The sequence below is a fragment of the Pseudoalteromonas sp. CO342X genome, from assembly GCF_004208915.1.
Classification (GTDB): Bacteria; Pseudomonadota; Gammaproteobacteria; order Enterobacterales; family Alteromonadaceae; genus Pseudoalteromonas; species Pseudoalteromonas maricaloris.
This window is the reverse complement of record NZ_SGPH01000039.1, coordinates 57672-115342: the sequence shown is the minus strand read 5'-3', so window position 1 is coordinate 115342 and position 57671 is coordinate 57672. Positions and strand designations below refer to the sequence as shown.

41 protein-coding genes (1 of these 41 only partly in view) are annotated in these 57671 nt (G+C 44.3%); 19 read left to right on the top strand and 22 right to left on the bottom strand.

The genetic code is table 11. The annotated features are described in order from the left end of the window. From ltaE to EXT47_RS18610, 5 genes are all read right to left on the bottom strand, one after another. On the bottom strand, positions 1-643 hold the 5' portion of the coding sequence (gene ltaE / locus EXT47_RS18630) for a low-specificity L-threonine aldolase (protein WP_084204154.1). 368 nt of this gene lie to the left of the window's left edge; the window shows 643 of its 1011 coding nt (coding positions 1-643); the start codon lies at positions 641-643; the stop codon falls past the left edge of the window. 120 nt (positions 644-763) lie between these two features. Further along, a complete protein-coding gene (locus EXT47_RS18625) occupies positions 764-2512 on the bottom strand; it encodes a hemopexin repeat-containing protein (RefSeq protein ID WP_130127295.1) in 1749 nt (582 codons plus the stop codon). A gap of 314 nt (positions 2513-2826) precedes the next feature. Next, the gene (locus EXT47_RS18620) at positions 2827-4413 is read right to left on the bottom strand and encodes a sugar porter family MFS transporter (RefSeq protein ID WP_130127294.1); all 1587 of its coding nucleotides are present in this window, start codon (positions 4411-4413) and stop codon (positions 2827-2829) included. Positions 4414-4419: 6 nt separating this feature from the next. Continuing rightward, positions 4420-5427: a LacI family DNA-binding transcriptional regulator gene (locus EXT47_RS18615; protein WP_045990752.1), complete on the bottom strand. Its 1008-nt coding sequence runs from the start codon at positions 5425-5427 to the stop codon at positions 4420-4422. Between the two features lie 69 nt (positions 5428-5496). After that, positions 5497-6840: a GH1 family beta-glucosidase gene (locus tag EXT47_RS18610; protein WP_130127293.1), complete on the bottom strand. Its 1344-nt coding sequence runs from the start codon at positions 6838-6840 to the stop codon at positions 5497-5499. 184 nt (positions 6841-7024) lie between these two features. Here EXT47_RS18610 and EXT47_RS18605 point away from each other — a divergent pair, with 184 nt between their 5' ends. The 5 genes from EXT47_RS18605 (at position 7025) to EXT47_RS23900 (ending at position 12469) form a co-directional block, all read left to right on the top strand. Beyond that, positions 7025-8275: a sugar MFS transporter gene (locus EXT47_RS18605; protein ID WP_130127292.1), complete on the top strand. Its 1251-nt coding sequence runs from the start codon at positions 7025-7027 to the stop codon at positions 8273-8275. 3 nt (positions 8276-8278) lie between these two features. Further along, positions 8279-10819: an exo 1,3/1,4-beta-D-glucan glucohydrolase gene (locus EXT47_RS18600; RefSeq protein ID WP_130127291.1), complete on the top strand. Its 2541-nt coding sequence runs from the start codon at positions 8279-8281 to the stop codon at positions 10817-10819. A 239-nt stretch (positions 10820-11058) separates the two neighbouring features. Further along, positions 11059-11463, top strand: a complete 405-nt coding sequence (locus EXT47_RS18595; protein ID WP_130127290.1) for a DUF1801 domain-containing protein — start codon at positions 11059-11061, stop codon at positions 11461-11463. A gap of 273 nt (positions 11464-11736) precedes the next feature. Beyond that, positions 11737-12276: a YqcI/YcgG family protein gene (locus EXT47_RS18590; protein WP_130127289.1), complete on the top strand. Its 540-nt coding sequence runs from the start codon at positions 11737-11739 to the stop codon at positions 12274-12276. Positions 12277-12307: 31 nt separating this feature from the next. Further along, positions 12308-12469: a hypothetical protein gene (locus tag EXT47_RS23900; protein WP_162836402.1), complete on the top strand. Its 162-nt coding sequence runs from the start codon at positions 12308-12310 to the stop codon at positions 12467-12469. A gap of 79 nt (positions 12470-12548) precedes the next feature. Here the strand turns inward: EXT47_RS23900 and EXT47_RS18585 are convergent, their stop codons facing one another. From EXT47_RS18585 to EXT47_RS18575, 3 genes are all read right to left on the bottom strand, one after another. Continuing rightward, positions 12549-13127 carry a LysE family translocator gene (locus EXT47_RS18585; RefSeq protein WP_019647445.1) on the bottom strand — a complete coding sequence of 193 codons (579 nt, stop codon included), beginning with the start codon at positions 13125-13127 and terminating at the stop codon, positions 12549-12551. Positions 13128-13450: 323 nt separating this feature from the next. Beyond that, positions 13451-16402: a TonB-dependent receptor gene (locus tag EXT47_RS18580; protein WP_130127288.1), complete on the bottom strand. Its 2952-nt coding sequence runs from the start codon at positions 16400-16402 to the stop codon at positions 13451-13453. Positions 16403-16472: 70 nt separating this feature from the next. Then, the gene (locus tag EXT47_RS18575; RefSeq protein WP_130127287.1) at positions 16473-19127 is read right to left on the bottom strand and encodes a glycoside hydrolase family 16 protein; all 2655 of its coding nucleotides are present in this window, start codon (positions 19125-19127) and stop codon (positions 16473-16475) included. A 652-nt stretch (positions 19128-19779) separates the two neighbouring features. Between EXT47_RS18575 and EXT47_RS18570 the strand changes: the two genes are divergently transcribed. The 4 genes from EXT47_RS18570 to EXT47_RS18555 all read left to right on the top strand — a co-directional run bounded on the left by EXT47_RS18570 (position 19780) and on the right by EXT47_RS18555 (position 22133). Continuing rightward, positions 19780-20253, top strand: coding sequence for a nuclear transport factor 2 family protein (locus EXT47_RS18570; protein ID WP_130127286.1), 474 nt, complete (start codon positions 19780-19782; stop codon positions 20251-20253). Between the two features lie 98 nt (positions 20254-20351). After that, positions 20352-21152, top strand: coding sequence for an AraC family transcriptional regulator (locus tag EXT47_RS18565; protein ID WP_130127285.1), 801 nt, complete (start codon positions 20352-20354; stop codon positions 21150-21152). 1 nt (position 21153) lies between these two features. Further along, positions 21154-21837: an AzlC family ABC transporter permease gene (locus EXT47_RS18560; protein WP_010607477.1), complete on the top strand. Its 684-nt coding sequence runs from the start codon at positions 21154-21156 to the stop codon at positions 21835-21837. After that, a complete protein-coding gene (locus EXT47_RS18555) occupies positions 21834-22133 on the top strand; it encodes an AzlD domain-containing protein (protein WP_039491726.1) in 300 nt (99 codons plus the stop codon). The genes EXT47_RS18560 and EXT47_RS18555 overlap by 4 nt, the downstream gene beginning before the upstream one ends. On the opposite strand, the gene EXT47_RS18550 is transcribed toward EXT47_RS18555, so the two are convergent. Both EXT47_RS18550 and EXT47_RS18545 read right to left on the bottom strand, forming a co-directional pair. After that, positions 22107-22556: a DUF4920 domain-containing protein gene (locus tag EXT47_RS18550; RefSeq protein ID WP_130127284.1), complete on the bottom strand. Its 450-nt coding sequence runs from the start codon at positions 22554-22556 to the stop codon at positions 22107-22109. The two genes, EXT47_RS18555 and EXT47_RS18550, sit on opposite strands and share 27 nt — an antisense overlap. 136 nt (positions 22557-22692) lie before the next feature. Then, positions 22693-23367, bottom strand: a complete 675-nt coding sequence (locus EXT47_RS18545; RefSeq protein WP_130127283.1) for a TorF family putative porin — start codon at positions 23365-23367, stop codon at positions 22693-22695. A gap of 285 nt (positions 23368-23652) precedes the next feature. Between EXT47_RS18545 and aroQ the strand changes: the two genes are divergently transcribed. From aroQ to EXT47_RS18525, 4 genes are all read left to right on the top strand, one after another. Further along, on the top strand, positions 23653-24858 hold the full coding sequence (gene aroQ, locus EXT47_RS18540) for a gamma subclass chorismate mutase AroQ (protein ID WP_226899280.1): 1206 nt from the start codon (positions 23653-23655) through the stop codon (positions 24856-24858). A 304-nt stretch (positions 24859-25162) separates the two neighbouring features. Next, positions 25163-25618 (top strand): azurin, encoded by a 456-nt coding sequence (azu, locus tag EXT47_RS18535; protein ID WP_130127281.1) that lies wholly within the window; start codon positions 25163-25165, stop codon positions 25616-25618. Between the two features lie 528 nt (positions 25619-26146). Continuing rightward, positions 26147-26401: a hypothetical protein gene (locus EXT47_RS18530; protein WP_039491737.1), complete on the top strand. Its 255-nt coding sequence runs from the start codon at positions 26147-26149 to the stop codon at positions 26399-26401. A gap of 3 nt (positions 26402-26404) precedes the next feature. Beyond that, positions 26405-28000 (top strand): PepSY domain-containing protein, encoded by a 1596-nt coding sequence (locus EXT47_RS18525; RefSeq protein WP_130127280.1) that lies wholly within the window; start codon positions 26405-26407, stop codon positions 27998-28000. Positions 28001-28080: 80 nt separating this feature from the next. On the opposite strand, the gene EXT47_RS18520 is transcribed toward EXT47_RS18525, so the two are convergent. Continuing rightward, complete coding sequence (locus EXT47_RS18520) at positions 28081-30906, bottom strand: TonB-dependent siderophore receptor (RefSeq protein WP_130127279.1); 2826 nt, start codon at positions 30904-30906, stop codon at positions 28081-28083. A 488-nt stretch (positions 30907-31394) separates the two neighbouring features. Between EXT47_RS18520 and katG the strand changes: the two genes are divergently transcribed. Together katG and EXT47_RS18510 are read left to right on the top strand one after the other, a co-directional pair. Beyond that, complete coding sequence (gene katG, locus EXT47_RS18515; protein ID WP_130127278.1) at positions 31395-33581, top strand: catalase/peroxidase HPI; 2187 nt, start codon at positions 31395-31397, stop codon at positions 33579-33581. 170 nt (positions 33582-33751) lie between these two features. Then, on the top strand, positions 33752-35662 hold the full coding sequence (locus tag EXT47_RS18510) for a S9 family peptidase (RefSeq protein WP_130127277.1): 1911 nt from the start codon (positions 33752-33754) through the stop codon (positions 35660-35662). A gap of 118 nt (positions 35663-35780) precedes the next feature. Here the strand turns inward: EXT47_RS18510 and EXT47_RS18505 are convergent, their stop codons facing one another. Beyond that, positions 35781-36662 carry a LysR substrate-binding domain-containing protein gene (locus EXT47_RS18505; protein ID WP_130127276.1) on the bottom strand — a complete coding sequence of 294 codons (882 nt, stop codon included), beginning with the start codon at positions 36660-36662 and terminating at the stop codon, positions 35781-35783. Positions 36663-36774: 112 nt separating this feature from the next. Between EXT47_RS18505 and EXT47_RS18500 the strand changes: the two genes are divergently transcribed. Further along, positions 36775-37080, top strand: a complete 306-nt coding sequence (locus tag EXT47_RS18500; RefSeq protein ID WP_010375339.1) for a hypothetical protein — start codon at positions 36775-36777, stop codon at positions 37078-37080. 68 nt (positions 37081-37148) lie between these two features. Here EXT47_RS18500 and lodB read toward each other — a convergent pair whose 3' ends face one another. Both lodB and lodA read right to left on the bottom strand, forming a co-directional pair. Next, the gene (lodB, locus tag EXT47_RS18495; RefSeq protein ID WP_240701630.1) at positions 37149-38279 is read right to left on the bottom strand and encodes a lysine-epsilon-oxidase maturase LodB; all 1131 of its coding nucleotides are present in this window, start codon (positions 38277-38279) and stop codon (positions 37149-37151) included. A 5-nt stretch (positions 38280-38284) separates the two neighbouring features. After that, a complete protein-coding gene (gene lodA / locus EXT47_RS18490) occupies positions 38285-40369 on the bottom strand; it encodes a CTQ-dependent lysine 6-oxidase LodA (RefSeq protein ID WP_130127274.1) in 2085 nt (694 codons plus the stop codon). Positions 40370-40756: 387 nt separating this feature from the next. Between lodA and EXT47_RS18485 the strand changes: the two genes are divergently transcribed. Further along, positions 40757-42448, top strand: a complete 1692-nt coding sequence (locus EXT47_RS18485; RefSeq protein ID WP_130127273.1) for a hemolysin D — start codon at positions 40757-40759, stop codon at positions 42446-42448. A gap of 335 nt (positions 42449-42783) precedes the next feature. Here EXT47_RS18485 and EXT47_RS18475 read toward each other — a convergent pair whose 3' ends face one another. From EXT47_RS18475 to EXT47_RS18450, 6 genes are all read right to left on the bottom strand, one after another. After that, on the bottom strand, positions 42784-44025 hold the full coding sequence (locus tag EXT47_RS18475; protein WP_130127271.1) for a UPF0149 family protein: 1242 nt from the start codon (positions 44023-44025) through the stop codon (positions 42784-42786). A gap of 197 nt (positions 44026-44222) precedes the next feature. Beyond that, positions 44223-44426 (bottom strand): hypothetical protein, encoded by a 204-nt coding sequence (locus EXT47_RS18470; RefSeq protein WP_130127270.1) that lies wholly within the window; start codon positions 44424-44426, stop codon positions 44223-44225. Positions 44427-44575: 149 nt separating this feature from the next. Continuing rightward, positions 44576-44929, bottom strand: coding sequence for a hypothetical protein (locus tag EXT47_RS18465; RefSeq protein ID WP_130127269.1), 354 nt, complete (start codon positions 44927-44929; stop codon positions 44576-44578). 24 nt (positions 44930-44953) lie between these two features. Further along, positions 44954-45724: a hypothetical protein gene (locus tag EXT47_RS18460; protein ID WP_130127268.1), complete on the bottom strand. Its 771-nt coding sequence runs from the start codon at positions 45722-45724 to the stop codon at positions 44954-44956. 189 nt (positions 45725-45913) lie between these two features. Further along, entirely contained in the window at positions 45914-48907 is a 2994-nt protein-coding gene (locus EXT47_RS18455; protein WP_130127267.1) for a DEAD/DEAH box helicase family protein, read from the bottom strand. A 4-nt stretch (positions 48908-48911) separates the two neighbouring features. Beyond that, positions 48912-49514, bottom strand: coding sequence for a bifunctional 2-polyprenyl-6-hydroxyphenol methylase/3-demethylubiquinol 3-O-methyltransferase UbiG (locus tag EXT47_RS18450; protein ID WP_130127266.1), 603 nt, complete (start codon positions 49512-49514; stop codon positions 48912-48914). 607 nt (positions 49515-50121) lie between these two features. Here EXT47_RS18450 and dgt point away from each other — a divergent pair. After that, positions 50122-51663, top strand: coding sequence for a dGTPase (gene dgt / locus EXT47_RS18445; protein ID WP_130127265.1), 1542 nt, complete (start codon positions 50122-50124; stop codon positions 51661-51663). Positions 51664-51777: 114 nt separating this feature from the next. Then, positions 51778-52476, top strand: a complete 699-nt coding sequence (locus tag EXT47_RS18440) for a hypothetical protein (protein WP_102058542.1) — start codon at positions 51778-51780, stop codon at positions 52474-52476. A 60-nt stretch (positions 52477-52536) separates the two neighbouring features. On the opposite strand, the gene EXT47_RS18435 is transcribed toward EXT47_RS18440, so the two are convergent. Together EXT47_RS18435 and EXT47_RS18430 are read right to left on the bottom strand one after the other, a co-directional pair. Then, positions 52537-54918, bottom strand: a complete 2382-nt coding sequence (locus tag EXT47_RS18435) for a TonB-dependent receptor (RefSeq protein WP_130127264.1) — start codon at positions 54916-54918, stop codon at positions 52537-52539. A 624-nt stretch (positions 54919-55542) separates the two neighbouring features. Continuing rightward, complete coding sequence (locus EXT47_RS18430; RefSeq protein WP_039491770.1) at positions 55543-57288, bottom strand: methyl-accepting chemotaxis protein; 1746 nt, start codon at positions 57286-57288, stop codon at positions 55543-55545. Positions 57289-57671: the final 383 nt, after the last annotated feature.

The following is a 57671-nucleotide window of genomic DNA, read 5'->3' as shown; positions in this document are numbered from 1 at the left end:
TTTCTATCAATGCTTTATCACCAAGCAATAAAGAGCCAATCGGCGCGCCAAGCCCTTTAGATAAGCAAATAGTAAATGAATCAAAGTGCTTTACGATTTCTGTGATATCAACCTTTAACGCGACTGCAGCGTTATAGACTCTTGCACCGTCAAGATGGAGCTTTAAGCCACGCTCGTCACACAGCGCTCTGGCTTGTGCGATATATTCTAGACTTAATACCTTGCCACCAATGGTGTTTTCTAAACTAAGCAGCTTAGTTTTCGCAAAATGAAAATTGTCAGGTTTAATCGCTTGCTTAATTCTTTCTAAGCAAATACTGCCATCTGTCTCGTTTTCCAATGGTTGCGGCTGAATAGAGCCAAGCACAGCCGCTCCACCCGCCTCAAATTTATAATTATGCGCCTGTTGGCCGCACAGATATTCATCCCCTCTTTCACAATGGCTCATCAGTGCAAGCAGGTTTGCTTGCGTGCCTGAGCTGGTAAAAAGCGCGGCTTCAAAACCATGACGCTCAGCGGCAAACTGTTCAAGTGCATTCACTGTCGGATCATCACCATAAACATCGTCACCAAGTGGCGCGTCAAACATGCTTTGTTTCATGGCGGGGGTCGGTTGCGTAACCGTATCAGATCTAAAATCCATCAATCTTATCCTTGTCAAAAGAGGAGCGCACAGCATAACTGAAAAACGCGCATTGAAGTATAAAACAAGATGAAAAAGGGAGTTGTTCACTCCCTTCAAGATCCGTTACTTTTGCAGCGTTTACTGCAACCCGGGCCAAGTACCGTTATCAATGGCTTTAGGATAACCCGCATCCACTTTGTCAAAAGTAATGCTATATCTTAGATAGCGACCGTCAGCTAAGAAGAAATAGGCACGCGTGTCGTTCCACTTTAATGCTGCACTTATCTTTGTCGCATAGGCACCAAGTCCCGGCCAAGTATTATCGTTGACAGCTTTGGGATACCCACTGTCCACTCGGTCATCTCCCAAGTCATAGCGTAAGTATTGACCATCATCTAGGAAGAAATACACCTTATCGGACGTCCAACGAAGGGTTGCGGTTATTTTATTTGCGTAGGCAGCAAGCCCCGGCCAAGTATTGTTATCAATTGTTTTAGGGTAACCTGCTCGTACCTTATCGCTCTGTACGTCGTAGCTTAGGTATTGACCATCCGATAGGAAGTAGTACACCGTACCACTGTCTTTATAAAAACTTGCACGAATTTGTTCTGCATAATCGCCAAGTCCCGGCCAGTTGCCATTAGTCACCGATACCGGATAGCCATCATCCGTTTTATCTAACACAGTATCGTAACGCCAGTAGCGTGCATCTTCAGAGAAAAAGTAGCTTTTAGTATTGTGCCACTGATGCGCCGCACTGAGTTTCAGCTCGGTAACTCGATAACCAACATGCACACCCTGTTGCTCAAAGCTATAGTTATTGATGCCAGATACGGGCTGCGGGTCTTGCCACTGGGCAACACCCGCAGGCAAAGTTTCAATCAGTTGATCATTTCGATAAACACGTGTTTGCGCATTCGCACCATTTAGCCACGTAAATAGTTTATTGGCATAATTGAGTTTACGAACCCCTAAGTCACCGTACATCGGCGTGCTTTCAAAACCCGCTTGCACATTTGTTTCAATGCCCATGTAAGATAAAATCGTCGGTACAATCGCTGTTTGTGCTGGATAGCCATATAAACCAGAGAAGTCGGTATTAGCAGGATTAACATCTTTTGAGCTAAATTCTTTATTCAACACTTTGTTGGTGGCGATAAAGATGGTTTTTTCCGGCTCAGTTTGCTCACCATGATGACAGCCAACAACCGGTGCACGGCCATGATCGGTCGTGACCATCACCAACCAGTTCTCACCGTTTTGCTCTCTTGCTTCAACCGCATCGAGCAATTTACCCAGTCGCTTGTCCGCATCTTCTACCGATTTATTGTAGGCTGAACCAAAGCATAAGCTGTGGCCCACAGCATCCGGTTCGTCTAAATGTAAAAAGACAAAATCTGGTGAGCCGTTATTTAATGTTGCCAGCGCTTTATTTAAATTATCATCATCGCTGCCTCCCTCCGATCTTCTGTCCATCAAGGCGACATCGTCACTGAAGAATTGCGTATGAATAGGTCCCCAAGTACTAAAACTTGAGATATCGGCGTTAGCATCATGTTCTGCGATGTAACGATAAAGGCTGGGATAGGCTTTGTTTGCTAGGCCTGAGTCGTTGCTCGGCACTTGATGCTTATTCACCCAAACCCCAGTTAAAATTGTCGCCCAACCAGGGCCACTTTTGGTTTTTTGCTGTGTTTGTGTTTTTGCTATCCCGCCAGTGTAAGCTTGAGTTAGATATAGGCGATCAAAGTTCGGCGTATTATTGGCACCAATTTTTTCGTATTGCAGGCCATCGATACCAATGAGCAATACTTTGTTTTCAAGTGCATCTGCACTTGCGGTAAATGAAAGTGCAAGTAATGCACTGCTAAGCACGGGTAATTTCATTATCTTTCCTTTAAATGTGAATTTCTGGACTAGTCCAAGGAAGATAATAAATCCCAAACATGAAAAATCGTTTACAAAAAAATTACATAGAGAAATATTTTATCGCGGGTTTTGCTAACTAACCTGAGGTTTGGATAAGGAATGTTCCAACTCATTGTTGCTAAAGCACAACTTAGTTTTCTCCTTATCTAGCCAGAGAGTTTTAGGGAAAACAAGGCGAATTTACGCACCAATAGCTGGCTATTGGAAGTGAATTCAACGCAGTTAGCGCTAAAACTGGCTGCTAGAAAGGCATTAATTATCCGCAGCTCAGGTTAACTAGGTTTCGCTTCCAAACTTTCGCTTAGCTGCTCCAAGCTCTTACCTTTGGTTTCTTCCACAAACAAAAATACCAGCGCAAACGAAAGCAATGAAAACAGGCTGTACAATAAAAAGGTGGTGCTTGCCCCTAAATATTCAAGCTCCCACGGAAACACCAATTGGACGGTAAAACTGGCGGCATTATTAATCACACCGACAACGGAAATCGCAACGGCTCGAATTGCATTTGGAAATATCTCCGAAAACATTACCCACATGACTGGCCCAAGCGACATCGCGAACGACGCAACAAAAAGAGAAATCCCAAACAGAACCAGTTTTGCTGGCATATTAATGCTGTGTGCGAAAATCACTGACTTGTATTGCCGGTACTCGTCTGCAGTTAAACGCTGCTTTATCGCGTCATTAAATGCAACGTCGGAGGTGAAAGTCTGGCCTAATATTGGCGCTAATGCATGCGCAGGAAAATCGGCTACTTCTGTCTTAATTTCAGCAATATGCGCTGTATTTAGCTGATAAGTTGCTTGCTTAAAGCCCCAGCTACACAGCGCCATACTAAAGCAAATGCCCGTTAATCCAATAAGTAACAACGGCCGCCGTCCGAGTTTATCTATGGTCAATAGCGCAACGATGGTAAAAACCACATTGATAAGACCAATCCAAATCGCTTGCATAAATGCAGCATCAGTACCAATACCGCTTTGCTCAAAAATGGTCGGAGCATAAAAAAACACCACATTGATCCCGGTGACTTGCTGCGCGACGGCAAGCACAATGCCTACCAGCAAAGGGACACGAAGTCGCTTACTAAACAAACTGCCCATTTTGCGCGCAAGCGACAAACTACTCAGTTGCAGTTTCGGTAACGCGGCTTGAATAGCATCAAGTTGCTGTTGTGCATTGTTGCTACCAAACAATCGCGTTAATGTGCGTTTAGCCTCTAGCTGCTGATCTTTCATCAATAACCACCGAGGACTTCGCGGCAATAACAGTAACAACAGAACCCAAGCCAGTGCTGGCAGCGCCTCAACACCAAGCATCCAACGCCATGTTTGACTATCTATTTGCCAACCAGACACCCACATTGCATCGCTATGACTGAGCTGAAGTAAGAAATAATTAGTGAAATAGGAGATAAATAGGCCAACGACAATATTGAGCTGATTAACCGATACCAAGCGCCCGCGCTGATCCGCTAAGCTGATCTCAGCAATATACATGGGCGCCACCATCAAGGAACAAAATGCCATTCCACCAATAAAACGCGCAATCACCAGTGCTTCAAACGAAGTCGCAAAAGCCGAGCCAATCGCGGAGACAAAATACAAACACGCGGTCATCAGCAATGTTTGCTTACGGCCAATGGCATCAGCCACCGGCCCTGCAATAAGTGTTGCGACCAATCCTCCTAAGGTAGGCGCACTCACGACTATCCCTTGCTGCCATGGGGTGAGCTTAAAGGCCTCGCTGATAAACCCAATTGCGCCCGAAATCACCGACGCATCAAAGCCAAAAATAAACCCGCCTAACGATACAATTAAGGTGTACTTCAATGCATTGGATATCGACAGGCTGGTCATCGCTTATTACTCTGCTTTTACGGCGATAGAATCGCGCAAGATTAAGGTTGGTGGGTAGAGATTTTCAACATCGGGTTGGTGCTTCTCTTTATACACATGCTTAAGTACCCAACGCGCGGCCGCATTGCCCATTTTACGAATAGGGTTATCTATGGTGGTGAGTTTTGGATAAAGATATTTGGTAAATAACACATCGTCAAAGCCTACAACGGAAAGCGCTGATGGGACATCAAGTCCTGCTTCTCTGGCCGCAGTCATCGCACCTGATGCCATCTCATCGTTTGCGCAAACCAAGGCACTAAAGCGCTGCCCTGTTTGCATTAAATGATTAAATCCCGCGATGCCATCGGTTTCATGATAACCGCCTTCAAATGAGAGCTTAGGATCAAATGACACATTGTATTCAGCTAAGGCTTTTTGATGACCAGCCAAACGCGCTTTGGCATCAAGCTTAAATAACGGTCCACTGATATACGCTATATCTCGGTGTCCGCGCTGCAATAGCGCCTCAGTCGCTAAGTATCCACCCAGTTCGTTGTCAGTATAAAAACAGCGCTCCGCCAACTCTGGAATGTGGCGGTTCACTAGCACCAGTTCTACATCTCGTCCCGCAAGCTCAATGAGATATTCATCACTGACTGCTTCTGCATGCACAATTAAAGCATCGCAGCGCCTATCCAATAAAAACTCGATGGCTTGTTGCTCTTTTTCTTCATCACTGTGGCCCGCAGCAATAATGGCATGTTTACCCGCCGTTCTCAGTGTACTCTCTATGGTGCTCATCATGTCACCAAAGAAAGAACCGTGTAGCTCAGATACCATAAGCCCCACACTGTTACTGCGGTTAGAAGCCAAAGATTGCGCGATGGCGTTGGGTTTATAACCTAACTCTGACATTGCCGCGAGCACCTTCTCTTTGGTTTTGTCACTCACCTTTGCATTGCCATTCATCACCCGTGACACCGTGGCTAATGATACCCCTGCAGCTTTTGAGACTTCGTAAATCGTTGCCATATCTATTACTTTTATTCCATCAGTTGTATCTGCGCACTATACCAATTTTGGCTAAAAATGCGCATAGTTTTAGACACTTGATTTACGCTCTAGCAGCATCGTTTGGTAGGCTTTTGCACTCGCCTTTAAGGTTCTTTGCTGAGTATGATAATCAACGTGCACAATACCAAAGCGTTGCGTATACCCCTCTGCCCATTCGAAATTATCCATTAAACTCCATGCAAAGTAGCCACGAATATCAACGCCCAGCTCCATAGCTTGATTAACCGCGAGCAGATGAGATTGGAAGTACGCCAGCCTTTGCACGTCTAATACTTCGCCATTTTCCATTTTATCGTCAAAGGCCGCACCATTTTCTGTGATATAAAGTGGTGGCAACTGGTACTCAGCATGTAACTCCCGAAGCAATGCACAAAAAGAGTCTGGCACGACTTCCCAGCCCATTGTAGTGAGCGTTTTGGCACTAGGCTCAACTTGTTCATACCATCCATTACCATCAGATTGATAAATATTTCGGGTGTAATAGTTCACGCCAAGATAATCAATGGGAGCAGCAATAATCTCTAAATCTCCAGCTAGCATATCTGGTTGTACGTCTCTCGGGAGCTGGGCAAGTAAATCTGGGTACTGCCCTTCAAGAATAGGCTTGATATACCAGTGATTACAGTAATCATCCGCAATTTTTGCCGCTTCCACGTCACAATGCGCTGTAGACACAGGATCCGCATTGGCAAAATTCAACACAACTCCATGGAGGCTATTTGGGCAATGCGCTCTTAACACTTGCATCGCTAAACCATGAGCAAGAAGCAGATGATGAGCTGCTTGTCGTCCCGCCGCTTGGGAGCGCAAGCCCGGTGCATGAATACCTAATTCATACCCCAAATGTGCACTACAAAATGGTTCATTTAACGTGGTGTACGCATACACTTTATCGCCAAGCGCTTTACATACCACCTCGGTATACCGTGCAAACGCTACAGCCGTTTCTCGATTCAGCCACCCGCCCTTATCCTCAAGCGCTTGTGGCAAGTCCCAGTGATATAGCGTGACAAATACTTTTAAGCCTTTAGCAACCAACGCATCAACCAATTTTTGGTAAAATGAAAGTCCAGCATCGTTAACCGTGCCATCATCATTCATTACTCGTGGCCAAGAAATAGAAAGGCGATAGGCGTCAACCCCCAAACTGGTTATAAGTTCAACATCTTGCTGCCACCTGGATATATGCTCACAGGCAATATCACCGTTACTACTATCCTTTATCGCGCCATCATGTTCACAGAACCTATCCCAAATTGACTCACAACGCCCACGCCGCTCACCTTCGATTTGAAATGACGAAGTCGCAACGCCGAAAATATAGTCTGCCTTCAACATGGCCGAGTGTGTTGGCAGGATAATTTTATTCATGGTTAATCGTTCCAAGTTATGTGCTCACGCCAAGGTACGAGCGTGTTGTGTTAGTCACAGTGCAAGGCAAAAACATTTTTTATTTGAATTCGTGTTCGCTTTCTGCAATCATCATTAAAATGTAAGCGCTTTCATTTTTATAAATGTAAGCGCTTTACCAAAAAAAATCAACTAGGAGTTTGTCGTGAGCGTACCGTCTCAACCACAGGTTTCAGCAGCAATCACCACAGGCCATACTGGTCAGTACCGATTTGCTTTAGGGGCCCTTACCTCACTATTTTTTATGTGGGGTTTCATCACTTGCTTGAATGATATTTTAATTCCGTACCTCAAAGGCGCGTTTGAGCTTAATTACACTCAAGCGATGCTGATCCAATTTTGCTTTTTTAGCGCCTATTTTGTTGTTTCGGTGCCAGCTGGCAAATTGGTTGGAAAAATCGGCTATCAAAAAGGCATTGTAACTGGATTACTTACCGCAGGCATCGGCTGTGTGCTTTTTTACCCAGCGGCTGAAAGTGGTATCTACGGCGTGTTTTTATTCGCGCTATTTGTACTAGCGGCAGGGATCACAGTGCTACAAGTTGCTGCTAACCCTTTTGTTAGTGTACTTGGCTCTCCCGAAACCGCCCCAGCACGACTCACCATGACCCAAGCCTTTAACTCTCTAGGTACGACTGTCGCCCCATTTTTTGGCGCCATGCTCATCTTCAGTGAGGGAAGCACAGTTGAGGTGGGCAATGCCAGCGCAACCCAACTGCCTTACTTGATGTTGGCAGCCATGCTAGCGTCATTGGCTTTGATCTTTGCCTTTATCAAACTTCCCCAGCTAAGTAGTACTACTGAGGAAGTCACCACAGGTGAAATCAAGGCATGGCAGCATAAACACTTGGTGCTTGGTGCAATCGGTATTTTCGTTTATGTTGGAGCTGAAGTGGCAATTGGCTCAACGCTCGTTAGCTTCTTACATCAACCGGACATTGGCAACATGACCGAAGCCCAAGCTGCAAAGCTCATCGCATATTATTGGGGTGGAGCCATGATCGGACGCTTTATTGGCGCGTTAGTCATGCAGAAAATATCGGGTCGAACCGTGCTTGCCTTTAATGCAGTCTGTGCATTTGCATTAGTGCTTATCGCAGTATTTGGCAGCGGTCAGCTCGCCCTTTGGAGCATTTTGGCGGTCGGGCTTTGTAACTCCGTGATGTTCCCGACTATCTTTAGCTTATCGTTGAATGGGCTTGGAAAACAAACGGCACAAGGCTCAGGTATTCTCTGTCTTGCTATTGTCGGCGGTGCAGTTATCCCGCTATTTCAAGGGATGCTAGCAGACGGAATCAATCTGCAGCTATCATTCTTACTGCCTGCTTTATGCTATATCTACATCGCCTACTTTGGATTAAAAGGCGCAACTCCTCAGCGTTTCAAGAGTAATTAAGACATGAAAACGAAAATAACCATGCTAAGTCTTGCAATGGCTATCGCAACCTTAACAGGATGTAGCGAAAGTCCAAATAAAACCAGTGTTGATACAGCTCGCCAAGTGGAAAACTGGCCAGCGCTGACTCCTGCTATCCAAACCGATAACAATCTAGAAGAAAGAATTCGGTCGATACTCGCTAAGATGACCCTGGAGCAAAAAATTGCGCAAATGATCCAGCCTGAAATTCGAAATATTACCGTCGCAGAAATGCGAGAGTACGGATTCGGCTCATACCTCAATGGCGGCGGTGCATTTCCTTACAACAACAAACATGCAACGCCTGCTGATTGGGTTAAACTTGCCGAAGCGCTTTATCAGGCATCGATTGACGATAGCCTAGATGGCAGCACTATTCCTACCATGTGGGGAACGGATGCGGTTCATGGCCACAATAATGTCATTGGCGCTACGCTATTTCCACATAACATTGGCCTTGGCGCAGCAAATAACCCAGATCTCATCGAGAAAATCGCCCACATTACCGCAAAAGAAGTGTTAGCCACCGGAATTGATTGGATCTTTGCCCCAACGGTCGCCGTGGTACGTGATGATCGCTGGGGACGCACCTATGAAGGATACTCGGAGCATCCCGACATCGTAAAAGCGTATTCCAGCGCCATCGTTAAAGGCTTACAGGGCGACCCTAAAGCGGACTTTCTTGGTAAGAACCGCGTGATCAGCACGGTAAAGCATTTTGTCGGCGATGGTGGCACAGTTGATGGTGACGACCAAGGCGACAACATCGCCTCTGAAAAAGCATTAATTGCACTTCACGCTCAAGGCTACGTAGGTGGACTTGAAGCCGGAGCACAATCGGTGATGGCGTCGTTTAACAGTTGGCATGGCGAAAAAGTGCATGGCAGTCATTATTTGCTTACCCAAGTGCTCAAAGAGCGAATGAATTTTGATGGTTTTGTGGTGAGCGATTGGAATGGTCACGGCCAAATAAAAGGCTGTACGAACGACAGCTGCGCAGAGGCCATTAATGCCGGCATTGATATTGTCATGGCACCGAACGACTGGAAAGCCTTGTACAACAATACGCTAGCGCAAGCAAAAAGCGGCGCTATTGCGCAGTCTCGCATTGATGATGCAGTAAGTCGTATTTTAAGAGTTAAACTCCGTGCGGGACTTTTTGAAAAACCAAGTCCTGCAAATCGTCCATTGGCTGGCAACTCAGAAATCATTGGCGCAGAGTCGCACCGTAAAGTCGCGCGCCAAGCCGTACGTGAGTCACTGGTTTTACTCAAAAACAAAGATCAGCTATTACCACTTAAACCGAACCAACATATTTTGTTAGCAGGCGATGGTGCCGACAACATCGGCAAACAATCGGGCGGTTGGAGTATTACTTGGCAAGGTACCAACAACACCAATGCCGACTTCCCGGGCGGTACTTCTATTTATGATGGTATAAAGCAGCAAGCAGAAGCGGCTGGTGGCACCGTCACATTAAGTACTAGCGGTGATTTCGAAGATAAGCCTGACGTTGCTATTGTGGTATTTGGCGAAGATCCCTATGCAGAGGGCCACGGTGATAGAGCAACACTTGAATACAAACCGTCTGATAAATCTGATCTCGCATTACTCAAACGTTTTAAACAAGCAGGAATTCCTACAGTGGCAATGTTTATCAGTGGTCGCCCAATGTGGGTAAATCCTGAACTCAACGCATCCGATGCATTTGTGGCAGCATGGTTACCGGGGTCTGAAGGAATTGGGATCAGTGACGTATTACTTGCCGACAAAAACGGCCAAGTTAAGTATGATTTTACTGGCAAGCTTAGCTACTCTTGGCCAAAAACGCCGACACAAATCGTAAATTACCAAGATAAAAATTACGACCCGCTTTTACCTTATGGTTTTGGCTTACGTTATTCAGACCAAAATGTACTAGCAGATAATTTACCAGAGCAAATACAAACTCAGGCAAATCTCGCCAGCGGTGTAGACTTACTGGTAAGGTCAATCAATAAACCTTGGCAAGGCCATTTATACAGCAGTGCCGAAAATCAACTGATAAATGCCAACACCCATACGCTTGGTGGTATCAGCTACCGCACAACGGACAGAGAAGTACAAGAAGATGCCATTCAGCTACTTTTTGACGGTAGTCGACGCAGCGGCTTTAGACTCGCCAGTGAAAGCTACTTTAGAGAAGACATAAGCCCAAGTATTCCAACCGACAGCGCCCTTACTTTTAAAGTACAAGTTGATGCAGCGCCAGATAAATCGGTTTGGGTAGCGATGAGCTGTGAAGGCGAAGCGGATGCAAACGGCTCGTGCACCGCAAAAGTCGATATTGCTACGCAACTTCAAGCGATGCCTTTAGCCAAGTGGCAATCACTAAGCATTGACCTCAATTGCTTTGCAACCCAAGGCATGGACTTCACTAAAACCGTTGTCCCTTTCGAGCTTTCAACCGCTGGAATACTAGAGGTAACACTGTCTGAGATACAGATCTCTTCAGAAGCATCACCGACACTAAGCTGCAATTAGTCCCCTTAACACGATGTGGGCACCAAGCCGTGTTCACATCGTTTTTTTAGTGTCTAATGAACCAACTTTAATGTGGACTAGAATTTAAGAAATCTAAGATAAGCCAATTGTCTGATGCGCTCGTTTGTTCTTTTTACAGGGCACAAACAAGCGATTTAAAAAGTCACACCAAGAGCACACTTGCCCTCACCAGCTCAATTTAATACTCTACTTTATGAGCTAACACCAAGGAAGCCAGAGTGTCAAACATAGCCGAACAAGTGATTAGTACCTATCCACCTGCTGCACAAGCAAAAATCAGGGCACTGCGTAGCCTCGTTATGCAGGTTGCCAGTGAGCAAAACTTTGGCGCGGTGATTGAGGCAATAAAGTGGGGAGAGTTAAGCTTTAGTGTTAAATCGGGTAGCCCTTTCCGTATAGCTTGGAAAGCCAAAACGCCTACTAACTATCACCTTTATTTTCACTGCCAAACGAAGCTAGTTGATACATTTAGAGTACTATTTTCCGACGAGTTACAGTTTGAAGGAAACCGAGCGATAGCCCTTAAACTGGAAGAAGACATGCCAGCCGCGCTACTCTACCGCTGTATCGCCATTGCAATGGACTATAAAAACCTCAAAAACTTACCTTTACTCGGACAATAACAACCAATCTGGGTAAACCTTGCCCGGAGCGAAAAACCCACCGTTACCAATTTTTACAACCGTGTACTTCTTACCTGAATAAAACGTGAAAAATTTACCCCATTAAAACACGAAGATTAAAAACCAATTAAATTCAATAAGTTAAACATTTAAATTTGTGGTTCGAGCCTTGCTTACATAGTGATAGATAAACAATGTAGATGCATTTCGCCATTCAGCATTGGAAACCACTAAAACCAACTAGCGCAAATAACAACATTAGGAGCATAAAACATGACACCACAACCCGAGCTGCAAGATAGTTTTATTGATTTCGTGAACAAGCAGCAATTTCCATGCATTTGTGGTGGTAATAGAGCCGAATTAGCGTTTAACCATGTTGAGGTTTTAGGTTTTGGCGATCTCACCTCAAGACACAACAACTTTAGTTTGATAACGAGCCTCTATTCTTTTGTCGAAAAGGTAGATTTTGACAGCATGAAAAGTGCCGCGTTTGTGGCGGTTTTTGAGCAGAGCCAAGACTTAGATGACAGCGACTTTAATAAGTCTGTTTGGCGTAAACTGCAGGAATTGCAAAACCTAGTTTCGCAGAACACTCCTAGAGGGCCGCATTCTCAATCGTCAGATTGCAGCAATAACTTTCATTTTAATTTGGATGGCGAGCCGCTTTATATCACTTGTTTAAGCCCTACAAGCGCATCGAGAAACAGAAAGTTTAAGTACCCAGCGATTGTTTTTAACTTAATGCCTCAGTTTGAGGTCCCACAGAGTTTCCGTGTCGTCGAATCACACGTAGAAACCCACAGAATTTAATGCACATTGTACCAACGGAGAGGAACTAGATATGAGCAACATCATGGTAATCGATTTTATTATTTACGTCGTCATTGGCATATTAACAACTTTGGGTTGTTTTGGCTTAATGAGTGCTTCAAGCGCTTATTCAAATCTAAGTAGCCCAACCAGTCGCACTAAGGCGAGTAAGCCTGCTGCAGTGCGGAGCTAAGCAATGCCGAATTCAAGCTTTGCTCCCTTTAACTACTCGCGGGAAAAGGGAGTATGCTTACATTTTTAAGCCACTCAAACTACTTACCGGCGGCAACTAAACCGGCGCCAAACCCAAAAAACACGCCACCGCTCACTTTGTTCATCATCGTCATACTCTTCGGTGACGACAATTTAGTCTTAGCAAGGCCAGAAAACACCGCATAAGAAATATGTACCATAAACACCAGCAGGCTAAAGGTAAAAACCAGCAACATAAATTGCGGCATAAAGGCATTTTCCACATTGATAAATTGCGGAAAGATAGACATAAAGAAAATAACAGCCTTAGGATTGGTGATCGAAACAAAAAAGCCTTCTAAAAAGCACTTTTTCATCGTACTTGCAGCAATAGACTTGCCTATTTTACTTTCACCTTTAGTTCGCCACATTTTGTAGCCTAAATAGAAAAGATATGCAGCGCCAATAAATTTAACGACCGTAAATGCCAACACCGAATTGGCTAAAATCACACCTAAACTTGACGCCGATACCGCGGCGACAATCAAAATCCCGAGCGCGACACCACAAATACCAGCTAAAGACTTGGCAAAACCTCTTTGAATTGAGTTATTGATAGTCAGCATCACCGCAGGCCCTGGTAATAAAATTGTCGCCAAGGCGACACCTACAAACAGCAAATAATTGTCCAAAACATCAACCCCGCAAACATGTCCGATTCACACTCACCGCATCATCACACTAAATCATGAATTTACAAAGTAATATGCGATAGGTGGAAGCGGCGTACTGAGTTTATCAAAAAAACCCTTTTTCGAAGTAAGCCTTATCTTTACCCTATGAAATATGTACTTGAATGAGCGCGACATAAAGTCGCCCCTACTGAATTAGAGCCAAAAAAATGCAGACTCATCGGTCTGCATTTTTATACCAATTTGCTTAATTAAGTGAAATTGGTTTTAGTGAACAGATGCGAAAAAGATCACTCAAAAGTATACCTCACACCAACCGAGTATCTTGGACCGTATTGACGAGCAAATAAGAATTGCTCTTCATAACGACCATATCCTTGCTCGGTTTCATTGTTTAAGTTTATACCTTCAAAGAACACCGTAAACTGCTCATCAATATCGTAATTCACACTAACGTCCCATTGACCGTAAGACTTGGCATATTGCGGTGGTGCATCTGCCGAGCCTTGCGCTTGACCTACCCCGATAAGATAAGCGTCACGCCATGCGTAGGTTAACTTCACCGATAACCCGTCTTTTTCGTAAAATGCTTGGAAGTTAGCCGAGTCACTCAACCCCGTCAGCGGTGCTTGCTGCACTAGGCTTTCACTATCAAACTCAACATCGCCATCAACAAAAGTTGCGTTTACACCAAGGCCAAATCCCGTTTCACCAAATAAGTGCTGTACCGCCACTTCAAAACCATCAACCGATTTGCTATCGGTATTTTGTGGCTGGCTGATGTTCCATACCATCAAAGGATCGTCACTGCTTGGCTCAATTTTACCATCGGCATTACCGTGACTATTGGCGAGCATTTGCGCAAAAATAGCATCACTGGTTGCCTGCTCTCCACGGGCTTCAATATCTGCAATCGCTTGTTTATACCTTGGACCATTGTAAATATCGTAAAGACCTTCAATGGTGGTTTGCGTGATTGTGGTTTGAATAAAGTTATCGACCTCTTTTTTGAAGTAGCCAAGTGACGCGTAACTTCCTTCGTTGTAATAATATTCAAGTGAAAAATCTAGGTTGGTCGACTCAAACGGTAATAGATTTGTATTGCCTCGAGAGCCAGTTCTTGCTCCCGGTTTTGGGCTGCCTGACAAACTTCTGCCACCCGCAAGATTGCTAAGCGGCGCACGCGACATTGTTTTGCCCCAAGACGCTCGTGCAATTAAATCTTCGGTGATATCAAAACGCACATCGATCATCGGTAATAGAATGTCGTAATCCCCTTCCTGCGTTAAGAAATTGTCATCACCGCCCGCAGCGTATTGCATAATCCATTCAGATGGACTGTCCCAATTCACTTGCGTTTCCACACGCTGACGCACCACACTTGTCACATCCGTTTGTTCATAGCGCAGGCCTGCGTTGATCTGCACAAAGTAGTCAGAAAATTCAAACTCCCATTTGGATTGCAAGTAGATGCTGTCAGTGGTTTCATCAACTCTACTTTGGCTGTCTATGCCATCAAAATAGGCATCCGCCGAGTAGTAGTCAGCACCGATCACATCTTCTGTAAGATACGCAAGCTGCCTTGCAATAGCTTCATCAAAGTCATAGGTATAGTAATACCCCGGCTGTAAGTCACTGCCACCACCAGCGAATTGGTCTAGCAAATCGCCAGTTTCATGGCGCGTAAACATGCTATCTGGGAAAATTTCTTTAAACGAAGGATTAAAACCCGGTCCTCCTCGTAGACCACTCCACGCTTCATACCCCCCAGTTGACTGTTCAGTGCGAGCTGCACCAAACTGCACACTCACTAGGCCAATATCAAAACTGTCGTTAAACCAAGTGGTATCAAGTTGTAACTGCTCGACTGTCGCCTCTCCGGGAGAATGGATAAATTGGCTAAAGTTAGAATCAATTTCACTTGCCATGAGTTCATTCGTGCCATTTTTCCAAAGCACATTTGCATGTGGCACTTCGCCCTGCCGATAATCATAAATCTTAGTGAGCAACTGATCTGAGCCTAAGATGATTTGACCGTCACTACCCAAACCTTTATCTGCGCCATTATCGGTTTCGTTTTTCGAGTCGTGATAATCAAGCTCTACATGCCAATTATCGTTAATTTGCCAGTCCAGATTTAATCCAAGTGAACGCGCCTCGACTTCCGTCGTATTTCTATTTGCAGTGAAAGATGCATCATTACCGCCAATATCGGCATAAACCGCGGTGCCATTGGCATCTAACTCATAGGCATTTATATTACCGCCAAACTCATTCCAAATACCCCACCCCACCGTATTAGAGCCAGTTACGGCAAGGCTTGCCGTATAATCTAAGGTGGCAACAAAACCGTTAGTCGGTGCATATTGAAAGGTAACTTGACCGTTCGTTCTTTCTCGCTCTAGATCTTCAATGCCGTAGTTCATGTCTTTTGGAAAAAAGTAATTTCCGACTTTATTACCCTCGGCATCTTCAGCACGGCCATCAATGATTTTAGACGGGTCTAAATCAGGTAGATCAACATTGGCCTGCCAGCCTTGAATATTGGCTTGCTGCTTTTGAAAATCACGTTGCTGATGGGAGAAGGAAAATCCAAAACCAAAGGTTTCATCGGCAAAGGTATTACTATAAACCGCGGAAACCTCAGGTGTAACATCATCTCCCGCTTCGTTAGAGGTATCAACAATCGCCTTTGCTGTTGCGCTAAAGTGCTGCCCTGGGCGTTGTAGTGGCTTAGCCGTGACAATGTTGACCAAAGCCCCTAAACCGCCACTTGGTACATCAGCACGTCCGGTTTTATATACCTCAAGCGCACTCACGCCTTCTGCGGCTAGGTTTTCCAAGTTATACGAGCGAGTATTACCTGTGCCCGGCATTTGACGACCATTTAATGTCACCAAGTTAAAATCAGGCCCAAAACCACGTACGGTAATTTGGCTGCCTTCACCGTTGGCACGGCTGACCGAAACACCGGTGATCCGTTGTAAAGATTCGGCTAAGTTGGTATCTGGAAATTTCCCCATTTCCTCTGCCGAAATGGCATCCATAACCCCCGATGCGGAGCGCTTTAAATCCATTGAACGGATCAAACTTCCGCGGATCCCTTTCACTTCAATCACTTCGACTTTTTCGGCTGCTTGTTGCTCTTCTGCTTGAGCTATGCTGACCATTCCCGCATTCATCGCTATTGCTAGCGACAACTGAACGGCAAGCTTACTTTTATTGAATTGTTTGTTATTCATGACTGCCCTGCGATTCTATTCTTGCTGCTGGATCACCGAGTTCAAAGCACTATTGGCGATCCACACTGGCTTATTGACTGACGATTTCAACATTGTCTATGCGGTAAACGGCGCCCTCGCCCATTCCCCAGCTGGGGAATACCATCAAGACATCAATGGCACTAATATCGAGTCCAGCATCGTACAAAGCTTGAAGTGGAAACGTATACGTTTGCCATTTGCCAACTTCTGGAGCTTGACCTTCAGCGCTTTGGTTCAGAGCAAGCTCTACCGCTGCACTGGCATCATTTGACTCAATTTTAAACAGCCATTGAGCGTCGATATTTGCAGGTGCTGAAGTCACTTTCATATCAAACTTAACTACGCCAGTTTCTAGTAAATGGGAAGCATCATAATAGACATCGTCATCCGCTAAGAACCCCATCACAGTTGGGGTTGCACCAATAACAAATTGCGCAACTTGACCATGGGCTGCATCTTCGTCGACTTCGATTGTGGGTGTAGAGCCACCACAGCAATCCCAAATTGACCACTGCTCAGCAGCTTGATCTTTGAATAAGCTTAGACCACCACTCGCCTTGTCACCGTCAGGATGAAAGATTTTTGCGTTATCAACACGATAAACCGCACCGCTACCTGAGCCCCAAGCTGGGAAAATCATCACCACATCAATTGCACTTGGATCAAGTCCTGCCTGAGCCAAAGCTTCAATTGGGAAAGTATAGGTTTGCCATTCACCGGCCTGTGGCGCTACACCCTCTTGTGATTCAGATAGTGGTAGCTCAACCGCACTCGCGGCGTTATCAGACTCAATTTTAAGTAGCCAAGGGGCATCAGGTGTTGACGGTAAGCTCATAACTTTCATCTCAAACTGTACTACGCCACCTGCTAAAATTGCAGTTGCATCAAACGGTTTTCCAGCTCCGCCCACTTCCGTTCGAGACGAAAACCCCATTACCGTTGGTGTGTCACCAATCGTAAATTCAGCAACAATACCATGCGTCGCATCGTCAGAGACTTCAGCCGGTGTCGAGCCACCACAACAATCCCAAAGCGGCCACTCAGCGTTAATAGCATTTTCAAATAAGGTCAACGAAGGTAAGTTTGTATCCTGTGCAATCTCAACCTTATCAACACGATAGATAGCACCATTACCGGCACCCCATGCTGGGAAGATCATCACTACATCAATAGCTGACACATCAAGTCCTGCATCAGCCAACTGCTGTAGTGGGAAGGTATAAGTTTGCCACGAGCCTGCGGCTGGTGATTGTCCTTCAACGCTTGCAAAAAGATCGAGTTCAGCAGCGCTAGAAGCACCTTGGCTTTCAACTTTAAATTTCCATGCTGCGCTCGGGTCTGAAGGCATTTGTGTCACTTGCATATCGAACCGAATATAGCCCGCTTCTAGCATACTCGTTGCATCAAATGGCGAGGCTTTACCGCTTGGATCTGTGATAAATTCGGCACGACTGGTAAAGCCATTTACGGTTGGCGTCTCACCGACCACAAACTCAACAACATTGCCACGGCTTTCGTCTGCAACCAATGCAGGCGTAGAGCCACCACAACAATCCCAAGCTGGCCAGTTAACATTAAAATTATCATCAAAGATAGTTAGGTTTTTAGCGGTACCCGAAGAAGGTGGCGACGGAATAGGTGCTTCGCCTTCGACTAGCGCATCCTCAAGGTCGTCGTAGCCTGGACGCACCGTTTCACATCCTTTGCCCGTTTCAGGGTTAGAGCCGCATTCATACACTCTGACATAGTCAACCACAAACGATTGTCCGTTCACAAAGGCGTCCGAGTCGATACCTTTATTATTAACGTTTTCAGGCCAATCACCGCCAACGGCAAGGTTTAAGATAAGGTGAAACTGTTGATCAAAAGGCGCACTATCCCAATGAGTAACCAGCTCGCCTGAGCCTTGCTCGTAGTATTCATCAAACCATCCACGGTGTTTTAAACCAACCGCTTCTTGCTTTGAGTTGTAACGAACCTCCGATTGACGTTGCGTGGCATAGAGATAACCATCAACGTACCAACGGATCTCACCCTCTTGCCACTCCACAGCATAGGTATGGAAGTCATCGGCTGGATTTACACCATCAGGTATGGCGTATGCTTTACCGGTGTGAACATTATTAGGCCAATCACGGCCGTAATGAAGCGTGCCATGCACGTTAGATTCAACCGAGCCGTCTTCATTAGCCACCTTGAGGTTTACCGCTTCCATGATGTCTATTTCACCAGACTTGGGCCAGCCACCGTAAACCTCATCCGTAGGCAACATCCAAAATGCGGGCCAACTGCCTTGCCCGCTTGGTAGCTTGGCCCGCATTTCGAATCTGCCATACTTAAAGTCAGCTTTATATTTGGTGTTCAATCTTGCCGAGGTATACGGCAGTTGTGCGCCTGCTTGCGCAGGGGTAGCGACAATATTCAGCATGCCATCGGCAATAAACGCGTTCTGTTCACTGTCGGTGTAACACTGTTTTTCATTGTTGCCACCGCCGTCGCAATTTACCTCGTGCGTCCACTTAGATGTGTCTATCGCATCGCTATCAAATTCATCGCTCCACACTAGCGTCCAATCTGAAACCGGCGCTGTGGTATCAACGGATTTATAATTAGTTTCTGTCTCGGCGCTTCCGCCACATCCCGCTATGATAGCCACAGAGATTGCGGTACATAGCCTTGTTAATTTTCTTGCTGCAATTTTCATCAGTTACCCCGATGCAAAACGTCGTTGTCAAATGGTTGAATACTAAGAACTTTATTATTTAACCTGAGGCTTAGATAAGCCGTCGATTAACTCATCGTTTCTCAGAGCAGGTTATTTAGCTATACGCTGGAAGACTACTCAGCGCGTTCCTAGTAACAAATGTAAGCGCTTACAAATGGAGTTAAAAAAACACACGCAAAATGTAAGCGCTTTCACAAAAGTAAACTAAGTTAATTTATTCGTCAATATTAAATTGTCATAAGGTGAAAATCTGCATGCCATAAATACAGACTTAACAGATCAGTAGCATCTAATAAAACCGCAGCAGAAAAAGCTGTAAAGGGGCTTTACATGTTTACGCAATCGCTACGTCCAGATAAATCATACGCTTTCGCTTGGTTGACAATACAGTTAAACTCACTGAGATTATCGAACCTGAGCTTCGGATAATTAATGCCTTTCTAGCAGCCAGTTTTAGCGCTAACTGCGTTGAATTCACTTCCAATAGCCAGCTATTGGTGCGTAAATTCGTCTTGTTATCCCCAAAACTCTCTGGCTAGACAAGGGAATAATTTTACGTGAGTTAAAAACAATGAATCAGCTCATTCCTTATCCAAACCTCAGGTTGAGAGCAAAAAATTAGGGTCATGTTATGAAATCATATTTCCTTTTAGTTGCAGCAGCATGTGTTATGAGTGGTTGCATGACCACCAACCCAAGCAGTAACCAGCGCCTCTGTGAAACGACACTACACAATTACATAAAATATCGAGATTCGGGTTTAGCGCAAGAATATCAAAGTGTTTTTACAAAGGATGCAACATTTAGTATCCCAGCACTCAATATCAATATTACTGGCGCTGAAGAAATAACAATAAGGCAGCAACAAGCTATAAAAACAACAAAGAGTATACACATGATAACCAGTGCCGATATTCAACCTATCGAGGCAAATAAGTTTAGTGCTAACAGCTACTTTGTTCTTTATCAGCAGCCAAAATCTCAATCCGATGCCCCAATCACTGTATTTAACGGTGTGTATGAAGACGAGCTTAAAGTAATCGATGGCCGATGTTTAATCAATCACCGCCTTGTTAACGTGATCAAAAAAGAGATTTGGCATTAGGCGTTATTAGCCCGGTTATTGTTTGTGGCATTGTGCAATTTTGTACAAGACTTTTTGAGTGAAGACAGATACGCTTTTCATCAATGGGGGAGAGAATTATGCAACACTCAAAGTTTAGTTTTCACCGTGAACTCGGTGGCCTAGAAGTACTACACAACATTGATAAGCAGGAAGACTTTGGTAGACATAGCCACAGCGGCTATACGCTTGCCCTAGTGGATAGTGGTGCGCAGCGATTCTACCGCAGTGGCGGTGAACACTTAGCTAGTCAGCATAGTGTCATTTTGATTAATGCAGAGCAGGTGCACGACTGCAGAAAGGCGTCCAAAGATAAGTCTTCATACCGTTCACTCTACCCAACGCCTGAACTATTTAATCAGTTTCTTGGTGATGGCAAGGCAATGGCTCCTTTTTTCCATGATGCAGTGGTACACGACCGAGCGCTTGCGGCACTCATGAACACCACTTTTAACGTCTTAGAATGTGATACCAGCGTACTTGAAAAGCAGTCTCAACTTATTACTCTGCTATCTTATTTAAGCAATAAGCAAGGCAAAGTCACATTCAATACAAAAATCCCTTCGGTGAAGCAGCGAATTACCACAGCACGCCATTTTCTTTTGGATAATTTATTTGAAGATGTGTCACTCGACTCCTTAGCGAGCCTTGTCGGCATGAGTCCCTTTTACTTTATTCGCGTATTTAAGGCCCACACTGGCCTCACTCCCCATGCCTTTCAAATACAACACCGGCTTAATCATGCCAAGGCATTACTGCGCAGTGGCAAAAGTGTTTCCCATGCAGCATTAAGCGTAGGCTTTTATGACCAAAGCCATTTCAACCGTCACTTTAAAAAGAATATGGGGATCACTCCCAGTCAATATAGCAAGGCTTGTTAATATGAAAGTCGCAGTATGCAAAGGCTTTTGGGATATGTTGCCATTAAATCTCGCCGTGCTTCCTTGGGGAATATTGTGTGGCTCCCTTGCCGTGCAAAATGGCTTTACGCCGCTCGAAGCACAGTTAATGTCGTTATTAGTTTTTGCAGGCTCAGCGCAGTTAGTGGCAATAGAGCTTATTGCCAAAGACACCGCGCTTATCACCTTGCTTGCGACTACCTTTATTATTAGCGCGAGACATTTACTCTATGGCCTTGCGATCCGCAACAAAATGATAGATAAGCCCCTTAAATGGCGTGGCCCCATTGCGTTTTTTCTCACTGACGAATTGTTTGCGTTTTCCCATCACCACCGCGCCTATCAAGGCAAACTTCGGCTCGTGTATGCGCTCATCGCAGGTGGTAGCTTTTATGTTGCATGGAATCTGTGGACGCTCATTGGTATCGTCGCAGGTCAGTTTTTACCTGACTTGACCAACCTTGGCTTAGACTTCGCGATTGCGGCAATATTTATTGCTTTAGTGGTCCCGAGTATTAACGCATTACCCGTGTTATGTGCTTGTTTAACGTCGGCAGTAACTATCTTAGTGTTCAAACTGATCCATTTTGAATTTGGTTTAATCGCCTCAGCACTACTCGGGATGTCGGTGGGATATGTGCTACAAAGTAAAAAGGAGCGTGTATGATCACCACTATTTTAGCCATGGCTTGCGTCACGTTTGCAACTCGGTATCTATTTTTGGCAAAACAACTGCCTTTTACTATCGGCCCTAAACTACAGCGCTTTTTAAGTTTTAGCGCCCCTTGCGTACTGACCGCCATTTGGGTACCCATTGTATTTATTCAAGACAAGCAACTTGCCATCACGCCAAGCAACCCCTATTTAGTCGCCGCAACGGTCGCGGTAATACTGGCGTTTCGTTTTAAAAACCTCTATGTCACCACGTTTGGGAGCCTAGCTGTGTTTTACTTGCTGTACTAAATGCGAGATAGTTACGGCCGTTGGATTAAACCCCAAACGCATGAGCGCCGTTTCATCGTCTGCTTTACTCACGCAAACCAATGCACGCTGGTTTAGCGCTTCGAAGCGCCCCGTCACATGGGCTTCACGGCCAATCGCAGCAAGTGGAAATACCATATCGCCTTGCTCAACTTCGATATTTACGTCTAGGCCATTTGCTACTCGCAGCGTCATCCAGCAACCTAATTTTCTGCAAACATGAGTGACCACCCCTTTTACGGTCACAAGGTTTGTTGTGTAGTCATTGAGATTTGGCAATATGTGCTCTGCCTCGACTAACTTAGACATGTCTGCACCACCGGCAAATTCTAGCGGGCTTGAAAAGCTAAACCGAGAAAATACCGCCAAAGAGAGTGCTGTTAGTTTTATCGTATCCTTCATCATTGCGACTCCATAGCTTTTATCACTATTACCTCATCAATTGCTTACTCCTATAAAAAGTTATGAAGCATCAATCATATAGCTATATAAAAGTACAATTCGCAACTAAAATCAACACAAAAGTTAATAAAAGGTAAATTTAGAAATTAAATGTTTTTGAAATTGACGCCAAAAATGTAGAATCTGCATAGGAATCAATGTCATTGCTTTCATAACCCAATGAAAAAGACCAAGTACTAATCGAGTAAGTTCCAGTTAGATGCCAGTGGGTATAGTCATCATCACCCGACTCCCATTCGTATTTATCACTATCAAAGCTCATTGAATGATCAACCCCGAGCGTCAGTAACCACCGATCTGTAATTGGGATACTATGCGTGAGCATCACTATCCCGTGAGCAGCCCCTGTTCCAAAGTAATCCCATGCATACCAAAAGTCTAAATTTGTCTGGCCATAATTAAACTTTGCAAAGGCTTCTGCATAGTTGTAATCAGAACTCACATCATCACCATGATAGGTATATTGCGAAAGACCAACATCAAGCTTTAATTTTTCAGTTAGCGTAAATTTGTAGCCACCATACAGATCTCCTTCTAAATCCGTACCATCTCCAAAATCTACTTGAGACACCCAGCCTCCAGCATACCAACCACTTTTTCCAAACCAATCGAGACTAACTTGAAGCGCTTCGTCTTCCTTAGTTTGACTTACGCCATTAAATAAGTAATCGGAAGCCAATGTTACGGTAGAAGATGTCGCCGCATTGACAAATAGTGGAGTAAACAACAATGGCAGCAGCCAGTATTTTTTCATCTTTGAAATCACCCTTTAATTGCAGTCATTTCAAGCATAGACCGCCGTTTCCACCCTGTCACTGATACAGTTTTATCCGCTTGTTAACGTGCTTGGCATGATTATTTTTCCGTTTTATAAGCGTCTGGCTGGCGGTAATAAAAAGGTACTTATTGATGCTAAAAGGCGAGTAAGCAGGCACATAAAGTACGCTGTAAATTATCAATAAATCACTCCGCTTGCAGGACAGCACTTAATGGTTCTGTTAGGATCCGTTTTTTGCCTGTAAAACCTTTGGAAAAGCCCTTGAAATTGTCATTTATGTTTCGCTTACTGGCGTTACCCGCGCTGCTGTTTACACTGACAACCCATGCCACGTCGGTCTATGTACAAGCCGGGCCGGGGAGTTTTAATCATGCTGCACTTGACCTACTCGCCAACCGCCAGTCGCAGGACTATGAGCGTTTTTACTCGGGCACCCCGGAGCATACTTATGCCAATGCCGCGCAAGCGCAGAGCTGGGCTTTCAGCGCGCTGGCCAACTCCACTATTGAAGGACAACTGGTCCCAGCCATTGTCAATGCGATGCGTAACTACAAGGTAACGGAGCTGAGTGCCGCTGTGCATATGCCCATCGAAATGTGTGTTTTTGGATTGAACAAGACAGCTAAAATTACGCATGCAGCATCCCACCCGGCAGCCCTGAACCAAATTGGTCATTGGCTCAATGCTCATCAGGTACAAACCAAGCCCGTACCCAAAGGCACCAACGAAGCGGCTCGCTTACTTGCAAATGGACAATTTGACCAAAACACCGTTGCCGTAGGTAGCTGCGCACTTAAAGTGGTTTACCCTGAGCTGACACTGCGCGAAGTAAGCGTTCAGGATAACGCGGACAACCATACGCTGTTTGGTCTGATGAAAATGGAAAAACGATATCAGCCGATAAGCGAAGATGAAGCTCGCGCCGCGCTGGCACAGATCGTTGAAAAGGCGAATGCATTGGTCAAAACGCGAACAGACTCTGTAGAGGAGTTATTCTCACATATCAACCAACGCCTTGCTCAGATGCAGCCTGTAGCACTGTTTAAAGCACAACAACACAGGCCAATTGAAGACTTATCCCGTGAGGCCACTGTGCTCTCAAAAGCGCTAGAGCAAGCCCGCCAGCAATGTCTGGATAGTGCAAGCGTTGAGGCGTTTTTCCAAGCACAGATGGATGCCGCAAAGGCGATTCAATACAGATACCGGGCACAATGGCTAGCTGAAGGCGTACCAAACGAAGACGCCAATTTGGATCAGCTAAGAAGCACATTAAATCAGCTTGGTGCAGCCATTCTTGAAACTCTGACCCAGCATCTTGCCAAGCACGGTAACCTCACGGATGAACAGGCAGGCTTGTTTAACCAAATAATAAACACCGAACAGCTCTTTGCAAACGACAAAGCTAGGCTCTTTTCGGCACTGCAAAAGGTGCGCAGGGTGGATAGCTGCACTATTACTGCGTCATAAACAAATTAGCGACTTGTTGCGATAGCAACAAGTCGAATTAGCTGATGTCTTGCCTGATTAGGACTACAGCAACGACATCAGCCATAAGGCAATGGTTTTAAAAGAACCACTGCCTTGTTCTAGCAGCTTGACGGCTTTCCATTGCATTGATGGCCTGAACATCTGGGCCTGTTAAACTTCCATTTTGCTTTTCACCTTTTAATTCAGTCATTTAGCGAAAATACCCGTTTTATTGATCTGCATCCATTTACATTCACCTTGGCAAAGATAATAATGAGAATTATTTTTAATTAAGGAGTTAGATATGAAAACCTCTCTTTCCATCACATTGCTTAGCGTCGGTACCTTTCTTTTTTCCCATGCCGCATCAGCAAATGAATGTGAGCTCAGCATCGAAGCCAACGACATGATGCAGTTTTCTAAAAAATCACTCAGTGCGCCATCTAGCTGTAAAGAAATTTCAGTCACGTTAAAGCATACGGGTAAACTGCCAGTTACCACCATGGGCCACAACTGGGTGTTGAGCAAAGCTGCAGATGTTCAAGCCATTGCAACCGATGGTATGTCGGCAGGTGCAAATAATAGTTATGTAAAGCCAGACGACAGCCGCGTTTTAGCCGTATCAAAGGTGATTGGCGGTGGCGGGCAAACCACAGTGACCTTCTCTACTGAGCAGTTAAAGCAAGGTGACAACTACAAGTTCTTCTGTTCTTTCCCGGGCCATTTCGCCATTATGCAAGGCACCTTTACACTTAGCTAACCATTTTCAGAGCGGAGTTTATAATGAGTCATTTCAAAAACCCGCTCTTACAGTTTTCCACTCGAGCTTTATCCCGCGATGAAGAAGCGGTTTTTTCAAGCATTAAACCGCCCCACTCCGGTTAGGCTATCTCTCTCACTGCAATTATTACTTTCCCCCTTGAACAACATACCTATAATCATTACAATCAATTGCAAACAATAATGATTATCACCATCATGAGCTTTTTCTCAATTATACCGTTTTGGTTTACCGCCGTGTTACTCTACTTAGCAAGTCCTAAGCAACGATTTTTGGCCTCTTCGATACATAAACCCACAGCATACAGTATAGCTTTAGTCCTTGTTTTGTCCGGGGTTATTATATTGACTCTGCAATACCCAATTATTTCTGCAATGTTGGCCAGTCTCGTTTTAATTATGTTTTCTTTGGTGTCGGTGACGCTAATAAGTGGATACTCAGTAAAGCGCCTCTATCTATGCTCAACACTGGTTTTTTTGCTATCTCTATTTTTTGGGGGAATAAGTTATGTGGCCTAAAACGTTAGTTGGATTTTTCTTAGGGCTATTACTGTCTATTTCTTTGGTGCTAAACCTCAATTTACTCCTGCCATTTTCAGAGTCCACAAAACTGATGATAGGCCTAGTGCTTGCATTTCCGATATGGGCGGGGATCTTAGTTTGGAGCTATGCATTTTCAAGCGCTAAAGCCGCATGCAAACCTTTGTTTGCTATCTTTATCCCCTCTTTGCTACTAAACACAGCATTACTGTTAATAAGATAAACAATGAAAAATCAAACACTAAAATCTTTGACCGAAGCACATGCATGGATTGGGATCATTATTTCAACGGTACTATTCATTGTGTTTATTGCGGGATCTCTGAGCCTATTCAGAGATAACATCACAGGTTGGGAGCGTGCCTCCTTAGCCGCCCAGTCTAACGAGCCACTTAGCGCCATTTCCTACGACAAGGCGATTACATCAATTGCGCAGCAATACGATGTCGATACACACCATGGCTTTTTTATGCGCGAGCCTACGCCACATAACCCTTTTATTGAAGTTTACTTTGCAACCCATCTAGACGAGCCGCACCCGATCACCGGCGAAGATCATCAAGACCAGCACCTTCTGCTATCACCACAGACGGGAGAAGTCCTCGCTGATGCCGACAGATTTGAATTTGCCAGTTTTCTCTATGAGTTGCACTATGATTTAGGGCTTGGCCGCGCCGGACTCTATTTTGTTGGGATCATCACCCTATTTTTCTTCGTTGCTGTACTAAGCGGGATCATCATTCACTGGCGCAAAATAGCCAAAAACTTTTTCCAATATCGCGCCGAAGGTAAAAAAGACAAATGGTTAGATGCTCATAATCTAATTGGCACGATGGGCCTACCTTTTCACATAATGTATGCCTTCACGGGATTAGTATTTAATCTCATTATCATTTATCAGATTTCATACGCCGTCTTACTTTACGGTGGCAATCAAACCGCCCTACTCCAAGCCGCTGGATTTAATGAACCAAATATCGAAGCACTGGAGCAATCACGACCAATGCGCGGCATCGATCAACTAAGAGTAAAGGCACTAGATACGTTAGGAGATGTATCGCTCACAACGGTGGAAATCACCCACTTTGGCGACAAAAACGCAGTAGTGAGTTTTACCGCGAAAAGTAACGATGCTTTTTCAAATTACAAAGAAGTACAATACACACTAAACGACCAATCACAAATTTACCTCACTGAAAACAACTACGACAACGCTGTTCGCGCAGGGCTCTCTACCATCGCGAGTCTTCACTTTGGAGATTTTGCTGGATATGGCATGCGACTGGCATTTTTGAGTCTTGGCCTTGCAACCGCCTATTTAATCGTTACCGGTAATTTGATGTGGATTGACAAGCGTGCTAAGCAGAAAAAGCAAAGTGCTAAAAGTCTATTATTTGTAAAACGATTAACGTCAGGTGGCTTTATCGGTGTGCTATTGGCCATCGCCATTGGTTTCGCGATGACAACTTTTCTATCGACAAGTCACATAGACAAACTAGAGACGGTTAAGTTTTCGATGTTTTCAGCCTTTATCTTTGCACTCATTAGCAGCCAATTCGCAAAGCATGTATTGTCGTTTAGCAAAGTATTATTAGGTTTAAGTGGCATTTGCTATTGCTTAAGCGCGGTCATGAATGCGGCGTCTTTTGTTAGCCAGTACAATACATTACCCACTCAAACGAGAGTTGACTTTGCTATTGTAACTGCACTTATGTGTTTAATGGCCTTGATTTGTTGGAAAGCAGTGTCACGGATCAACGCGGCAGCACAAACTTCTGTGCCTGTTTCACAAGATCAGCAGCCACAACAAACCATGAGTTAGCCAAACAGCGTGTAAGGTAATGAAAAAAGCGGGCTAACCCAGCCCGCTTTGTCTTACTCTCACAGGGAAACAATGTGAAATTAAAACTCTGTCTTAAATCTTAGATAGTACTCACGACCCAGATATAAAGACGAATGAATGGGATCTGCGTTATTTCCATTACCCGTCGCAAAAGGCGGCGCTTCATCCAATAGATTGTTAACGCCCAGCGTGATTTGAGTATCAACAGAGTCTACATGGTAGGTTACTTGAGCATTATGTGTCAGCGTGCTATCAACGGTATTGGTAAAGTTAACGATTTGGTCGCCTTGTTTAACCGATACTTCTTCTATCATCGAATCGATGTAGTAACTTTGCCAACTTGCGCTAAAGTCGTCATGCTGCCAATTAAGTGCAAAGTTAACTCTGTGCTCAGGCACCGCCATCTGGCCATTAACGCGCTGTCCGGCTCTGTCATTGGTTGCAAGGCCTGGTTCAATGACTTCATGTTTACTCACAAATGACCAGTTTAGTGCAGTACTCAAATCACCAAATGAAAACTGCCCGATTTCAAAACGAACTTCAGCGTCTACCCCTTGACGATTTAACGCATTGAGGTTTTCATTAAACACATCAACGCCGGTGATCACTCCCTGAAACTCACCAGATTGAACACGATGAACAGAGTCGCAGTACAAACCATTATTCATACATTCACTCAATTTAGTCACCGCGCTAATGTTACCAATGGCATCTTTTAATTGGATGTCATAAAAATCTAAGGTGATTGAACCGTTAGTAAGCCAGCTCGGCTGATAAATCACCCCAAGTGTTTTGCTCGTTGCGGTTTCTGGGTCAAGTTCCGTGTTACCGCCAGTATTGGTTCTGATCTGTCCGATCGTTTCTCGGTAACTACCATCAGTGGGAACCCCTGTGCTAACGCAGTTTTGGTTTGGATTGGCTACAGCACAAGGATCGTCGCCATTTTCAAAACCAGGTAACCTTCCTTTATAAAGTTCCACCACATTAGGCGCTCTAAATGCTTGTGACCAAGTCCCTCTAAAACTCAACTGCTCATTCAACGCCCAAAATACGCCCACTTTTGAATTGGTGGTCGAGCCAAACGTATCAAAGTCTGAATATCGAGTCGCGAGATTTACCTCTAGGCTCTGCGCCCAGTCATGGTCTGATAACAGTGGCACAACGGCTTCTAGGTAGGCTTCATTGAGCGAATATTCGCCGCCAGTTGGTCTACCTAACCCATCCGTAACTAAAATATTAATAGAAACGGCATCTGTTTGATTGCGCGCCTCAACCTTTTGATTTTCGATACCAAAAGACACACCGAGGTCGCCCGCAGGCAAACTCGCCACTACCCCACTTACATTCGCGCTGGCGATTTTAATCTGGTTATGACCTTGTTGGATCCCTGGCCAATCACCAGAGAGATAATTTAGCATGTCCTCGGAGATCTCAGAGTCGGTGCCGGGTTGACCAAAGATATTAAGCGGCACACAGCCCTCAATTAGCGTATCCGGTGTAGCACCACAGCGCAGCACGCCTTGATCATCAAAATGGGTAGGACCAACCGCATTTTTAGCCGCTGGCCAATTGAATATGCCGGTTTTTAGTCGTTTGTTTGAGTTGCGACCAAAATTGTAGGCCAGCTCCCAGCTCCAATCTGCATTAAAATCACCAGAGAGCGCCATCACAATACGGTATTGGCTGTTTTCCACATGGTTCATACGGCCATTGGTTTCCACCATTCTGCGACGCCAGTCATTGATGGCATAAGGATTACCATCTTTGTCTTTCGGACCAAATTGTTGGTTGTAATAGTTATCAGGAGAGTAAGTGAAATCTAAATACCCACCCCAAACTGGAACTAATGGCTGAGGCGCACCATTGGTAGTGGATTTTCGATGTGAATAAAGCGCCTCGAAATTGAATACCACGTCATCCGAAAACTTCAAATTGCCAAGATCATACTCGCCAAACGCACTCATGCTATAGCGTTCAAAAGGCGTTTGTAGCAAGCTCGGCTCTTGGTAGTTGTATAAATCATTTTGTGCAAGTGACGCATCGGAGATAGTTTCACGCCACTCGCCGTATTCTGGGCCTCGGGTAACAAATATTTCCTTGCCGTTTTCATCCGTGACTTTTAGGTTACTCCATGGCATTGCGGAGCTACCGCCTTGGCCGTAACTGCCATCGGGATTAAGTGTTAAATCATAGCGGCTAAAGTCTCTGTCGCCAGCATACACTTCTTGTTTTTCATCGTAGCTGGCACTCACCATAAAACGCCCTTTATCACCAACAATCCCTGTTACGAGTTCTAAAGAAGTCGTATCAGCATCGCCTTCAGCGGATTGGCCAATGGAGCCACTGATCTCAAAAATATCGCCCGTTTGGCGAGTAATAATGTTTACGACACCAGACACCGCATCAGAGCCGTAAATAGAAGAGGCACCGTCCAATAAAATTTCAACACGTTCAATAATCGCAGTAGGTATAGCACTTAGGTCAACCGCAGCATCCGCGCCATTTCCCCCGTTTGGTAAGCGGCGGCCATTTAGCAAGACCAATGTGCGCTGTGCGCCTAAACCGCGTAAGTCAAAGTTTGTCACGCCCGACGTATTTTCATTTTGAGAAGCATTAGGTGCACTGGCGGAAACCGTTAGATTTTGCAGCATATCACCAATATTTTTAAACCCGGTTTGCTCAATATCCGCTCTAGATATTGTGGTTACCGCACCAGGTTTACTTAGGTTTGCCCGCGCGATACGCGACCCCGTCACCATGATCTTCTCAACAGGTTCCGACGCTGCTTCTTCAGCAAACACAGGGGCCGTCCACACCATAGCGCCCGAACCACACAAGCTGGCGATTGCCAACGCCAAAGTCGTTTTTTGTTTTGTTATTGTCATAACGGTTTCCTTTGTAACGTTCCAAATTATAGTTAGACGCTGACGATAGAAAGTTTCTTATTATCACTACGGGGAATGAAATAGGTTATTTATTGCGCCTTTTTATACTGATAACACAATTAAATCGTTCCAACAAACAATTTTAGACGATTTGCGCAATATTTATTTACTTTTATTGAATATTCAAGCATCTAATAAAAAGTCATGTGATCAGTCAGATTTGGCGTGAACACTTCCCAGAAAGTCACAAATGTCACCACTTTCTTGGTATTCAATATTGGCCTTTAAGGCCACCGAAATCTGGTAAAAAGCACTTATCGGGACTACCTTTATCTGGTCTTTGCGATTTGATTTTTGTTCCTCTGAGCGTGTTTTGCTCGTGGCGTACAATTTGTCCGATGTACATATTGATCAAACTTCTGCAAAAACAAACTTAGAAGACAATATACCTTAGCAATCTTCCGTCATCGAACAAACAAGGATCTCCCATGGATAAGAAGCAAAATACACCATCGATTTGTCCTTTTGCACATGGTGCAAATACGTCGTCAGAGCATAGCGAGCACCAGTGGTGGCCAAATAGCCTGAATTTAGACATATTGCATCAGCACGATACGAAGACCGATCCGATGGATGCCAATTTTAATTACAAAAACGCATTTAACAGCCTCGATTACCCCGTCCTGAAAAAAGATCTCGAGCAACTTATGACAGACTCGCAGCCATGGTGGCCAGCAGATTGGGGACACTATGGAGGGTTAATGATCAGAATGGCATGGCATGCTGCGGGCAGTTATCGTGTCGCGGATGGTCGCGGTGGTGCAAACACGGGTAATCAGCGTTTTGCTCCGCTAAACAGTTGGCCGGACAACGGAAACTTAGATAAAGCGCGGCGTTTACTTTGGCCGATTAAAAGAAAGTATGGCAATCGTATTTCGTGGGCCGATTTAATCGTGCTGGCGGGCAATGTTGCTTATGAGTCGATGGGATTCAAAACCTTTGGTTTTGCCGGTGGCCGAGAAGATATCTGGCATCCGGAAAAAGACACCTACTGGGGCAGCGAAAAAGAGTGGCTGGCTCCCTCAAATAACCAAAACAGCCGTTATAGCGGCGAACGCGATTTAGAAAACCCGCTTGCCGCTGTGATGATGGGTCTTATCTACGTTAATCCTGAGGGCGTAGATGGTAATCCCGATCCGTTAAAAACAGCTGAAGATATGCGTGTTACCTTCGCTCGAATGGCAATGAACGATGAAGAAACGGTTGCGCTAACCGCTGGCGGACACACTGTGGGTAAAGCTCACGGAAATGGCAATGCCGATGAATTAGGCCCGGAGCCCGAAGGCGCGGACTTGCATGAACAAGGTTTTGGTTGGATGAATCACAGCTCGCGTGGCATTGGCTCTGATGCGGTAACCAGTGGTATTGAAGGCGCTTGGACGACGAACCCAACTCAATGGGACAATGGCTACTTCTACTTGCTGTTCACATACGAATGGGAGCAGACCAAAAGCCCTGCGGGTGCATGGCAATGGCAGCCTATCAATATAAAAGAAGAAGATAAACCAGTTGATGCTGAAGACGCATCTAAACGCTGCATGCCGATGATGACAGATGCCGATATGGCACTGAAAATGGACCCTGCTTATCGTAAAATTTCAGAGAAGTTTTATGCCGACCCCGACTATTTTAACGATGTTTTTGCAAGAGCGTGGTTTAAGCTTACCCATCGCGACCTTGGCCCAAAAAGTCGTTATCTAGGCCCTGAAGTCCCTAACGAAGATCTACTTTGGCAAGACCCCGTCCCCAGCGTTAACTACACCCTAAACGACAGTGAAATTAGCGCACTCAAGCAACAAATTCTAGCAACCAATGTGACGCTTTCAGAATTAGTAGCCACCGCGTGGGATAGTGCTAGAACGTTTAGATATTCCGATTTTAGAGGGGGTGCAAATGGTGCAAGGATCCGCCTAGCCCCGCAAAAAGATTGGCTTGGAAATGAGCCGGAGCGTCTAGCGAAAGTACTTGCGGCATTGGAAGCCGTACAAAGTAATTTTACGCCTACCGTAAGCATGGCTGATTTAATCGTATTGGGTGGCTGCGCTGCCGTTGAACAAGCGGCTAAAAATGCCGGAGTATCAGTTCAAGTGCCTTTTACCGCTGGACGAGGCGATGCCACAGACGAGCAAACCGACATTGAGTCATTTGATGTATTAGAGCCTGTACATGACGGTTTTCGCAATTGGCAAAAACAGCACTACAGCGTAAAACCAGAAGAAATGCTACTTGATAGAGCCCAACTGATGGGGCTCACTGCCAAGGAAATGACCGTACTGATCGGCGGAATGCGCGTGCTTGGCACCAATCACGGGCAAACATCGCATGGCGTATTTACCGATAACGTTGGCACTTTGAGTAATGACTTTTTCGTCAACTTGACCGATATGGCATATCGTTGGGAGCCAAGTGGAGAGAACCTATATGAGATAAAAACACGCGATACGAATACGGTTAAATGGACTGCGACTCGCGTTGATCTCGTCTTTGGTTCTAATTCTATTTTGCGCGCTTACGCCGAAGTGTACGCACAAGATGATAGCAAAGAGAAGTTTGTCCGTGACTTTGTTGAGGTATGGACCAAAGTAATGAATGCAGACCGATTTGACCTAAAATAACCACTTAAAAAAACCTGGGATGTGATTATCCTTTACGCTGATTTTCAGCAGCAAAGACAATCACATCCTAACCACTACATTGGTTTACACAAAACCCTAGCCAGATGCTTGCCATTGTTTCCTATCGTTATATGCTAGAAATCAATAATAAAAATGAATGCAGGGAAATTATGTTTAAAAAATCACTCATTGCGTGCACCTTGCTCGCCACGCTCAGTGCATGTAACCAAACAACTCAACAAGTTGATAAGCCGCAAACTAACCAAGTTATCTCGGACTTTAAAACCTATTCAGCAGAAACGTTTTTTGATACCACAAATATTCAAGGCAGCGCGTTTCGCCCTGATGCACAGAAAATCTTGGTCACTTCTGACGAATCGGGAATATATAACCTCTATGAAGTTGACGTCAAAACCGGTGAAAGAGCACAAATAACAGATGCCACCGATTCAACCTACCCTATCGGATATTTTCCAAATGACCCTCGCATCTTATTCACACGAGACAACGGTGGCAATGAGCGCTTTCATGTTTTTGTCCGTGACGAAAATGGCCACGTCAAAGATCTCACGCCAGGAGAAAAAGTGAGAGCAGGTTTTATCGGTTTTACTAACGATAACAACGCCTTTTACGTGTTAAGCAATCAGCGTGACGAGCGCTTTATGGATCTATATCGCTTTGATGCTGCCACCTACGAAAGTGAACTTATTTATAAAAATGACAAGAATTTAAATGTCCAACAGGTGAGTGAAACCGATCGCTATCTTGCACTTATCAATGCGCAAGGTAATAAAGATAGCGATCTCTTCTTACTCGACTTACATAACCCCGACGCCCCTCTCGTTGAGATTTCGAACGTGGCGCACGAGGCAAACTTTTCCGCTTCAGCATTTTCTAAAGATGACAAATATTTATACTATGGCACCGATGCCCATGGTGAATTTTATCAAAATTGGCGCTATGAAATCGCGACGGGTAAACACACGCCGTACATAGAAAAAAACTGGGACGTGAGGTTCTTATATTTCTCCGATTCCAACCGCTATCGTGTTGTAGGAGTAAACGAAGACTCTAGCGTAAAAGTCACGATCACCGATCTTAAAACAGGCAAGGACATTAAACTCCCTAAGCTCCCTGCAGGTAGTATCAACAGCGTTAACTTCTCCGATGACGAAAAGCTGATGGCTTTTTATTTAAATTCGGACACCTCGCCAAATAACTTGTACGTATGGCGTGTTGGCAGTGATGAAGTTAAGCAGTTGACCTCAACCTTGAGCGACAAAATCAATACCGAACATTTGGTCGAGAGCACCATCGCTCGCTTTAACAGTTTTGATGGCTTGGAGGTGCCAGGCGTACTCTACAAGCCAAAGCTTGCTAGTTCGACAAATAAAGTGCCCGCGCTCGTATTTGTTCACGGAGGTCCCGGAGGCCAAAGCATGACTGGTTATAGTGCACTTACTCAGCATCTGGTCAATCAAGGGTATGCGATTTTCGCCGTAAACAACCGAGGCAGCTCTGGTTATGGTAAAACCTTCTTCCATTTAGACGACAAACGTCATGGTGAGGATGATTTACAAGACATCGTTTGGAGTAAAAAATATCTACAACAGCTAGACTGGGTCGATGCTGATCGTATCGGCATAATGGGCGGGAGCTACGGTGGCTATATGACTGCAGCGGCCCTGGCATTTGAGCCTGAAGAGTTCAAATTAGGGATCAACATCTTTGGTGTGACTAACTGGGTAAGAACCCTTGAGTCTATTCCACCATGGTGGGAAGCATATAGGAAGTCTCTATATGATGAGCTAGGCGATCCGGCTACCGATAAGGAGCGTTTGCATCGTATCTCACCACTTTTCCATGCCAAAAATATCACTAAGCCATTGATGGTTGTGCAAGGTGCAAACGACCCACGTGTACTGCAAGTTGAAAGTGATGAATTGGTCGAAGCCGTTCGTTCAAACAATGTGCCTGTCAAATATGTGTTATTTGACGATGAAGGGCATGGATTTTCGAAAAAGGAAAACCGTATTGAGGCCTCTCAAGCCTATCTCGACTTTCTTAAAAAGCACCTTTAGCAAATAGGCTGCTGGATCCGAGTATCTAACTTCTGGTTATTTAGCTCGGATCCGAACTGCTTACTTATAGTCCCCTGTGCGCAAAAATACATCGTGAGATAAGGCTAAATAGTATAGCTCAGCACGCGCTAAGCTCGGCAACTATCCAATCCCGAAACGCCTTTAATTTAGGCCACTCAAAGTGACGCTCAGGTGCGACCAAGAAATAGCGATATTCACACAACCACGCAAAGTCGGGATAGATTTCTAACTGGCCAAGCTCTAAAGATTGATTCACTAAACGTCGACGTAACAAAGAGAACCCCTGCCCAGCCACCGTTGCCTGCTGCACCAATGCTGCATTATCAATTTTGAGATTACTGAATGTATGACCACTTAAACCCAGTTGCTTGTTTAGCTCAAGCCACGCATGTTGATTATCTCGACCTTCGTCATAGATAAAATTGAGCTTTGATAGCTGCTCTCGCAGCGGTTTGTTTGGGTCAATTAATCCAGGGCGGTAGGCAAGAACTAACTCATCTTCAGCGATGAGTTCGCTTTTCAGTCCCGGATAGTTACCAAATCCAAAGCGGATCCCAATATCGATATCGTCGCGGTTAAAATCGGCGAGTTGCTCGGTAGGATCAATACGCAGCTGGAAGTCTGGCAATGCTTTGTTGAAGCTCGCCAATCTAGGCAAAAGCCAACAAGTAGCAAATGAAGGCAAAACCGACAGGTTAATGGTGTTTGGGTTAGGATCTGATTTTAACGTCGATAGACCCATTTCCATTTGCCCAAAGGCCTTGTGTAAGTACGGCAACAAGTCTTGTCCTTGCTGAGTTAGCAATACTTTTCTTGTTTGTCGTTCAAATAACATACAACCAAGCTGTTGCTCAAGGGTTCTTATCTGTTGACTCACGGCAGCTTGAGTCACAAATAAGGCTTCCGCCGCCTGCTTAAAACTGCCTAATTCCGCCGCCGTTTTAAAATACCAAAGTCCTTTGAGTGGAGGTGATTTCATTCGCCGCCTTACTTAATTAAAACTTAACTATAGGTCAGAATTTCTAGTTTGTCAGTTTTATGAATGCACACAATACTTAGCAGTGAAATCAGAGACGGAAGGAGTCTTTATCATGAAATATGCAATTATTCTTGCATTTCCTCTAGCAGCACTCGCATCAACATCCGAGCAGGTACAAACTGAAAAAGTATTTACCGATGCAGGATACCCCTACAAAAACTTAATCATGAAGGCCGAAAAAGTGGAGCTTGTTTATTCAGAAGAGCAAAACAAAACGACCTGTCGAGTTAAAGTCTATAGCGGTGATGTACTTCATGAAGGGGAGCCTATGGAGATATCGGCTAAAACGTTTTCAACCGATCCCGTCAAGGGCTGTCTTGCCCGACAAAACGCCAAACACATTTTAAGTTTGCTTTAATATAAGCTAACCCGAAATCAGAATAACAACTTGTGCGCTAGCAGTTGTTATTCTTCGGTTAGCTTCAGCTAAGCAACCTGATTGATAAGTTGCTGCCGCTTGAACCAAAAAGGCGCGTCACACCAACGTTTCTCCTTATTATAAAACTGCTGCTTTAGCGCTAAGTATTGATCAAACTGATCCGCTAAGTCTTGTTGATATACTTTGCTGCTATGCATAAATGCATGAGATGTTTTGGTATTGCCGATAATGGCTGCCGCTTGGCACCCCGATGTCATGGCAAACCCTAATCCCATAGAAGAAATAGGGTCAAACGCACAAGCCGCATCCCCCACAGGTAAATAATTTTTGAGATGAGCAAAACTGCTAAAATGACTCCCGGCGGGTCGGATCCATAGGTTTTCGTCGACCATCTTTGCATCCTCTACCCGCCGTGACATATATTTACTACTACCTAAGTGCGCTTGCCACTGCGTCAGACGATTTAGGCGCTGCTTAGAGAGCAATTCAAAATCACTGAAATACGTTACAACTAACATATCGTTAGAAAGCGCCGCACTGTACCACCAGCCAAATTCATCGCTTTCAATTAATTGCAGTTGCTCAAGCGCCCCCCGCTTTACTTTAAAGAAGGCACCAACCCCAGTAAGTCTGTCATATTGCTGAACAGCCGCTCCTAGAGATCTGCCAATAGACGAATTACGTCCTGACGCATCAACTAGATACTTGCAAACAATGGTAAACTGACCATAGTCAGGATGACTCACCACCACTGAGTAACGGCCGTCTTGTAACTGAGTAATTGCTTTGCTTTTAGTGCGCGGGAATACCGTACCACCGCGCTGGATCGTGCTTTCAAGCAGGGTTAGATCAAATATCTCGCGATTAATTTGATAGGTTGCTCTGTCTGGTGCAAAAATCGCGTGACGATTAGCCGATTGCTCACTTCCCCAAAATGCACTATTACCTTGAGTTGGAGTAAAACAGTGCGGACCGAAATCCGCTTTGTCTATCTGCAAATAGTCCAATACCGAAAACACACTTGCAGATACACTTTCGCCAATTCTTAATTTTTGTAAATCAGACTGCTCGATTAAAATGACTGATAGGTCTGTGTGATTGAGCAAGTTTAATGCGGTGCTAGCCCCAGCAGGGCCAGCACCAATTACTAGCACATCACATTCGTGAGTACCATTCATATCCATTACCGTCTTGTTCGAGTACCGCTGCGAGGCACTTTTTTCGCAGCTCGTTTTTGCGTAATTGGCTTCGCCATTTTTTCTTCAAGCCCTTTTAGTATTGCTTTGGCCTTAGAGCACCCGCAAGACAGGTGATCTTTAAGGTCATCAGGAATGTAAAACACCGGAATATCGGTTCCGTCGTCTTGGCAATTCCCAGTAATATCGGAGACAGGCACATCCTTATACGCAAACAATTGGTGATTACGTTCGATTTCCGTAAAGTACGGGAAATTCGGTTCATCACTATTTTGATTGCGGATAAAACCAAGTGCCGACCAATGCTCAACCATTTGCACAAAGCTATTAATACCCCGTGCATAGTTGACTTGCTGGCCAGCTGGAAGGTGAGTAAGTGATTGATCATCAAATTGATTCGTCAATACATCCCAAGGGCTTTGCGGTGGCCACCAGTAACTATAGTAAGTTGGGGCTGCTGGCACCATTTGCGGATCGTCTTCCGTGCCGACGTTCACTTTATTCACCGTTGGCTCGGTAAAGTTCACATTTTGAATAGTACAATTGAAAAAGTCAGCTTGCCATGGGCATGCCATGCGCTTGGTTAAATCTCCAGGCTGACAACCACCACCTTCGCACTCATCACGCTCAGCATCCAAGCCACTTGGAAAGCCATTACCCATACTTTGATCTTTGATGATATAAGGCGCCGCGTACACTGCTGGATTTTGTAAACTCCACGTTACCTCAATCCCTGGACACATAGGTAAGCCAACGCAATTACCCACGCTACCTTGATCCGCATAAAATACGCCAAACTCATCGACTGCGCTCTGTGGCGCTGAAGGTTTAGCACTTGAAAAGTTACCAGCGGCCCACTGACTCAGTAAGAAGTATTGAGTCTGCGTTAACGTTAAAAACTTATCGACAATATTGTCTTCGGCGTTGCTCACCGAGTTACTGCCAGAGTTCATTGGCATCAGTGGTAAATTACCCTCAATACCATACTCGAAGAGTTGCTGATTGGTTTGATCGTTTGGCGGAGTTTGCTGCACTGTGGCTGGGTCAACTGGCTGTCTAAAATACTTAAAGTAAGCCTGACGATTCGCTTTGTTATCTTCAGAGCTATCTTTAAAATCAAAAATATTGGAAACAAATGCCGACATAGATTGGACATTTGATACCCACTGATACCGACTGATACGCTGGATAATCGGCTCAATATCTTGGTAATAATTTGCCTGATAAGAAGACTGATACTCACCATTGCTGTAAAGCTCAGGACATAAGTTTTGTTCACGTACCGCAACGTCAAACATAGTATCACTGAGGTTGGAGATATTGACGATTTCCGGTGCAAAGTCCGGAGAGCCAACAATTACCCAAGCTGAGAGCTGCAAGGTTTTACCATCGTCAAACGTAACCGTGCAATACACAGTCCCATCCGCAATATCATCATGCCACGTGTCCGCGCCACCGTAAGATTCAAGAGGCTGGTTACCACCCGCATTCCCTTTACCGCCAAGTACTACTAAGCGGCCTTCGTTATCGGTTAAAATATCTCCGAGCGACTTTATTTCAGTGCCTTGGCACGGTTTGGGAGGGAAACTAACCGGATATCCTGCAGGCGCACTGGCGGCGTCAAATTCAGCTTTTGCATTTGCGCCAGATATCGTTCTTGGACCTGGGTCAATAATTAGGCTTCGACGATCCGTTGCATCTGCATTACGCCAAGGCGTGTTGCGATTGCTATAACTATTATCTTGACCATAGAGTAAGTTGCCTTGTAATTCATTAAACTCATACCATGCCGCCTTTTTATTCGCGACGTGTACGGTCCAACTAATGGATTTCACGTTATCGCTCGATAACGTTAGTTCATTGTTATTTTCGTCAATGATTTTAAAGGGTTGGCCCTGTCTGCGGATCCGGCCTTCTGCATCTTTAAACTGACTGACAGGGCTGTCTATCTTATTGCCCCATTCATCGGATTCAAATGGTAAACCGCCTATTTTGTCTGGTGCTAAATAAAACTGACCATCGCTATTACCGAGTCTTGCGACACCGACAGAGGGGTGAAGTGAATAGTTCATATTTATATCCTTTAGATATAGTAACCACGGCACAAAACAACACACTTGTTAACAAAACATACTCAAGTGTGCGCTAACTTTCGCTTAAATTGAGTCCCAGCTAAGTAGAGTAACTGTAGCACCAGCAATAAAATGTGCATATTTCACTTCATTACAGAACATACGACACGAACAAAATAACCAACAACCATATGATATTAATTGAAAAATACTTTTATCTTTTTTAAACCATGTAAGAGCCTAACACTCAAAGAACAAATCAGGTGATTAGAAAACTTATTCGTTACAAACAAAAATTAATTGAAACATTTATTTCACAAACTATAATCCTTGTCCCTCAGTTGAGTAAAAACGTTATTTTTTGCTTTTAGTTTTCAAGGAGTAGATATGAAAATAAAGCCTCTCACATTTGCACTAGGACTTGCATTAAGCAGCACAGTTCAAGCATTCACCCAATTTGGTGGACAAGGGATCATGCCCATGGGACATGAATGGTTAACCCGCACCGCAGCACTTGAAGTGCTGGATGCCGAACATATTATCGAACCAGATCCTAACGACCCCAGACACGCTTGGCGCTATGGTCTGGCAAAGAACATCGCGCTACATACCGCACAAGATGAAATTACTCGACTCCAATCCCAGCTAAACAATAACCCACTCTATGAACCAAGATACGACAGTGTGAATTCCGCCATTGTCGGTGAGCGTTGGGTTGATATTGCTGGATTTAACGTCACCAACGCCAGTACCGATCCTACCGGTCCAAACTGTTTTAGCGCAGTCTCGCAAGAACCGGCTGACATTCAGCTAGATCACTTTATGCGCCGCTATGATGATATTGCAGGCCAAGGTGGTGTAGATGCAGCTTATCGCGCGCAAAAACGCTTTGTTCAACATTTTATTGATGCAGCCATGGCTGAGGAAAAGCGCCTCAAAGTATGGGATGGTGGTGGCCACGCCGCACTTGCGGAAGTAGATCATAATTACTTCTTGTTTGGCCGTGCCGTTCACCTATTTCAAGACTCATTTAGTCCAGAACATACGGTAAGGCTCCCACAAGATAACTACGAAAAGGTTTGGCAAGTAAAAGCTTATCTTTGCTCAGAAGGTGCCGAGCAGCATTCGCACGACACCAAAGATGTGCTCAACTTCGCCAGTGGCGATGTAATTTGGCAAGCGAATACACGCTTAGAGTCTGGTTGGCAGTCTTATCGTATTAGTAGCATGAAACCGGTTGCGATTGTCGCGCTGGAGGCCAGTAAAGATCTCTGGGCTGCGTTTATTCGCACAATGGCAACGCCAAAATCACAAAGACGTAGCGTAGCCGAGCAAGAAGCACAACTACTGGTACAGAACTGGTTGTCGTTTGACGAGGCCGCTATGCTAGCTTGGTATGAGGACGAAAGTAAACGTGACCATACTTATGTACTGGCCCCTAATGAGTCAGGAAAAGGGAAGTCGCTTGAAGCCTGTATGGCAGAGCTAAATGTAGGTACAACTAGCCAAGCCGAGCGTGTTGCACAGCTAGATGCAGAGCGAAACCAATGTCTTTTTAATATCGAAGCCGAACCTGGTTTTGAAGATCTTAACGACCCACACTTAGATATACCCTACAACTGGCGTTGGAAATCTCTAACCTGGCAAACGCCACCAAGCGGCTGGACATATCCGCAGTTAAGTGCTGATTCGGGCACACAAATCACGATAAAGTCGCCAATAAATAATCAGTATTTAGCGGCACAGACCCTGAATAATGACACCCGAATTACCTTTAGCCCAAATGAGCCTCTCGATTTAATTCAGGTAACCAATGCTGAGGGTCTGCACTATTTTAGAGCCACTCAAGCCCCTTCACTGTTTTTAAGTTACAGCAGCAAAAGCGCAGGTTATCTCAAGCTCGTAGACTCCCCTAAACAAGCACTCTACTCGTTGATATATCAAGGTGGTGTTTGGAATATCAAAAATCAATTTTGGCAGCAATATATTTGGTTTAACCAAGCACAAAACCAACCTGAGTTAAATCGCCATGGCGAGCCGGACCAGTTATCCGCTAAGTGGATGATTGAAGGCATATAACGTAACACAACCCCCAACCAACAGGCCCTATCTAATTGAGGGCCTTTTCCTAAATAACCTGAGCTGCGGATAATTAATGCCTTTCTAGCAGCCAGTTTTAGCGCTAACTGCGTTGAATTCACTTCCAATAGCAAGCTATTGGTGCGTAAATTCGCCTTGCCTACAGGATGTAGGTACCTTAGCGAGAGCAGGACGCGGAAGCGGTGTTTTCCCTAAAACTCTCTGGCTAGACAAGGAAAAAACTAAGTTATGCTTTAGCAACAATGAGTTGGAACATTCCTTATCCAAACCTCAGGTTAAATAGACTCACTCAGCAAGCCTGAAACAAAGTACAATTAACTTTTCTTACGCAGCCAAAACAGGCTTCCTTCAACGCTTAACCAGGCTTTTTTTCCACCACAATCTATATAACTTAAGACTTCTTCTTTTGAACCCAATGTGTAGCCATATATCTCTTTTTGTTTGGTCTTTTCTTGACCTGTAAGCATCTTGATAAAGTGCTTATTGTACCCTTTGATTGTTGCTTTTAGCTCATTCAAGGCTTTGCTCTCGCCATCCTGCGCAAAACGCATCAACGCCTCTGCAGATAGCATAAAAATACTCTCTTCTTCATATTCATCGAGGCAAGCTTGTAGTTTATCCCACTGTTTTAAGATCACTAAACCGTTCACATACAGGTATCGACAGGCCTGATTGTCGTTAGGATTAAGTCGCAGCAGCACGTCTAACTCATCAACCGCCTCTTGTACTCTGTCTGCCCAAAAGTAAATCCACGCTTTATGGTAACGAATAAACATATAGGGTCTGGTTTCGTGGATAAGCCAAAAGTTACCTTGATTTTCCTCAATATAATCAGGCGTAATAAAGTCTTGTTCTTCATTATGAATAAACTGGTCAAGTAAAGGGATTGAATCGATGTGAGTCAATTTGAGTAAGTTCTCAATCAGTGAGTTTCTTATTTCTTCCTGTTCTTCATCAAAATCTTCTTCAAGTTCAAACGTTCCGAGCTCGTTGTCTAACTCAGGATCCCAAATTAAAGTATCCCCTAACTCCATAATCGCGCCTGCCAAATAACGCTTTACATCATGAGCCTCCCGCTCAAAAGGCACCATAGGCTCAGCGTTTGAAAATGCCGCCTTTGCTGCATCTAAGCTAGTAAATCCGGTGAGCTGTTGTTGTAATTCATTTACCGCACCTTTCTGCTCTAGTGACAAGTTCTCAAAAGATACTTTATCCAAAGCTTTGAGCAGACCAAGACAAAAGCTCGGTAATGGAGCCCCCTTTGCTAATGATGCTGCAAAGTCTTGCTTAGAGAGCGCACACTCTTTTGGCAACTTATAAGTTTTGCCATCCAAGCTTGAAACGCACTGCTCATGCAAATCCATTAAAGCCTCTAACTGAGCACGGTAAATAGCCGTGTAATCACCAAAGAGCTCAGGCAACCACTCGTGTATTTCAGCCATATCATTAATAGCAACTTTGCCAATCAAATAGCCTTCAACAAAATAATAATCCGGTTGATGCTGAGTATCCTTAGAAAAGGCATTAACAGCTTTGCGTAACGCACTTGGAGTCATATTGAACATTCCTTTAATAATTGGGTAGGTAGGGGCAGCTTTACGCAGCGAACTCTACAAAAACATCGCGGAATAAATCCGCTCCTACCATACTAGCCTTACGCTGGTAGGAGCCACTTTACGTGGCGATCTTTACAAAAAACATCGCGGAATAAATCCACTCCCACCACACTAGCTCCCCGCTGGTGGGAGCCGCTTTACGCGGCGATCTTTACAGAAAGCATCGCGGAATAAATACGATCCCACCATACTAGCTCCCCGCTGGTAGGAGCCACTTTACGGGCGATCTTTTCATAAAACATCGCGGAATAAATCCGCTCCCACCACACTAGCCCCGCTGATGGAAGGCGCTTCACGCGGCGATCTCTAAATAAAACATCGCGGAATAAATCCACTTCCACCACATTAGCACCCACTCGTAGGAGCCGCTTTACGCGGCGATCTTTACATAAAACATCGCGGAATAAATCCGCTCCCACCACACTAGGCCCGCTGGTGGGAGCCGCTTTACGCGGCGCTCTCTTGCATCCTATTCCAGAAAACCAATCCCTCACACAACCTTTCGGCGCTCCCAACCCCAACAAAGCACTAAAGCAACCACACCACTTGCATAGGTCACATACAAAGGCACTGAGGTGTCGGCATCCTCAGCATACATAAACACACTCGACATCACCCAAGCTGCAACTGCACCAATCAACAGCCATACCGCCGCAGAATACAACTTATACACCGGCGCACTTATATAACCCGACAACACCACACAAGCCGCTGCAACACCGCCTATCACCGGTTTTTTCCACCAGCCCGCATACTCCGCTAATATCCCGGCCAAGGTGGCTGACACGATAAAAGTTACGACGACGATCATAATAGACAGTAAAAATTTAAGGGCTTGGCTCATAATTCACCTTTGCAAAACCACAGACTACTGAACATAGTCCACAACATCCATGGATCTAAAGTTGAGATGCTTTTCTTCATGATGTTCTGCATCTAGCACTACTGACAAGTACGGAGCAAATACCATTTTTTCATCTGATGAGAGCTCAAACTCCATTTTAAACATTCGCTTACTTCCTACAGGCACAGTAAAATAATCAGAGTTATAACTACCATACCGCTTTTCACCTACATAGTATGCAAGTAATCTAGCTTGACTATCTTTATGATCAATCGCATAACTTTTATTTCTAATCCTAAAAGCATTATCACGAGGAAGTAGATTAATAGCGTAAAAGGAGCAAGTAAGGTTTTTACCGCGCTTTTCACATTTATCCTTCTTTACTTCAAACCCCGCGTAGTGTTGAAAAGTTTTGACGGGGCCATCGTATTCATCGTTGAACATGGAAAGTGATATCCAAGGATCTTTTAGAAACATCCCTGCTGAGAAAAATGCTGCATATACAAACACAGTTGAAATTGACTTTATGAATCTCCTAAAAGTGCTTAGTCCAGCTCGCTCAAATTGATAATATAAATAACTTATCATCACCACACTAAGCACCAAAATTGGTATAAAGCGAATCAAGCTACTACCAGAATAAAGTACGTAGGCCTTTATTATCTCAACAATATCAGTTGCATAAGCACCAATGACAATACTGGTTATAAAAACGGTAAAAGCAACAAATTTATTAAATGAAAATAAAGCCGCTTTTTTTACTGTGCTGTGTTGTTGTGACGCTGAGCCATCCATTTGTTTGCGTGTCCTAGCTACTAAAGTTGTGAAATACAATCAAAGTTTTTATAGATAAATAAATTTACAATCCATATACATAGAGTTCAAGCTATAACCTATCAACCGTTATGTTGATAGAGAAGCCTATCTGGTTGTTAAATCAATATCAGCTACTCTTTGACGCTGACAGTTCATATCCATCTAGCGTTAGTTTACAGGGAGTTTCAAAACTTCTCTCAACCGCGCAAACGTCACAAACTCATCGTTGGCTTCCATTACTGCATACTCTGGGCTTCTTGCCACAAGTAGGTAGGTTACTTCACCATGCACATTAATCTGTTTTCTTACATCTCGTAATAAAAATTGTTCGTCGTCAGCTGCGTCAAAGCGCTCGATGGCAATAGTAGTATTTGTAATTGATCCCGCATTGCTCGATGTGATCCGCTCAAGTAATAATAAGTCTCCATCGAAGATAGGGTGTTTCCCACCATTCATAGAGTTACCACTAGCATGAGCTAAGAAATGTTTTTCAGGGTCGACTTTTCCACACCCCGGAGGTGCAGGCACGAAGGACATTTCGCTGCTGTCACCTGTTTTAAAGTGACCACAAGCAATTTTCAAATTAGGAAAATATGGCAGCTGTACCACGTTTTCCGCAACATCTGTGCTTTGAAGTTGGTTTGGTATCGCATCATCTGTCACCGTCTGTGTACTTTCGAGTTCGGCTAGCCTGTCACGTTTGGTATGAAGATATCTAGCAAGGCGATAGCGACTTAACTCCAATATACAGTCGGTCAGTTGTTCAATATCTTGCGTTTCAACTTTAAGGTTTAGTTTGAAGTGTGCTTCTTCAATGGATTGATTTGGTGCTTGTTCAATTGAAAACCAGTGGTGTGTTTTGCGCTTATGTTCAGGTTTTTTTGCTTCCGTGAAAGCGTTAATCGGATTATCGAACCAATAATTGAACCAAGCTTTACTGCCCTTGCTTTTGCTTCTGTCCTTTTCTGATATGTCTAGCTTGCTTAGCTGAGGGTAGTGCAATAGCACATCATAACTCTTATCTGCCAGCGCTCTTAATGTGGGAGGGTAAGCTATACCATCGAGTTGAACAAAGGCTTCAAGCAAAATGGCTTTAAAGCATTTTGTCATACTGGTCATTTCGACAGCCTCTTTTAAAAACACCTTGTAGGGCGCAAGCCACTCAGCTGAAATACTACTAATGCTCTTTGCTTTTACAACGAGCTCAAACCAACTTCCATAAGCCTTTACCTTCTTAAACTCACCATATTCATGGAAAAACTCACAAGCATCAGGCGCATGACCTAACTGCTCTGTTAGATTTTGATAATCATCAAGAGCCGTGGTTCGCAGTTCTTTAGCGAGTTGCTGCCAAAAGTCAGTAATTTCTAGGTCGTAATTTACAAAACACCCTTCTGGTAGTTGAACTACTTGGTTGTCTTTACTGAACTTAGCAACTAAGTCTCTAGGCGAGTGTGTACCAAAAAGTGCATAAGGCTTGTTCAAAAAACTGTGGTGGTTACCAATAAAATCTAATACCACCAAATGCGTTTTCTGTTGATGGATTCTCAGTCCACGACCTAATTGTTGTAAGAATAAAACCTTTGATTCACTGGGCCTCAGCATCATCACAGTATCGATACTGGGTAAGTCAGTGCCCTCATTAAACAGGTCAACACTAAAAATAATTTGTAGTTTTCCAGATGCTAAATGCGCGAGTGCTTCACTGCGTTTTATGCTTGACTTTCCATGTACTGAAGCTGTTTTAATTCCCGCTTTATTGAAGTAGTTTGCCATGTAGTCGGCGTGTGCGGTCGAAATACAAAAAGCCAGCGTGCGTGTTTGCGCTAACTGTTTCCAGTGCTGTAAAGCATGTTTTGCTCTGCGCTCTGTCGCAAATTGATTGTTTAGACTGGTTGGATCAAACTTGCCGTTACGCCAAGGAATTGCGGTATAGTCAACGCTTTCGTCCCAAATACCATAATAGTGAAACGGCACGAGCGTTTTGGCGTCAATCCCCTGCACCATATTCCGCTCATAGACGAGGTTGTTGTCACACAGACTTAAAATATCGGCTTGGTCCGTTCGCTCTGGTGTAGCTGTTAAACCAAGTAAGAATTGCGGCTCAAAATAAGACAGCAAATTTCGGTATAATTTACTGCTCGCGTGATGAAATTCATCAACAATAATGTAGTCAAAGTAACCTGCTGTAAACTGCCTCAAACTCTCTGTTTTACCAATGCTCTGTACAGAGGCAAACAAAAAGTCGGCATCACTTTGTTTTTGCTTACCGGTATAAAACCCTGCGGTACAATCAATTAATCGCGTAAACGTCTTGGCCGCTTGTTTGAGAATTTCTTCTCTATGTGCCACAAATAGGACTTTTTTAGCGCCTACTTGTTGAACATCAAAAGCAGCAAGCCACGTTTTTCCCATTCCTGTCGCTAATACCACTAAGCCTCTTTTATAGCTTTGTGCTCTTGCATTATTCAGTTTTTCTAAGGCTTCTTGCTGCTCAGATCTAGGGCTAATCGGTTCAATATCTATATCAGCAACAACATTACTAACAGTTTTGAACTGTGGCTTCTTACGGCGTTCTTGATAGTGCTGTATCCATGGGTAGCTTAAACATGCGGTTTGAGGGTGAGTAAATAAACAGGCAAACGCAGCCTTAAACTGCAAAAATGTTGCCTCGTTATTACCACTCTGACTGGCTATAAAATCATGGCGAAAACACCATTCTAACCCTTGAGTTAGTGCCACTGCACTTATATTGTTTGAACCAATAAACGCACTACCCTCATAAATTTGGCCATCTTCACCTTTGGTTTTGGTGAAAATGTATGACTTCATATGGAAACTCTCATTTCCGCGTGTTTCATATACTCGCAGCTCAGCCCCTAAAGTATGTAGTGTCATCAATTCTTTAAGTGCGAGCGGGCAAGTGAAGTCTAGATAGTCTGAAGTAAGTAACTTTAATGTGGTGCCGTTTACTAGGGCGTCATACAAAGCATCAAAGAGTAAATCAAGACCAGAGCGCTGAATAAATGAAACGGTAATTTCAATCTCGTCAGCTTGCTCGATGGCATGAAGCAACGCAGGCAGTAAGGGGTCATCGCCCCCTACATAAAGTTGCTTATCCGTGCACAGCGCAAGTTTTCCTCCTTGGTTATTGCTGCTCACTTGATTAATCCTTCCTAAGTAGAGCGTTTAACCAAAGCTCATTATCTCGGTTGGGTCTTCTATCTTCCGTCACCCATAGCTTAATGACGTTGAGATTTAGACATGTTGTGGTAACTTTTGATAATCCGTCTTCATTAAGATCTGTAAATCTACGGCCATTGTGCTCCCGTTCACCCGCACCATATTTGAACGAAACATACAACACACCATGAGGTTTAAGCGCATCTTGTAACTTCACAAAAACATTAGACAGGTCTTTCTCTGCAACATGTAAAAGGCTGGCACAAGCCCAAATACCATCAAAAGCAGCAATATCTTGTACCTCTTCAAAGAATTGGTGTCTCACTGGTTGACCTAGTTGTGTAGCGGCAATCTTCACTAGCTTTTCGCACGCATCCATTGCGCTAACTTCATAGCCAAGTTGTTTGAACGCTACAGCGTCGCGGCCACTGCCACAACCAGCGTCTAAAATGTGAATATGACGTTTATCACGCTTTGGTAATTCAGGAAGAAACTCCTGATAAAGCGGTTGCATGTCCACATTGAATGTTGAGTTTGCAAATTCATCTGCATGTTGGTCGTAATAAGCGAGCGTAATTTCGGACATCTTTTACCTAACATAACTTCATTTAGTGGCGCAGTGTAAATGACGAAAAGTATGATTTCCATGTCACCATTGAAACTCTGCAAACTCACATTTGCTGTCCGTTGCCAATGTGATGCCACAGGAAAGCTGATCTTACTAATCTAAATGGTTAGATAAACGCTCAAACACATAAAGATCCTGTTCGTGAGCGGTTACTTCATCCTTAACCGCTGTATATATTCATTTGAAATTAGATGTAAACGAATGCTGAGAGTATTAAACCCGAAAATCCGTAAGTTTTGTAGTGATTTGCTTCAAATTTCTAAGCATTTGCCACCAAAGTGTTAGATATTTTTTGCAAAACCATTAAAACCAGGGTTAATTCAAACTGTTAAAAGTAACAAATATAGATGGGCTAGCCCATTACAACGTATTACAGCTATTTTTATCACTTTACTGGCTTAGTCGGTGTTTTGCCTGTTGTTAGTTCAGTACTGAGGTACTGTGCTACCTTACCTTATATGAAGGTTTGCTTGTAGGCTGGCTATGCGAGGTGTCGATTCGGTTTACAACTTTTCCACATTCACCTACATTGGAAATGTAGCTTTGGTCTCAACAGGAAAGTGGCATGCACTTCAAGAATAAAATAACAAACGAACGCCCTTACAATACTGGTGGCAGTGAGGCGAGTAGCCTTGAAAGTGACCGCGGGCGTATTATCAACAGTGCTGCGCTTAGGCGGCTGCAACAAAAAACTCAGGTGTTTCCGCTTGAGCGTAATGCGGCGGTGCGTTCGCGCTTAACGCACTCGCTTGAGGTGCAACAAAACGGCCGTTACATTGCTAAAAAAATTGTTGATGCGCTGGTGCTGCAAGGTAGGCAAGATTTGCTGCAATATGAAGATAAAAACGGCCAGCAGGTGGATTTGTCTGAGTGTTTGGTCACCCTGTCAGAAATGGCCTGTTTGATGCACGATATTGGTAACCCTGCGTTTGGTCACTTTGGCGAGGCCGCTATCAATGATTGGTTTAAACGCTATTTGAGCCAGCATCAACAGTTTGCAAAAAGTGCTCGAGCGGCGCTTAGGTATGGCTCAAAGGAGAGCAAAGCGTCGGATCTGGCGGTGCTGAATCAAGAAATGGAGTTACTGCTCGATATTTGTAGTTTTGAGGGTAACGCCCAAGCCATTCGCGTTATTCATACGCTTTCTCGACTCAATCTTACCTATTCACAATGTGCCACTGTGATGAAATATACCCGCTGCGCGACCACGCCTAAATCAACCGTGGCCATTGATAAGTCCTATCTGCAAAAGAAAGCAGGATACTATTTTAGTGAAAGTGATTTTGTCAGTGAGCTGTGCGACAAATTGCAGATCCAAGTGGGTAATCGCCACCCGGTGACTTATATCATGGAAGCGGCTGACGATATTGCTTATTGCCTTGCTGATATGGAAGACGCTGTAGAAAAAGGCATTATTAGCGTAGATGAGTTAACAGGCTGTTTAATAGAGGAATATCAAAATATCGCCGCAGGATTTGGGATCACCGATGACAAGCTTTTAGAGCTTATGAGTAAAAAGCTGCACTATGCCAATGACAAAGCCAGCAAGCATATGGCGAATTTTGATAATGAGTTTTTTATTTGGCTCCGCGTGGGGCTGTTGCACCCGCTTGCTGAACATGCCAAAACGCGTTTTATCGATAATATTGGTGCGATCTACGAAGGGAGTTTTAACGCTTCGTTACTGGAAGATAATAGCCACCTTCATGCCATTGTAAAGTCGCTGAAAACGGTCGCGGCCAACAAGGTATTCTCGAATAAAGAAGTCGAGCAGTTGGAGCTTCAAGGTTATAAGATCACCAGCAGCATATTGAATGAATATCAGCGAGTGCTTGACTTAAACGCTGATGAATTTAACGCAGCATTAAATGGCGACCATGACTTTGCGATAGAGTCGCGATTGATTAATCGGATTTCCAAAAAGTATGTAGCGGTATACCGCGAAACGGTCGCGCAGCTTAGTGATGCTGAGCAAGCAGAGCCGATTTTTGAGTTTTATTATCGTTGCCGCCTTATTCAGGATTTTATTAGCGGTATGACTGATCAGTTTGCTTATGATACGTATCGTGCGTTGACCGCCCTTGGAACCACGTCAGCTAGCCTATAAATTCGCACTTATTGCTCTCTAAATTTTATTAGCAAAGCTTTCAATATTAACAAAAACAATTTACCGTTATATATTTACAACAAAAGTTACAAAAATCAGGAAAGGATAATTCCGATGCAAACGATAACAACACCTAATGACCCCAGTTCAGAGATCAAAATTACTGCACCAAACTACTCTGAACTTACTCATTTACGCCCCATTATTCTCAATGCTCTACAAACCATCAATGAAACCTATATAGACAATCACAATATCCCCTGCTTTATGCTCCCATCCTCAGGTAAAGAAATTACTCTCACACCCGTTTTTTATCATGCTGCATTTGAAGCTTACAAAGATAAACAAGTCTCTTATACACCAAGCGCGGAAGTACAAGTGCCTAGAGCAAACGGATTTGGACGACTGGATTTAGCACTTATAAATAAAAAATACATTGAGTTATGTGAGTTAAAAGGAGCTCGAGTAAAGTTGCATGGCCCAGCTTCGAATGTGATTAAAAAGATTGAGAGCAAACTCAACTCCGCGAAGGAACAACTTAATAGCATTAACGTAAAAAAATTAGCAAAGGAAACGGCTCTTCGACTAGAAAAAACAGCGATTGTATCTTTAAATTTGATGACCCCCGAAGAGACTACTGAATACAATAATCGGTTTGCACTTGAGCAACTTCTAAGCAAAGTCAAGGAAAGTTATCCCTACGCACTGCGTGCATCACTCCTATACAAGCTAAGACACCAAATAAATCGTACATCGAGTAAAGATAAAGGTGAATATACGGTAGGTATGCTTGTCATAGCACTTAGAGTGTAAAAAGAGGTGCAAATTGCACCTCCTTTGAGTTTTGTAATCTAGTAATGCTTTACATGGATATTAAAACGTCACGTTTACACCAAACCAAATATTGCGGGCTTTGTCTTTTACGTTGTAGTCGTCGCTAAATACGACTTCACTTACCACACCACGGCCGCTTAGGTATTCGTATTTACCATCACCGTTTAAGTCGTTGTAATCTGTGCTATAAGACGTAAAGTCTTCATCCAATAAGTTATTGATACGCGCAAACACAGTAACATTGTCGTTAAAGGTGTATTTAGCACCTAAGTGCAGTAGGTTGTAGTTTTTGTAGTACATGGCTTTGTCTAGGTTGTTGTCCCAGCCACGGTAACGATCAGAGCGCATTTCAGCATTTAGTGTTAGGGAGAGCTCGTCCGTTACTTGCCAGTTTACCGTGGCATTTGCCATGTGTTCAGCGGTATTAGTTAGTGGTTGACCTTCTTGAGGGCCGCTCTTTTGCTCGCTGTCAGTCCAAGTGTAGTTCGCGTAAAGTGAAACCGCATCCGTGAACTGGTAACGGCCTGCAAGCTCAATGCCTTGGATCTCAACTTTGTCGATATTGATTTTTTGGCTATAAGTATCGTAGCCAAGCTCATCGTATACGCCCAAATTCACGCATGGTTTTGCACCATTGGTTGCAGAGCAGCTCTTGATGGTGTCACCACGGGCGATTTTATCGTCAAACTCCGTTGAGAAGTAAGTGATATTAAAATTGTGGTTCTCTGTTGGGTGTGTCCAATACAATGCAACTTCGTTGTTTACGCTGGTTTCTGGTTCAAGATCTGGGTTACCTGCAAACGGTGACGTACCTTGACCACCAAAGCCGGTAATACCGTTGTATAAGTCAGTCGTTTGTGGCGTTTTATAACCTGTACTGATCCCGCCTTTTACTGTCCAATCGTCAGACAGCTCGTATACACCGTATAGACGCGGAGAAAGTTGGCTACCAAATACATCGTGGTTATCGTGACGAACACCCACTGTAACTGTTAGCGGATCGCTTAAGTGCCAGTTATCTTCTACAAATAGCGAGTACATTTGGTGTTCCTGAACGCCTTGATCAACGCCCGACTCCATACCAAATACGCCATCTTGTAATTCACCATCAACCCACTGGCCGCCCACAACAAACACGTGATCGCCAAGTAAATCGTCAACAGGAATATCCACTCGCGCGTCTAACGTATATTGGTTGCTGTTCAGTGTACGCTTTGGACGTGGTAAGAATGTGCTTTCAGCAAGCGCTTTACGTTCTGCTTCTTCCATATCGGCATATTTACCACTGCCATCATACATGGCTTGTAGTAGTTTACGCTCAGCAACAGAAAGCGGCATAGTACGGCCATTGTTATCGGTATCAACAAACGCCAATGACACAAAGGTTTCAATATCACCAAAGGTACCTTGATGCGTTAGTGACCACCAGCTTCTATCAAATTCTTGATCCGCCGCATAACCTGCGCGTGGATTTACCACACCGCGACGGTCTTGCCAGATTGATTCGATGTTGTCTTTGGTACCAAGCGGATAGGTAATTTTGCCCGACTCAACGTCGTAGTTTGGTGTATTATCGTACTCTTGATTTGAGATATCGTAGTCAAAAGTAACAGTGTGGTTGTCGTTTGGCGTAAATACAAACGTCGCACCAAGTTGCGTATTAGTGTTATCAACCGTTCTACCACCACTACCAAAACCAAGTTCACGATGATGCTGCTCACCATTTGGATCGATTGCAGGTGAAAACTCAGGGTTTGAAGCTTGACGCTCATAAATGCTACCGCGAGCAGAAAAGTTGAGTAAACCTTTAACCAAAGGTCCATAGATACTGAAGTCAGTGGTAATGTCATCACCAAACTGGTCGTTTGTTTGTAGGCTTCGGCCAAAATCGATGCTGCCAGTCCATTCATCTACTGACTTTTTAGTAATAATGTTGATTACGCCGCCCATCGCATCTGCGCCGTAAAGTGTAGAGGCAGGTCCCCTAATCACTTCAATTCGCTCAATGGCACTTTTAGGTGGAATATGGTTAAACGCGTTACCACCAAAGTTATTTGGGTAGATATCACCGTGGTTGTTTTGACGCTTACCGTCGATAAGAAGCAGCGTATATTCACCTGTTAAACCGCGCATACTCACGCTGCCTTGCCCGGTTTTATCTCGAGTTGTGCCAATGTCCACGCCTTCTTGGTACTTCACGGCATCAAGTAAAGTCGTATAGGACTGAGCTTGAATGTCTTCAGCGGTGATCACTGAAATACTCGCTGGTGCTTCTGGTATTTTTTGCTCAAAGCCGGTCGCTGTTACCACGATGCGCTCCATGTCTGGCTGCGCTTTTACCGAATCAGCAAAAGCAACTGGACTAAGGGCAGAAAGCACCAAAGCAGAAAGTACACCACGTTTAAAAGGCGTGTTTGTCATTGTTAATATCCCAAAATTTATTGCATTAAAGTAAATTTTGGCGCGTACTCTAAATGGAAACTGAACAAAAGTCAAAAACATTGATAATTAATCTCATTTGCATTTTTGATTTAAATCATATTTAAGGGGCGTTATAGGCTTTTTGATTTTTCTTTTTTCTGCTTATGAAGAGATCGCCGCGTAAAGCGGCGATTTTTAGAGAAAAGAGCGCGGAGTAAATCCGTTCCTACAATATACTCAAACCCTTGGTAGGAAGCGCTTTACGCGGCGATTATTAGAGAAAAGAGCGCGGAGTAAATCCGTTCCTACAACATACTTAAACCCTTGGTGGGAGCCGCTTTACGCGGCGATAATTAGAGACAAAATCGCGGAGTAAATCCGCATCTACAACATACTCTACCCCTTGGTAGGAGCCGCTTTACGCGGCGATAATTAGAGACAAAATCGCGGAGTAAATCCGCTCCTACCACATACTCAAACCCTTGGTCGGAGCCGCTTTATGCGGCGATCATTAAAGACAAGATCGCGGGGTGAACCCGCTCCTACCATTTAAACTCCTGGTGGGAGCCGCTTTATGCGGCGATCAGTAAAGAAGAGACCACCGCGTAAAGCGCTTGCTACAAGCTAAACAGTAAACTCTCTTGCATTGTCGTTGAGCCGATGACTGGTTTGCTCTAACTGCTCAACAATGGCCATAAACTCATTCATCCGCTTAATCGCTTCTTTAGAAATATCACTCAAACCATTGATATTAGTGTTAATGTCTTCGGTTACCGATAACTGCTCCTGTGAGGCGGTGGCGACACCTTGAGTCAAGTCTTTGATTTTGCTCACCGCTTCAAAGATACTATCGAGCACTTCGGAAGATACCATCACCTGCTCTTCCGTCGTTTGCACTTGGTGCTGGCTTTGCTGAATGGCGGTATTCGCACTCCCCGCTTTGGTTTGCAGCTGGTTGATGATATCGCGAATTTCTTCGGTGGATTTTTGGGTTCTTTGTGCAAGGGTTCTTACTTCATCTGCAACAACAGCAAAACCGCGGCCTTGCTCTCCCGCCCTTGCCGCTTCGATGGCTGCATTTAATGCAAGCAGGTTAGTTTGTTCTGCAATAGCTTGGATAACGCTCACTACATTTGACACTTGGTCACTTTGCTCAGTCAACTCAGAGATAATATTCGCAGTTTCGTCAAAGCGCACTGACAAATCACTAAATTGCTGACTGGTTTGCGACATCACTTCCATCCCCCGCTGTGCTTCAAGTTCAACCTGATTGGCATAATCTGCGGTACTCACTGTACTGGACGTGACCTCATTGAGTGTTGCGGTCATTTCTTCCGCAGCCGTGGCGATGGTTTCAAGACGGGCGTTTTGTTCTTCGCTTATCTCTTTATTACTGCGAATAAAATGCGCCACTTCTTTGGAAGATTGTGACATCGCGCCACCTGCTGAGCCGATATTCGTGACTGTATTTTTAAAGCTATTGAGCATACGGTTTACGATATTGGCCACCGCTTTAATCTCTGTCGCGCCGCTTTCGTCTACCGTTTTTCTAAGATCGTTTGAACTACCTATCTCTTCAAAAGTTCTACCAAGTAACTCAATTGGTTTCACAATACGACGACGAACCAAGTATACGCCGAATAAGCTGAAACATACGGTTATCACTAACATCATCATAGCCCACAAAACATAAGACTCTACAGCACTGTGGGCCTGTACAACATTTTGTTTGGTGCGGTTTTCAAGTTCAGTAAAAAACGATTCAACTGGCTTCATGATGTTGGCTTTATAGCGATGATAATCATCACTGTGAGTAAGCTTAACCGCTTTGTTCAAATCGGGCTCGCCTTGAATGGTGTACTTACCAGCACTATCTTTAAACTTACCTTTTACGGCGTTCATGGCTTCGACTTCTAATGCAACAAGGCCATCGGAATTGGCTTGTGCCTCACTTAAGTAGTTGAGCTCCTTTTGGCTAAAGCCCGCCGCTTTCATGGCATCGAGTAATACTTCTCGCTGACCGTCTGGTTTTGGTTTCTCACCATAGTTAAGCACCAGATCCCAATAAATTTTATGGTAGCCTTCAGGCCTTGGCTTGTCGCCATTACGAATTGCTAATACATCCATATACATCTTTTCGTATTTATCGTTGCCAGTTACCGCATAGGTTCTGCCTAAGCGCGTTAAATCGTCGGAGCTTTGTCTTAATTCGTCGGCCAGTTGATAGGCTTTATAGCGGTTGTCAGCCATTTGTTCAAAATCAAGCAAGGCGTTGTACATGTTAACAACCAATAAGGTAACGATGACGACAAAAACAATAATGCCACCGAAGATAGTGGTCATGAGGATACGGATAGAGTTTAACTTCATGATTCTAGCCTTTATTGAAGCGTTCACAATAAAGACTAGTGCAGGGGTTGAAATTCTTCTAGCATAGAATTAGGAACAAACGGAGTTGACATAATAACTGTGAGAACCAAATCAAAAGATCGCGGGGTGAACCCGCTCCTACCATATACTCAAACCTTTGGTAGGCGCCGCTTTGTACGGCGAGCATTAAAGACAAGATCGCGGGGTAAACCCGCTCCTGCCACATATTCAAATCCTTGGTGGGAGCCGCTTTACGCGGCGATTATTAGAGACAAAATCGCGGAGTAAATCCGTTCCTACGACATATTCAAACCCTTGGTAGGAGCCGCTTTAAGCGGCGATCATTAAAGACAAGATCGCGGAGTAAATCCGCCCCAACCACA

Excerpts from the sequence above, each read along its gene's own strand:
- EXT47_RS18625 (WP_130127295.1), bottom strand. The coding sequence starts at position 2,512 with ATGAAATTACCCGTGCTTAGCAGTGCATTACTTGCACTTTCATTTACC.
- EXT47_RS18620 (WP_130127294.1), bottom strand. The coding sequence starts at position 4,413 with ATGACCAGCCTGTCGATATCCAATGCATTGAAGTACACCTTAATTGTA.
- EXT47_RS18615 (WP_045990752.1), bottom strand. The coding sequence starts at position 5,427 with ATGGCAACGATTTACGAAGTCTCAAAAGCTGCAGGGGTATCATTAGCC.
- EXT47_RS18610 (WP_130127293.1), bottom strand. The coding sequence starts at position 6,840 with ATGAATAAAATTATCCTGCCAACACACTCGGCCATGTTGAAGGCAGAC.
- EXT47_RS18600 (WP_130127291.1), top strand. The coding sequence starts at position 8,279 with ATGAAAACGAAAATAACCATGCTAAGTCTTGCAATGGCTATCGCAACC.
- EXT47_RS18590 (WP_130127289.1), top strand. The coding sequence starts at position 11,737 with ATGACACCACAACCCGAGCTGCAAGATAGTTTTATTGATTTCGTGAAC.
- EXT47_RS23900 (WP_162836402.1), top strand. The coding sequence starts at position 12,308 with ATGAGCAACATCATGGTAATCGATTTTATTATTTACGTCGTCATTGGC.
- EXT47_RS18580 (WP_130127288.1), bottom strand. The coding sequence starts at position 16,402 with ATGAATAACAAACAATTCAATAAAAGTAAGCTTGCCGTTCAGTTGTCG.
- EXT47_RS18575 (WP_130127287.1), bottom strand. The coding sequence starts at position 19,127 with ATGAAAATTGCAGCAAGAAAATTAACAAGGCTATGTACCGCAATCTCT.
- EXT47_RS18570 (WP_130127286.1), top strand. The coding sequence starts at position 19,780 with ATGAAATCATATTTCCTTTTAGTTGCAGCAGCATGTGTTATGAGTGGT.
- EXT47_RS18565 (WP_130127285.1), top strand. The coding sequence starts at position 20,352 with ATGCAACACTCAAAGTTTAGTTTTCACCGTGAACTCGGTGGCCTAGAA.
- EXT47_RS18560 (WP_010607477.1), top strand. The coding sequence starts at position 21,154 with ATGAAAGTCGCAGTATGCAAAGGCTTTTGGGATATGTTGCCATTAAAT.
- EXT47_RS18555 (WP_039491726.1), top strand. The coding sequence starts at position 21,834 with ATGATCACCACTATTTTAGCCATGGCTTGCGTCACGTTTGCAACTCGG.
- EXT47_RS18550 (WP_130127284.1), bottom strand. The coding sequence starts at position 22,556 with ATGATGAAGGATACGATAAAACTAACAGCACTCTCTTTGGCGGTATTT.
- EXT47_RS18545 (WP_130127283.1), bottom strand. The coding sequence starts at position 23,367 with ATGAAAAAATACTGGCTGCTGCCATTGTTGTTTACTCCACTATTTGTC.
- azu (WP_130127281.1), top strand. The coding sequence starts at position 25,163 with ATGAAAACCTCTCTTTCCATCACATTGCTTAGCGTCGGTACCTTTCTT.
- EXT47_RS18530 (WP_039491737.1), top strand. The coding sequence starts at position 26,147 with ATGTGGCCTAAAACGTTAGTTGGATTTTTCTTAGGGCTATTACTGTCT.
- EXT47_RS18525 (WP_130127280.1), top strand. The coding sequence starts at position 26,405 with ATGAAAAATCAAACACTAAAATCTTTGACCGAAGCACATGCATGGATT.
- EXT47_RS18520 (WP_130127279.1), bottom strand. The coding sequence starts at position 30,906 with ATGACAATAACAAAACAAAAAACGACTTTGGCGTTGGCAATCGCCAGC.
- katG (WP_130127278.1), top strand. The coding sequence starts at position 31,395 with ATGGATAAGAAGCAAAATACACCATCGATTTGTCCTTTTGCACATGGT.
- EXT47_RS18510 (WP_130127277.1), top strand. The coding sequence starts at position 33,752 with ATGTTTAAAAAATCACTCATTGCGTGCACCTTGCTCGCCACGCTCAGT.
- EXT47_RS18505 (WP_130127276.1), bottom strand. The coding sequence starts at position 36,662 with ATGAAATCACCTCCACTCAAAGGACTTTGGTATTTTAAAACGGCGGCG.
- EXT47_RS18500 (WP_010375339.1), top strand. The coding sequence starts at position 36,775 with ATGAAATATGCAATTATTCTTGCATTTCCTCTAGCAGCACTCGCATCA.
- lodB (WP_240701630.1), bottom strand. The coding sequence starts at position 38,279 with ATGAATGGTACTCACGAATGTGATGTGCTAGTAATTGGTGCTGGCCCT.
- lodA (WP_130127274.1), bottom strand. The coding sequence starts at position 40,369 with ATGAACTATTCACTTCACCCCTCTGTCGGTGTCGCAAGACTCGGTAAT.
- EXT47_RS18485 (WP_130127273.1), top strand. The coding sequence starts at position 40,757 with ATGAAAATAAAGCCTCTCACATTTGCACTAGGACTTGCATTAAGCAGC.
- EXT47_RS18475 (WP_130127271.1), bottom strand. The coding sequence starts at position 44,025 with ATGACTCCAAGTGCGTTACGCAAAGCTGTTAATGCCTTTTCTAAGGAT.
- EXT47_RS18465 (WP_130127269.1), bottom strand. The coding sequence starts at position 44,929 with ATGAGCCAAGCCCTTAAATTTTTACTGTCTATTATGATCGTCGTCGTA.
- EXT47_RS18460 (WP_130127268.1), bottom strand. The coding sequence starts at position 45,724 with ATGGATGGCTCAGCGTCACAACAACACAGCACAGTAAAAAAAGCGGCT.
- EXT47_RS18450 (WP_130127266.1), bottom strand. The coding sequence starts at position 49,514 with ATGTCCGAAATTACGCTCGCTTATTACGACCAACATGCAGATGAATTT.
- dgt (WP_130127265.1), top strand. The coding sequence starts at position 50,122 with ATGCACTTCAAGAATAAAATAACAAACGAACGCCCTTACAATACTGGT.
- EXT47_RS18440 (WP_102058542.1), top strand. The coding sequence starts at position 51,778 with ATGCAAACGATAACAACACCTAATGACCCCAGTTCAGAGATCAAAATT.
- EXT47_RS18435 (WP_130127264.1), bottom strand. The coding sequence starts at position 54,918 with ATGACAAACACGCCTTTTAAACGTGGTGTACTTTCTGCTTTGGTGCTT.
- EXT47_RS18430 (WP_039491770.1), bottom strand. The coding sequence starts at position 57,288 with ATGAAGTTAAACTCTATCCGTATCCTCATGACCACTATCTTCGGTGGC.